The organism is Pseudomonas sp. BP01, from assembly GCF_022760795.1.
Taxonomy (GTDB): domain Bacteria; phylum Pseudomonadota; class Gammaproteobacteria; order Pseudomonadales; family Pseudomonadaceae; genus Aquipseudomonas; species Aquipseudomonas putida_Q.
The window spans coordinates 1-57268 of sequence record NZ_JAFBKA010000031.1 but is presented as its reverse complement, the minus strand read 5'-3'; the positions used below and the strand labels follow the sequence as shown (position 1 = coordinate 57268).

The 57268-nt window shown below is 62.8% G+C and carries 54 protein-coding genes and 1 tRNA gene (1 of these 55 cut by a window edge); 41 read left to right on the top strand and 14 right to left on the bottom strand.

All coding sequences use genetic code 11. The features are described from left to right. From JOY50_RS22940 to JOY50_RS22925, 4 genes are all read left to right on the top strand, one after another. A protein-coding gene (locus tag JOY50_RS22940; protein ID WP_243055897.1) for a FecR domain-containing protein crosses the window boundary here: on the top strand, positions 1–850 show its 3' portion. 122 nt of this gene lie to the left of the window's left edge; the window shows 850 of its 972 coding nt (coding positions 123–972); its start codon lies beyond the left edge, outside the window; it ends in the stop codon at positions 848–850. Positions 851–926: 76 nt separating this feature from the next. Further along, entirely contained in the window at positions 927–3452 is a 2526-nt protein-coding gene (locus tag JOY50_RS22935; RefSeq protein WP_243055895.1) for a TonB-dependent receptor, read from the top strand. 67 nt (positions 3453–3519) lie between these two features. Beyond that, positions 3520–4059 carry a hypothetical protein gene (locus tag JOY50_RS22930; RefSeq protein WP_132846399.1) on the top strand — a complete coding sequence of 180 codons (540 nt, stop codon included), beginning with the start codon at positions 3520–3522 and terminating at the stop codon, positions 4057–4059. Between the two features lie 20 nt (positions 4060–4079). Then, a complete protein-coding gene (locus tag JOY50_RS22925; protein WP_049274139.1) occupies positions 4080–4466 on the top strand; it encodes a lysozyme inhibitor LprI family protein in 387 nt (128 codons plus the stop codon). Positions 4467–4589: 123 nt separating this feature from the next. On the opposite strand, the gene mnmH is transcribed toward JOY50_RS22925, so the two are convergent. Together mnmH and selD are read right to left on the bottom strand one after the other, a co-directional pair. Further along, positions 4590–5702 carry a tRNA 2-selenouridine(34) synthase MnmH gene (gene mnmH, locus JOY50_RS22920; RefSeq protein ID WP_243055893.1) on the bottom strand — a complete coding sequence of 371 codons (1113 nt, stop codon included), beginning with the start codon at positions 5700–5702 and terminating at the stop codon, positions 4590–4592. Then, positions 5702–6736 (bottom strand): selenide, water dikinase SelD, encoded by a 1035-nt coding sequence (selD, locus tag JOY50_RS22915; RefSeq protein ID WP_243055891.1) that lies wholly within the window; start codon positions 6734–6736, stop codon positions 5702–5704. Before selD ends, mnmH begins: the two co-directional genes overlap by 1 nt. A gap of 126 nt (positions 6737–6862) precedes the next feature. Between selD and JOY50_RS22910 the strand changes: the two genes are divergently transcribed. From JOY50_RS22910 to phnE, 4 genes are read left to right on the top strand one after another with little or no spacing between them, the layout of a single operon-like run. Then, complete coding sequence (locus JOY50_RS22910; protein ID WP_132846401.1) at positions 6863–7717, top strand: putative selenate ABC transporter substrate-binding protein; 855 nt, start codon at positions 6863–6865, stop codon at positions 7715–7717. Then, a complete protein-coding gene (locus JOY50_RS22905) occupies positions 7714–8523 on the top strand; it encodes a phosphonate ABC transporter ATP-binding protein (RefSeq protein ID WP_243055889.1) in 810 nt (269 codons plus the stop codon). The genes JOY50_RS22910 and JOY50_RS22905 overlap by 4 nt, the downstream gene beginning before the upstream one ends. After that, positions 8517–9344 carry an ABC transporter permease gene (locus tag JOY50_RS22900; protein WP_019472634.1) on the top strand — a complete coding sequence of 276 codons (828 nt, stop codon included), beginning with the start codon at positions 8517–8519 and terminating at the stop codon, positions 9342–9344. Before JOY50_RS22905 ends, JOY50_RS22900 begins: the two co-directional genes overlap by 7 nt. Continuing rightward, entirely contained in the window at positions 9341–10108 is a 768-nt protein-coding gene (gene phnE, locus JOY50_RS22895; protein ID WP_132846404.1) for a phosphonate ABC transporter, permease protein PhnE, read from the top strand. Before JOY50_RS22900 ends, phnE begins: the two co-directional genes overlap by 4 nt. Before the next feature lie 36 nt (positions 10109–10144). Here phnE and JOY50_RS22890 read toward each other — a convergent pair whose 3' ends face one another. The 4 genes from JOY50_RS22890 to JOY50_RS22875 all read right to left on the bottom strand — a co-directional run bounded on the left by JOY50_RS22890 (position 10145) and on the right by JOY50_RS22875 (position 12825). Further along, the gene (locus tag JOY50_RS22890) at positions 10145–11038 is read right to left on the bottom strand and encodes a bestrophin family protein (protein ID WP_132846405.1); all 894 of its coding nucleotides are present in this window, start codon (positions 11036–11038) and stop codon (positions 10145–10147) included. Positions 11039–11135: 97 nt separating this feature from the next. Further along, positions 11136–11615 (bottom strand): GNAT family N-acetyltransferase, encoded by a 480-nt coding sequence (locus JOY50_RS22885; protein WP_132846406.1) that lies wholly within the window; start codon positions 11613–11615, stop codon positions 11136–11138. A 170-nt stretch (positions 11616–11785) separates the two neighbouring features. Next, entirely contained in the window at positions 11786–12433 is a 648-nt protein-coding gene (locus JOY50_RS22880; protein ID WP_243055902.1) for a serine protease, read from the bottom strand. A gap of 307 nt (positions 12434–12740) precedes the next feature. Further along, positions 12741–12825, bottom strand: a tRNA-Leu gene (locus JOY50_RS22875). Positions 12826–12932: 107 nt separating this feature from the next. Between JOY50_RS22875 and queA the strand changes: the two genes are divergently transcribed. From queA to JOY50_RS22845, 6 genes are all read left to right on the top strand, one after another. Continuing rightward, a complete protein-coding gene (gene queA, locus JOY50_RS22870; protein WP_132846451.1) occupies positions 12933–13982 on the top strand; it encodes a tRNA preQ1(34) S-adenosylmethionine ribosyltransferase-isomerase QueA in 1050 nt (349 codons plus the stop codon). A 14-nt stretch (positions 13983–13996) separates the two neighbouring features. Then, positions 13997–15112 carry a tRNA guanosine(34) transglycosylase Tgt gene (tgt, locus tag JOY50_RS22865; RefSeq protein WP_016501406.1) on the top strand — a complete coding sequence of 372 codons (1116 nt, stop codon included), beginning with the start codon at positions 13997–13999 and terminating at the stop codon, positions 15110–15112. A gap of 42 nt (positions 15113–15154) precedes the next feature. Continuing rightward, on the top strand, positions 15155–15490 hold the full coding sequence (yajC, locus tag JOY50_RS22860) for a preprotein translocase subunit YajC (RefSeq protein WP_016484964.1): 336 nt from the start codon (positions 15155–15157) through the stop codon (positions 15488–15490). A 63-nt stretch (positions 15491–15553) separates the two neighbouring features. Further along, positions 15554–17416 carry a protein translocase subunit SecD gene (secD, locus tag JOY50_RS22855; protein ID WP_019472643.1) on the top strand — a complete coding sequence of 621 codons (1863 nt, stop codon included), beginning with the start codon at positions 15554–15556 and terminating at the stop codon, positions 17414–17416. Between the two features lie 10 nt (positions 17417–17426). Beyond that, a complete protein-coding gene (gene secF, locus JOY50_RS22850; RefSeq protein ID WP_019472644.1) occupies positions 17427–18335 on the top strand; it encodes a protein translocase subunit SecF in 909 nt (302 codons plus the stop codon). Positions 18336–18456: 121 nt separating this feature from the next. Then, the gene (locus JOY50_RS22845) at positions 18457–18999 is read left to right on the top strand and encodes a glycine zipper 2TM domain-containing protein (RefSeq protein ID WP_026034597.1); all 543 of its coding nucleotides are present in this window, start codon (positions 18457–18459) and stop codon (positions 18997–18999) included. A gap of 204 nt (positions 19000–19203) precedes the next feature. Here the strand turns inward: JOY50_RS22845 and suhB are convergent, their stop codons facing one another. After that, complete coding sequence (suhB, locus tag JOY50_RS22840; RefSeq protein ID WP_012270588.1) at positions 19204–20022, bottom strand: inositol-phosphate phosphatase; 819 nt, start codon at positions 20020–20022, stop codon at positions 19204–19206. 151 nt (positions 20023–20173) lie between these two features. Between suhB and trmJ the strand changes: the two genes are divergently transcribed. The 21 genes from trmJ (at position 20174) to JOY50_RS22735 (ending at position 38879) form a co-directional block, all read left to right on the top strand. Beyond that, the gene (gene trmJ / locus JOY50_RS22835; RefSeq protein ID WP_026034598.1) at positions 20174–20929 is read left to right on the top strand and encodes a tRNA (cytosine(32)/uridine(32)-2'-O)-methyltransferase TrmJ; all 756 of its coding nucleotides are present in this window, start codon (positions 20174–20176) and stop codon (positions 20927–20929) included. Positions 20930–20932: 3 nt separating this feature from the next. Next, entirely contained in the window at positions 20933–21718 is a 786-nt protein-coding gene (cysE, locus tag JOY50_RS22830) for a serine O-acetyltransferase (RefSeq protein ID WP_016501401.1), read from the top strand. Positions 21719–21897: 179 nt separating this feature from the next. Then, complete coding sequence (gene iscR, locus JOY50_RS22825; protein WP_008092572.1) at positions 21898–22389, top strand: Fe-S cluster assembly transcriptional regulator IscR; 492 nt, start codon at positions 21898–21900, stop codon at positions 22387–22389. Between the two features lie 46 nt (positions 22390–22435). Beyond that, positions 22436–23650 carry an IscS subfamily cysteine desulfurase gene (locus tag JOY50_RS22820; protein ID WP_132844072.1) on the top strand — a complete coding sequence of 405 codons (1215 nt, stop codon included), beginning with the start codon at positions 22436–22438 and terminating at the stop codon, positions 23648–23650. A 46-nt stretch (positions 23651–23696) separates the two neighbouring features. Then, positions 23697–24083: a Fe-S cluster assembly scaffold IscU gene (gene iscU / locus JOY50_RS22815; protein ID WP_003248539.1), complete on the top strand. Its 387-nt coding sequence runs from the start codon at positions 23697–23699 to the stop codon at positions 24081–24083. Between the two features lie 28 nt (positions 24084–24111). Beyond that, on the top strand, positions 24112–24435 hold the full coding sequence (iscA, locus tag JOY50_RS22810; RefSeq protein ID WP_019472650.1) for an iron-sulfur cluster assembly protein IscA: 324 nt from the start codon (positions 24112–24114) through the stop codon (positions 24433–24435). Positions 24436–24443: 8 nt separating this feature from the next. Beyond that, a complete protein-coding gene (gene hscB, locus JOY50_RS22805) occupies positions 24444–24965 on the top strand; it encodes a co-chaperone HscB (RefSeq protein WP_019472651.1) in 522 nt (173 codons plus the stop codon). Positions 24966–25007: 42 nt separating this feature from the next. Further along, on the top strand, positions 25008–26870 hold the full coding sequence (hscA, locus tag JOY50_RS22800; RefSeq protein WP_132844070.1) for a Fe-S protein assembly chaperone HscA: 1863 nt from the start codon (positions 25008–25010) through the stop codon (positions 26868–26870). Positions 26871–26873: 3 nt separating this feature from the next. Continuing rightward, complete coding sequence (gene fdx / locus JOY50_RS22795; protein ID WP_019472653.1) at positions 26874–27215, top strand: ISC system 2Fe-2S type ferredoxin; 342 nt, start codon at positions 26874–26876, stop codon at positions 27213–27215. Between the two features lie 10 nt (positions 27216–27225). Continuing rightward, positions 27226–27426: a Fe-S cluster assembly protein IscX gene (gene iscX, locus JOY50_RS22790; protein ID WP_003248529.1), complete on the top strand. Its 201-nt coding sequence runs from the start codon at positions 27226–27228 to the stop codon at positions 27424–27426. Between the two features lie 88 nt (positions 27427–27514). Beyond that, on the top strand, positions 27515–27940 hold the full coding sequence (gene ndk / locus JOY50_RS22785) for a nucleoside-diphosphate kinase (RefSeq protein ID WP_012316140.1): 426 nt from the start codon (positions 27515–27517) through the stop codon (positions 27938–27940). 28 nt (positions 27941–27968) lie between these two features. Beyond that, on the top strand, positions 27969–29114 hold the full coding sequence (gene rlmN / locus JOY50_RS22780; RefSeq protein ID WP_016484976.1) for a 23S rRNA (adenine(2503)-C(2))-methyltransferase RlmN: 1146 nt from the start codon (positions 27969–27971) through the stop codon (positions 29112–29114). Between the two features lie 14 nt (positions 29115–29128). Beyond that, on the top strand, positions 29129–29890 hold the full coding sequence (pilW, locus tag JOY50_RS22775) for a type IV pilus biogenesis/stability protein PilW (protein WP_138737810.1): 762 nt from the start codon (positions 29129–29131) through the stop codon (positions 29888–29890). Further along, positions 29887–30909, top strand: coding sequence for a RodZ domain-containing protein (locus tag JOY50_RS22770; protein ID WP_243055887.1), 1023 nt, complete (start codon positions 29887–29889; stop codon positions 30907–30909). Before pilW ends, JOY50_RS22770 begins: the two co-directional genes overlap by 4 nt. 3 nt (positions 30910–30912) lie before the next feature. Then, positions 30913–32022 (top strand): flavodoxin-dependent (E)-4-hydroxy-3-methylbut-2-enyl-diphosphate synthase, encoded by a 1110-nt coding sequence (gene ispG, locus JOY50_RS22765; RefSeq protein ID WP_016501393.1) that lies wholly within the window; start codon positions 30913–30915, stop codon positions 32020–32022. A 25-nt stretch (positions 32023–32047) separates the two neighbouring features. Then, positions 32048–33337, top strand: coding sequence for a histidine--tRNA ligase (hisS, locus tag JOY50_RS22760; RefSeq protein ID WP_132844065.1), 1290 nt, complete (start codon positions 32048–32050; stop codon positions 33335–33337). Between the two features lie 39 nt (positions 33338–33376). Further along, positions 33377–34018, top strand: coding sequence for a tetratricopeptide repeat protein (locus tag JOY50_RS22755; RefSeq protein WP_016501391.1), 642 nt, complete (start codon positions 33377–33379; stop codon positions 34016–34018). Next, the gene (gene bamB / locus JOY50_RS22750) at positions 34019–35161 is read left to right on the top strand and encodes an outer membrane protein assembly factor BamB (RefSeq protein ID WP_019472657.1); all 1143 of its coding nucleotides are present in this window, start codon (positions 34019–34021) and stop codon (positions 35159–35161) included. 116 nt (positions 35162–35277) lie between these two features. Beyond that, positions 35278–36741 (top strand): ribosome biogenesis GTPase Der, encoded by a 1464-nt coding sequence (gene der, locus JOY50_RS22745; RefSeq protein WP_019472658.1) that lies wholly within the window; start codon positions 35278–35280, stop codon positions 36739–36741. A gap of 210 nt (positions 36742–36951) precedes the next feature. Continuing rightward, a complete protein-coding gene (locus JOY50_RS22740; RefSeq protein ID WP_132844062.1) occupies positions 36952–38100 on the top strand; it encodes a pyridoxal phosphate-dependent aminotransferase in 1149 nt (382 codons plus the stop codon). After that, a complete protein-coding gene (locus JOY50_RS22735; RefSeq protein ID WP_132844059.1) occupies positions 38088–38879 on the top strand; it encodes an amidohydrolase in 792 nt (263 codons plus the stop codon). Before JOY50_RS22740 ends, JOY50_RS22735 begins: the two co-directional genes overlap by 13 nt. A 128-nt stretch (positions 38880–39007) precedes the next feature. Here the strand turns inward: JOY50_RS22735 and JOY50_RS22730 are convergent, their stop codons facing one another. Beyond that, positions 39008–41563, bottom strand: a complete 2556-nt coding sequence (locus JOY50_RS22730) for a sulfite reductase flavoprotein subunit alpha (RefSeq protein ID WP_243055885.1) — start codon at positions 41561–41563, stop codon at positions 39008–39010. A gap of 258 nt (positions 41564–41821) precedes the next feature. Next, complete coding sequence (locus tag JOY50_RS22725) at positions 41822–44113, bottom strand: TonB-dependent siderophore receptor (RefSeq protein ID WP_243055884.1); 2292 nt, start codon at positions 44111–44113, stop codon at positions 41822–41824. Positions 44114–44334: 221 nt separating this feature from the next. On the opposite strand from JOY50_RS22725, the gene JOY50_RS22720 reads away from it, so the two are divergent. Both JOY50_RS22720 and JOY50_RS22715 read left to right on the top strand, forming a co-directional pair. Then, positions 44335–45015 (top strand): Fe2+-dependent dioxygenase, encoded by a 681-nt coding sequence (locus JOY50_RS22720; protein WP_243055882.1) that lies wholly within the window; start codon positions 44335–44337, stop codon positions 45013–45015. A 2-nt stretch (positions 45016–45017) separates the two neighbouring features. After that, entirely contained in the window at positions 45018–45767 is a 750-nt protein-coding gene (locus JOY50_RS22715; protein ID WP_138737807.1) for a tetratricopeptide repeat protein, read from the top strand. A gap of 94 nt (positions 45768–45861) precedes the next feature. Here JOY50_RS22715 and JOY50_RS22710 read toward each other — a convergent pair whose 3' ends face one another. Beyond that, positions 45862–47025 carry a type III PLP-dependent enzyme gene (locus JOY50_RS22710; RefSeq protein WP_012270610.1) on the bottom strand — a complete coding sequence of 388 codons (1164 nt, stop codon included), beginning with the start codon at positions 47023–47025 and terminating at the stop codon, positions 45862–45864. A gap of 494 nt (positions 47026–47519) precedes the next feature. On the opposite strand from JOY50_RS22710, the gene JOY50_RS22705 reads away from it, so the two are divergent. The 3 genes from JOY50_RS22705 to JOY50_RS22695 all read left to right on the top strand — a co-directional run bounded on the left by JOY50_RS22705 (position 47520) and on the right by JOY50_RS22695 (position 51538). Beyond that, entirely contained in the window at positions 47520–48017 is a 498-nt protein-coding gene (locus JOY50_RS22705) for an RNA polymerase sigma factor (protein ID WP_019472708.1), read from the top strand. Positions 48018–48037: 20 nt separating this feature from the next. Beyond that, complete coding sequence (locus tag JOY50_RS22700) at positions 48038–49000, top strand: FecR family protein (RefSeq protein ID WP_138737805.1); 963 nt, start codon at positions 48038–48040, stop codon at positions 48998–49000. Between the two features lie 108 nt (positions 49001–49108). Then, positions 49109–51538: a TonB-dependent receptor gene (locus JOY50_RS22695; protein WP_243055881.1), complete on the top strand. Its 2430-nt coding sequence runs from the start codon at positions 49109–49111 to the stop codon at positions 51536–51538. Positions 51539–51675: 137 nt separating this feature from the next. Here the strand turns inward: JOY50_RS22695 and JOY50_RS22690 are convergent, their stop codons facing one another. From JOY50_RS22690 to JOY50_RS22675, 4 genes are read right to left on the bottom strand one after another with little or no spacing between them, the layout of a single operon-like run. Continuing rightward, positions 51676–52833 (bottom strand): betaine/proline/choline family ABC transporter ATP-binding protein, encoded by a 1158-nt coding sequence (locus tag JOY50_RS22690; RefSeq protein WP_132844042.1) that lies wholly within the window; start codon positions 52831–52833, stop codon positions 51676–51678. Further along, the gene (locus JOY50_RS22685) at positions 52830–53483 is read right to left on the bottom strand and encodes an ABC transporter permease (protein ID WP_063426357.1); all 654 of its coding nucleotides are present in this window, start codon (positions 53481–53483) and stop codon (positions 52830–52832) included. Before JOY50_RS22685 ends, JOY50_RS22690 begins: the two co-directional genes overlap by 4 nt. Continuing rightward, the gene (locus JOY50_RS22680; RefSeq protein ID WP_138737846.1) at positions 53480–54394 is read right to left on the bottom strand and encodes a glycine betaine ABC transporter substrate-binding protein; all 915 of its coding nucleotides are present in this window, start codon (positions 54392–54394) and stop codon (positions 53480–53482) included. The genes JOY50_RS22685 and JOY50_RS22680 overlap by 4 nt, the downstream gene beginning before the upstream one ends. Positions 54395–54407: 13 nt before the next feature. Beyond that, positions 54408–55121 (bottom strand): ABC transporter permease, encoded by a 714-nt coding sequence (locus JOY50_RS22675; RefSeq protein ID WP_132844037.1) that lies wholly within the window; start codon positions 55119–55121, stop codon positions 54408–54410. Between the two features lie 477 nt (positions 55122–55598). Between JOY50_RS22675 and JOY50_RS22670 the strand changes: the two genes are divergently transcribed. Continuing rightward, on the top strand, positions 55599–57182 hold the full coding sequence (locus JOY50_RS22670) for a peptide chain release factor 3 (RefSeq protein ID WP_016484997.1): 1584 nt from the start codon (positions 55599–55601) through the stop codon (positions 57180–57182). The last annotated feature ends 86 nt before the right edge of the window (positions 57183–57268 follow it).

Sequence of the window (57268 nt, the reverse complement as noted above, 5' to 3'; positions counted from 1 at the left end):
CGCCACCTTGCGCCGCATGCAGGGGGTGATCAGCCAAGTCCAGGCGCTGCGTCAGCAACGCGGGCCGGTAGGCGCCGGGTTACGCGCCGGGTTACAGCCTTCGACGCCACGCTCGGGGGCGCGGCGGACCTTGCTCGGCCTAGTGTTGGCGGCCTCGTTGCTGGGCGCCTTGCCGTTTGCCGGGGTATCGCCAACGGACTGGCTGGCCGATCTGCACACCGCGCCGGCCGAGTGGCACAGCGAAACCCTGGCAGATGGCTCGCAGCTGACGTTGGCGGGCAATTCTGCCGTGGATGTGCAATTCAGCGCTTGCGAGCGGCGCATCCGCCTGCTGCATGGCCAGGTGCTGGTGGATGTCAGCCATGACCCGACGCGGCCGTTCGTGGTGCTAACCGATGAGGCCAGCTTCAAGGCGCTGGGGACGCGCTTCGTGGTCAGCCAAGGTAACGCACGCAGCGAGTTGACCATGCTCGAATCCAGGGTCGAGGCGCGCAGTGCGGTGTCCGGTGATCAGCTGGTCGCCGGGCGGGGTGAACGCGCCTGGGTGGCACGCGACGGGCTTGGACCGCTACCGGCCATCGACCCGGCGCGGGTAGACCGGGCCTGGCAGCACCACCAACTGGTGGCCGAAGGCGTGCCGCTCGATCAGGTGCTGGACGCGTTGTCGCAACAGCGGCGCGGCGTGCTGCGCTTCGACCGCCAGGCCATGCAGGCCATCAAGGTTTCGGCGGTGCTGCCGCTGGATGATAGCGAGCGCGCCCTGCGCTTGCTGGCCGAGGCGCTGCCGATTCGTATCGGCGGTTTTGGCCGCTGGTGGACCACGGTCGAGCCAGCCCCGCGAGAAAATTGATAAAGGTGGTTCCGCTTCTGCGCAGTGGCCCGTCAAACAAGAGGCCAACCGATCAAGAACAAGGAGCCGATCCACCATGCGCCGATTCCCTGGCCACCCTGTCCTCAGCCCGCTAGCCCTGGCCTTGCGCCTTTCCTGCGCTGGGCTGGCCCTATCCGTTGCAGCCCTGCCGGCTGTGGCCGAGGAGGCCGCCCGCCGTAGCTTCGACGTGCCCGCCGGCAACCTGGCCGAGGCCCTTGGCAGGTATGCCCAGCAAGCCGCCGTGCCGCTGGCCTTCACCCCCGAAGCGCTGACCGGGCTGCAAAGTAGTGGCCTGCACGGCCTGTATTCGGTGGACAGCGGTTTTGCCGTGTTGCTGGCTGGCAGTGGTTACCGGGTGGAGCGCAGCGACAACGGCTACCGGCTGGTGGCCGAGCCGCAGGCGGCCGTGAGCGGTGACGCGATGGAACTGGGCGTTACCACCGTGGCCGGGCAAGGCATGGGTGAGAGCACCGAGAACACCGGCTCGTATGCCCCGGGCCTGATCAGCGTCGGCTCCAAAACCCCGACCAGCCTGCGCCAGACCCCGCAATCGGTGTCGACGGTGACCCGACAGCTGATCGAAGACCAGCAACTGACCGACATCAATCAGGCGATGAAAGTGACGCCGGGCATCGTCACCCAGAGCACCACCTTCCGCACTCAGGACTTCCTTTCGCGCGGTTTCAGCATCCAGAACCTGCAGATCGACGGCGCTGCGCCACAGGCGTTGGGTACCGCGATGGGCTCGTTCTATTCGTCGAACATCTTCGAGCTGGCCGAGTTCGACCACATCGAGGTGCTGCGCGGTACCGCGGCGCTGTATGGCGGCTCGGGCGACCCGGGCGGCATCATCAACATGGTGCGCAAGCGGCCGACTGCCTACAACCAGCTCAAGCTGACCCTGTCGGCCGGCAGCTGGGACAACTACCGCCAGGAGTTCGACCTCTCCGGCCCGCTAGGCTGGGATGGCCGCCTGCGCGGACGTCTGGTGATGTCCAACACCGATCGCCAGTATTTCACGGACAACCGCTCCACCGGGCGCCCGCTGGTGTACGGTGTGCTTGAAGCGGACGTCACCGACGACACCATGCTCACCTTCGGTGCCCGCTACAACAAGTCCCACGAAAATGGCACCAACAGCGCGGTGCCCCGCTACAGCAATGGTGCCGACCTGAACTTGCCACGGCATACCGGCCTGACCCGGAACTGGGCTTACCTCGATGCCACCGCACGCGAGTACTTCGCCAAGGTCGACCACCGCTTCAACGACGACTGGAAGCTCAACCTCAGCTACACCAACACCTGGGACCTCGGGCTGTTCAAGAGCGCCACCACCCTCAATGCGGTGGACCCGGTGACCAATACCGGGGCGACCTGGTACGGCACCTCGTCCCGTCAGGAGAACGAGCAGCACCTTTACGACGGTAATGTCTCAGGCCACTTCCAGGCCTTTGGCCTGAACCATGAAGTGGTGTTCGGCGCCGACTACCAGAAGATTGACAGCCGCTGGCTGGGCACCGCGCCATTTGCTGCATCGGGCTCGCCGGCCAACGTGTTTGACCCCGACAGTTCGGCCTTTGACGACCCTGGCAATGGGCGTGACTACAAGCGCGACTACAGCCCCAACTCGCAGCGCCAGTATGGTTTGTATGGCAGCCTGCGCCTGCAGCTTGCCGAGCCGCTGCACCTGATAGTCGGTGCACGTGCCCAGCGCTTCCACTTCTGGCAGACCTACACCAACAACCTTGTGACGCCGGCCAGCATTTCCAGCCCCGAGCAGCGCATCGGCACCAAGGTCACGCCGTTTGGTGGCTTGGTCTACGACCTGGACGATCAGTGGTCGGCCTATGCCAGCTACTCGGAAATCTACAAACCCCAGTCCAGCAGGATCAGCGGCCCGGCAGGAACAGGCTCGCCGCTTGAACCCATGACCGGCAAAACCTACGAAACCGGCCTCAAGGGCGAACTGTTCAACGGCGCGCTCAACGCCAGCCTGGCGCTGTACTACACCACCCGCGAAAACGAGGCGGTGCAGGACCCGAACTTCGCGGCGACCAATGCCGGCTTCTCTGGCAGTTGCTGCTACGTGTCCAATGGCAAGGTAGTGAGCAAGGGCATCGACATGGGGCTGTCCGGCGAGCTGTTGCCAGACTGGATGCTGGTGGGTGGCTACACCTTCAACCTCAATCGCAACCGCAGCGCCGACGCCCCGCTGAGCACGGTTATGCCCAAGCACCTGTTCAAGCTTTACTCCACCTACCGCCTGCCGGGCATCTTCAGTGACTTCAAGGTGGGCGGCGGCGTGCAGGTGCAAAGTGCCACCTACACCTCTGGGACGGTGAACCGCTATGACAGCAATGGCGCAGTGGCGGAGCGCAATGTGCCCTTCGACTTCGATCAGAGCGGCTATGCCATCTGGAACGCCTTGGTCGAGTACCGCGTTGATGATCACTGGAACGTCACGCTCAACGGCAACAACCTGTTCGACAAGAAGTACTACGAAACTGTGGGTACTTCGACCTATGGCAACTTCTACGGTGAACCACGTAACTTCATGGTAACCCTGCGCGGCACCTATTGAGGGTCTGGAAGCGGGGCAGGGCCTGGGTTATGGTCGTAGGCTGTCCCGTTTCCTCCAGGTGTGCCCCTTGCCCGTTTTCTACTTGAGCATCAGCCTGCTGCTGTATCTGCTCGCCCTGTTTTTCGATGGCGCGCTGATGAGCGGCGCACGCCACATGCCGGCCCTGCAGATGTTGCTGTACGGGCCATGGGGCATGCCGTTCGGTTTGTACCAATGGTTTGCCAACCCGCTGCTGGCCCTGGCCATTCTTGCCCATCGGCGGTTCCGCCGCCTGGCATTGCTGGCCGGGTTGGCGGCGGCGTACCTGGCGGCCAGCAGTTTCGGCATCACCCGCTTGCCGGACAACCAGAGCTATGAGTTTCACGACCTGACCGGTTTCGGTGCTGGTTTCTATCTGTGGCTGGCGGCCATCGGGGTGTTCTGCCTGGGGCAGGCCTGGCATTGCTGGAAAGCACGTAGCGCCGACGACATGCCGGGCTGGAACTGGCTGGATGTGGCGGTGATTGCGGCGCTGGGCGTGGCGCTTTATTCGGCAACGCAGATGCCATCGTTGCGCTTCCAGCCAGGCAAGGTACTGATGCCGCCGGAACAGCCGCAGTCGTTTTGATACCCGCAAGGAGGGTTTGCATGATCAAGCATTGCCTGACAGGCCTGGCACTGGCCTGCGTTTTGCCGCTGGCCGTGGCGGACGATTACACGCCGGCCTACGGAAAGTGCATGGACAAGGCCTCCAGCACCGTGGCTATGAGCGAGTGCATCCAGGCCGAGACGCACGTGCAGGACCAGCGTCTGAACCGGGTATACAAGCAATTGATGGGCAAGCTGGATGCCGGGCAGCAGAAAAGCTTGCGGGATGTGCAGCGTAAATGGCTTGCCTACCGCGATGGCAATTGCCAGTTTCATGTGCAGGCCAGTGGCGGGACCATGGCGCAGCTGGAGGGCGGGTCATGCATGATGGACATGACCCGCGACCGGGCGGCGGAGCTGGAACGGGTGCTCAGCCCCGGGCAGTGAGGTTGCCTGAACCGGCCCCATCGCCGGCAAGCCAGCTCCCACAGGTACAGCTCACTGGTAGAAAATGGCACCCAACCTGTGGGAGCTGGCTTGCCGGCGATGGGGCGCGAAGCGGCCCCGCTTTTACTGGCGAGGCTCGCGCAGCGCCCGGGCCTTGAGGTATTCGCGCACTTCCACGGCATCCCCGGCAAACTCGATACGCTCGGCTTTGGCCGCACGCTGGTAGGCATACATCGGGTCGTAATACTCGTTCAGCAAGCCTTCGATCCAGCCCCGGTGCAGGTCCACCGCGCCGCTGCGCTGTTGCGCTTCAAGGGCGAGGCGCAGGATCTCAGAAAGCCGCTGATAGCGCTCCCCACCCAAGCGCTTGTTGATGTTGGCCATGCTTTGCAGCATGCGCTCGGCAAACAACCGGCGGCCATCCTCTTCGCCATGTACGGCGATAAACTCGGCACTCAGGTTGACCACGTAGTCGCGCAAGATGCGCTCCACGCGGTTGGCGAAGCGGTCTTCCAGCCACACCAGCGGGTACTGCTGCATACCCTGGTACAACTCCAGTGGCACCGTGCAGCTGCCGACAATGCGGCCTTCATCTTCCAGCACGAACTGCTCGCAGCCGCGGGCGCGCTTTTTCAGCACATCGATGGCCAGCTGGTTTTCGAAATCGATCTGCGCCGGTTGAGCAGTGGCACGTTTGCCGAAGCTGGAACCGCGATGGTTGGCGTGGCCTTCCAGGTCGAGCACGTTGTCCAGCTGGTGCAGCACATCGGTCTTGCCGGTACCGGTCAAACCGCCCACCAGCACAAAATCGCATTGCGCCACCGCCTGCTGGGTAGTCTCCAGCAGGAAGGTGCGCATGGCCTTGTAGCCACCTTTGACACGCGGGTACTGGATGCCTGCCTCATCGCGCAGCCAACCCTGCACGATCTGCGAACGCAGGCCGCCCCGGAAGCAGTACAGGTAACCTTGCGGGTGGGCCTGGGCGAACGCCACCCAAGCGTCCATCCGCGCCTGCTTGGTGGCGCCGCTGACCAGTTGGTGACCCAGGGCGATGGCGGCCGCCTGGCCCTGCTGTTTGAAGCAGGTGCCGACCTTCTGCCGCTCCTGGTCGTTCATCAGCGGCAGGTTGACCACGCCAGGGAAGGCGCCTTTGGCGAATTCAACAGGCGCGCGCATGTCCATCATCGGCACGTCGTCGAGGAACAGCTGACGGAAGTCGGTGCAGTCGGGGCGCATCAGATCACCTCGACCGCGTGGCTCTGTCGCTCGACCAGGTTGCCGATAGGCGACAGTTGCAGGCCCAGTTCGGCAGCTACGGCGAGGAACTCGGTTTCACCTTCCGGCGCAACCGCCACCAGCAGGCCGCCGCTGGTCTGCGGGTCGCACAGCAGGTGTTTCTGGTCGTCGTTGAGGGCGCCGATCTTGTGCCCGTAGCTTTCGTAGTTGCGCAGGGTCCCACCGGGGATGCAGCCCTCGGCCAGGTAGTGGTCGACACTGGGCAGACGCGGTACCACGGCGTAGTCCAGGTGCGCGGTGAGGCCGCTGCCTTCGGCCAGCTCGACCAGGTGGCCGAGCAGGCCGAAGCCGGTGACATCGGTCATGGCTTTGACCCCGTCGAGCTTGCCGAAGCGGCTGCCGGGGGTGTTGAGGGTGCACATCCAGTCGCGCGCCAGGCCCTGATCCTGCTCGCGCAGCTTGGCCTTTTTCTCGGCGGTGGTGAGGATGCCGATGCCCAGTGGCTTGGTCAGGTACAGCTGGCACCCAGCCGTGGCGGTGTCGTTGCGCTTGAGGTGGCGCTTGCTGACCACACCGGTGACGGCCAGGCCGAAGATTGGCTCGGGGGCGTCGATGGAGTGGCCACCCGCCAGCGGGATGCCGGCTTCGGCGCACACGGCGCGGCCGCCGCGGATCACTTCACGGGCCACTTCTGGTGGCAGCACGTTGACTGGCCAGCCAAGGATGGCGATGGCCATCAGCGGGTCGCCGCCCATGGCATAGATGTCGCTGATGGCGTTGGTGGCGGCGATGCGGCCGAAGTCGTACGGATCATCGACGATCGGCATGAAAAAATCGGTGGTCGAGACCACGCCGCGCTCATCGTCCAGTGCGTACACTGCTGCATCGTCGCGGGAGGCGTTGCCGACCCACAGTTTAGGGTCCAGGGCCTGGGTGCCGCTTTCGGCGAGGATCACGTCCAGCACCTTGGGGGAAATCTTGCAGCCACAGCCGGCACCATGGCTGTACTGGGTCAGGCGAATCGGCTCGCTCATGTGTACCTCAGCAGGTCAAATTGTTGCGCGATTGTAGCAAAGCTGGCCTTTGTGCCCCTGCCTCTTATAATTCACACCGTCGGCGGATTTGTCGGCATTTCCCCGCTATTGAACCGGAGAATACACATGCTCAACCGCCCCTTGGCGCTCGCCGCAGGTCTCGTGCTGTCTTGCTGTGCCGTTGCCGTTCAGGCTGCTGAAACCCTGCGGGTCAGCGCCATCCCCGACGAGGCGCCTACCGAACTGCAGCGCAAGTTCAAGCCACTGGGTGAATACCTGGCCAAGCAGCTGGGCATGGAAGTGAAGTTCGTACCGGTGGCCGATTACCCGGCGGTGGTCGAGTCGCTGGCCGCCGACCGCCTGGACCTGGCCTGGCTGGGCGGGTTCACGTTTGTCCAGGTACACCTGAAGGACCCGACTGCCACGCCGCTGGTGCAGCGTGAGCAGGACGCGCAGTTCACCTCCAAGTTCATCACTGCCAACCCCGACGTGAAGAGCCTGGCCGACCTCAAGGGCAAGTCGTTTGCCTTCGGTTCCATTTCGTCCACGTCGGGCAGCTTGATGCCGCGTTACTTCATGCTCAAGCAGGACAACATCAAGCCTGAAGCGTACTTCAGCCGTGTGGCCTACTCTGGCGCCCATGACGCCACCGTGGCCTGGGTGCAGGCTGGCAAGGTCGATGGTGGCGTGCTCAACGCCAGTGTGTGGCAAAAGCTGGTGGACGCCGGCAAGGTGGATACCAACAAGGTGAAGGTGTTTGCCACCACGCCTACCTACTTCGACTACAACTGGACCGTGCGCGGCAACATGGACCCGGCGTTGAAGGAGAAGATCAAGCAAGCCTTCCTTGGCCTCGACCCGGCCAACCCGGAGCACAAGGCGATCCTGGACCTGCAGGCTGCCAGCCGCTTCATCGAAACCAAACCTGAGAACTACGTGGGCACCGAGCAAGCCGCACGCGAGGCCGGCCTGCTCAAGTGACCGCTTCGAATGTAGCCATCCATCTGCACGGTGCCAGCCTGCGCCATGGCCAGGTCCGCGCGCTTGACGCGGTCAGCCTGTGCATCGGGCAGGGCGAGCGAGTCGCCATCATCGGGCCGTCGGGGGCGGGCAAGTCGAGCTTACTGCACCTGATGGCCACGGCCATCCAGCCCAGCGGCGGGCGCCTGGAGCTGCTCGGCGAGCAGCCTTGGGCGTTGTTGGCCCGGGCACGCCAGCGCCTGCGGGCGCGGGTTGGCCTGGTGCATCAGGCGCCGCCCTTGCCGCCACGCCAGCGGGTGGTGACGGCAGTACTGGCCGGCCGCCTGGGGCAGTGGGGGGTAATGCGCGGCTTGCTCAACCTGCTGTACCCCGGCGATGTACCCGGGGCACGGCAGGTTTTGGCGGAGCTGGGGCTGGCCGACAAACTGTTCGTGCAGTGTGGGCAATTGTCCGGTGGCCAGTTGCAGCGCGTGGGCATTGCCCGGGCGCTGTACCAGCGGCCGCAGGTGCTGCTGACCGATGAGCCGGTGTCGGCCATGGACCCGGTGCTGGCCGACCACAGCCTGGCCTTGCTCAACCGCCATGCCCAGGCCAACGGTGTGACGCTGGTGGCGAGCCTGCATGCCGTGGAGCTGGCGCTGGCGCATTTCCCTAGGGTGATCGGTATCCGCGAGGGGCGGGTGGTGTTTGACTGCCCGGCCGATGCGGTCACCCAACCCATGCTGGATGCGCTGTACGCCAACGAACAACTGGCTTCGCCGCCAACCCAAGGGCCGAGCCTGACCGTGCAGATTCCGCGATGCTGAAGGCCCACACCCGCGACCCGGCCCTGCTGCCGCGGTTGCTGCTGGCCTTGCTGGCCGTGGTCGTGCTGTGGCCTGGCATTCAGTTGAGCGAGTTGAACCCATGGGTACTGCTGCAAGCTGAGAACCGACAGCAGATTGCCAGTTTTACCAGCGCCTTCTGGCCACCGGCACACGATGCCGAGTTTCTTGCGTTGCTGTACGAAGCCACGCTGCAGACCCTGGCCGTGGCCACCGCCGGCATGGCGTTGGCATTGCTGCTGGCCGTTCCGGCCGGCCTTATGGCTAGCCGCGCCTTGTCGTTGCGTGCAGCCTCCCGTGGCGGGCGTGCCGGGCTATGGTCGCGGCTGCTGCGCCTGCCGGTGCGCGGGTTGCTCATTTTTCTGCGCAGCGTGCCGGAAATTGTCTGGGCGCTGCTGTTCGTTCGCGCCGTTGGGCTGGGGCCGACGGCGGGTGTACTGGCTATCGCCATCACCTACAGCGGCATGCTCGGCAAGGTCTACGCCGAAATCTTCGAGTCGGTCGATCAGCGCCCGGCCCATGCCTTGCTGCAGGCGGGCAGTGGCCGGCTGGCGGCGTTTCTCTACGGCATCCTGCCCAATGCTGCATCAGAAGTGGTGTCGTACACCGTGTACCGCTGGGAGTGCGCGGTCCGGGCTTCTGTGGTGATGGGCTTTGTCGGTGCTGGCGGGCTGGGCCAGCAGATCGACCTGTCGATGCGCATGTTCGCCGGTGCGCAAGTGGCGAGCATGCTGCTGACGTTCCTGCTGCTGGTGATGCTGGCCGACCTGCTCAGCCGCCTGCTGCGCTGGAGGCTGGCATGAACCGCGCAATCAACCTGTTGCTGCTTGGCGCCATCGCGGTGGCGGTGGTGGCCTCGTTTGCTTACCTTGAGCTGGACCTGCGCGCACTGGTAGGCAACGGCGGGTTAGGGCAAATGGGCCAGTATGCCGGGCGTTTCCTGCACCCGGACCTGTCTGCCGATCACCTGAAGGCAGTGTGGCATGGGGCGCTGGAGACCCTGGCCATGTCTGGCCTGGGCACCTTGTTGGCCATGGTGCTGGGGATGTTGCTGGCGCTGCCGGCGGCGGGGCGTTTCGGCTGGCCGCTGCAGGGCGCGGCGCGGTTGTTGCTGAATGCCCTGCGGGCCATCCCTGAACTGGTATGGGCGGCGCTGACGGTGCTGGCGGCAGGCCTTGGCCCCAATGCGGGTACCTTGGCCCTGGCGCTGCACACCGCTGGCGTGCTGGGGCGGTTGTTTGCCGAGGCGCTGGAGAACGCACCGCCAGAGCCGGCAGCGGCTATCCGCCTGCAGGGCGGCAGCCAGGTGGCGGCTTTCTGCTTTGGCACCTTGCCTAATCTGTGGCCGCAATTGCTGGCCTACAGCTTGTACCGCTGGGAGAACAACATCCGCATGGCCAGCGTGCTGGGGTTTGTCGGCGCGGGTGGCTTGGGGCAGATGCTGTACACCACCTTGAGCCTGTTCCAGGAGGCCCAGGCCAGCACGGTGATCATCGGGATGCTGGTGCTGGTGTTGCTGGTGGATGTGTTGAGCGATGCGTTGCGTCAGCGCTATGTGCGGGCCTGACACATAGCCGGGGCTGTAAGGCAGCCGCAAAATTCCTCAGGCATCCACCGCCTCGGCACACTGCGCCTCCCGCTGCATCGACTCCAGGTTCCGCTCGATCGTCTCGCAAATGGTATCCATCTGGATCTGGTGCTCACTGAACCTGAACGGGCTCTGTAAATCAGTCCCGATCCGCTCGATGGCCAGCAGCATGAACCCCACCACCGTCGATGCCAGCGGTGTGAACCAGCCCAGGGACTCCACCAGCCCCACCGGCACGATCAAACAGAACAGGGTAATGAACAGCCGCGGAAAATACACATAAGGGTAGGGCAGCGGCGTGTTGGCAATCCGCTCCATGCCACCCTGGGCGTTGGACAGGTCCACCAGCGTCGACTCCAGCCGGGCCAGGCGAATGCTGTCCAGCCGCCCGGCCTTGTATTCCCGCGCCAGCAAGGCCGCCGAACCGCCGAGAATGTCATTGGCGAAGTTGTTCGAACGGTTGCGGCGTTCGAACTCCGCGGGTGGGATGAAGGCCATCAGCTCGTCCGGGCAGCGTTCCCCCTTCAAGTGCGCCGCCAGGCAGTTCACATAGGCGATATGCCTGCGCAGCAGTGTGGCCTTGACCGGGTTCAGGCCATCATCCGGGTCATCGATCAGGGTCAGCGTCTGCCGGGCGAAGCTGCGCGACCCGTTCACCAGCGCCCCCCACAACGTGCGCGCCTCCCACCAGCGGTTGTAGGCACTGCTGTTGCGAAAACTCACTAGCACCACCAGCGCCGAGCCCAGCAAGGTCAGCGGGATCAGCGGCAGGGTGAACTTGCTGTTGAAGAACAGCATGAAATCGATGGTGACCAGCACATCCCAGATCAGCAGCCAGAACAGCGACCAGCCGATGTAGCCGATGGTCTTCACGACCAGGCGGTACTTGCGGGTGATGATGTCTTTCACGCGGGGTACCTCGAAACGCGGGGGATGCAGGATCGGACGTCGAGGGAAGGGCATGGTTCGGTGCGGTTCGTCGAGGTGTGTGAGCAAACGTATCTTGCTAGCTGAACACCTGCTTCATCTGCACCAACGCTACCCGCGTGCCGTCCCACGCTTGCCGCTCCTCGATGCCGAACGGTGTGAAGCCCAGCTGTGGATAAAGCAGCAGGCCGGCGGTGTTGTGATTGAAGCATGACACCCAGACCTCCCGGGCGCTGTACTGCAGGCGGGCGAGGTCGATCATTGCCGTTACCAGATAACGCGCTACACCAAAGCCGCGGGCGCTGGGGGCCACCACTACGTTGCCCAAGGCACATACGCCGCCATGTTCGGCTTTGTAGAAATTGGCGAAGGCCAGGACAGCGCCATTACCTTCCACTACCGTGGAGCCGCTGCGTTGGGCTATGGCGTCGCTCAGCTGGTTGGGGGTGAGGGGGTAGGTGGCTTTGGGGAACATGTAGAACAGTTCGTCCGGGCCCTGCGGGAAATTGCAGATGACCGGGATGTCGTCAGGGTGGATGGGGCGGTGGGTCAGGTGCATGGCAGGTCCCTCTTGCGCTAGCGGATCGGGCCTCTTCGCGGGTGAACCCGCTCCCACAGGTACTGCACAAGACTCAAATCGTGTGCAGGCCCTGTGGGAGCGGGTTTACCCGCGAAGAGGCCATCAGCCTCACATCATAGGCCGCTTTCCATCCAACATCGCGCCCCGATTCAAGGCTTGGCGGCCACCGCCACGTAGCCTTTGACCGAAGCCGGTGCCTGGGGCTTGGCCTTGTGCGCCAGCAGGTACTGATAGCGCCGCCATTCCTTGTCGATTTCGCTGAACGACATGAACACGCTGATCCGGTCCTTGCCGGCCAGGTCGGGACGCTTGCCGGCGTCAATCTCGCTGGTGGGAATGATGGCGACGTTGATGCCCACCACCGTGCCGTCATCGGCAAACACGGGTCCGCCCGACATGCCCTTGGTGATCGGGCCGTCATGCACCGAGTAGAAGACACTGCCAGGGGTGCCTTCCAGGCGTACCAATGACGGCAGGGCATGGCCCTTGCCCTGCATCGGCATCATGAAACTGTTGAAACCTACCGCCGTCACCGCTTCCCCAGCCACGTACTGGCGCCAGCGCGGCACGCTGCTGGCCTTGTGCTTGAAGAACACCACATCGCCGAGGCCCTCGTGGACCACGTTGCGCAGGAAGGGGGTGTGTTTGGCGGTTACTGCGTAATCCTCGTTCCACTGGATGGCACTGGCCATCAGCAACATCGGCAGCGGCGCACCCGAGGTGACCACGAAAGCCTGGCTGTAAACGGGATCTGAAACGTACGACGTTGGCACTCCATTGCACCCACTGAGCAGCATCATTGCCGCCATACAGGGCGCGATTGTTTTCATGGGTCACACAGGGCGTGGAGAAATGGGAGCGCAACTATGGCCAAGTGCTATTACGCTAACAATACTTTCGGCTTATATCCGACGAATGACAGCTTAAGTGTTAATCCTGACTGCGGCCAATAGAATGCAGATATGGCTGCAGGACGCGAAGTCATTGGGGTGCCGTCAACTATTCCGTGCTGCTCCTGCCGTGACTTTCCACGCTGCAATCTCTACGTGAGACCAAAATTCAGGCATAAAAAAACCGACCATAAGGTCGGTTTTTTCCGGATCTTGGTGCCCCGAGGGAGACTCGAACTCCCACTCCTTTCGAAAACGGATTTTGAATCCGCCGCGTCTACCAATTCCGCCATCAGGGCGTGTGGCGCGCAGTATAGAGAGGTGCCGCTAGTCGGTCAATCGGCTTTCATGGTCAATTTTCACACATTGGGCTAAACTTCCCGGCCCTGCCGAACCGAACATCATCATGCGCGTCGCCGATTTTTCCTTCGAACTCCCTGATTCCCTGATCGCCCGCCACCCGTTGGCCGAGCGCCATGGCAGCCGTCTGCTGGTGCTCGATGGGCCGACCGGCGCGCTGGCGCACCGGCAATTCCCCGACCTGCTCGAGTATCTGCGCCCCGGCGACCTGATGGTGTTCAACAACACCCGGGTCATCCCGGCGCGGTTGTTTGGCCAGAAAGCCTCCGGCGGCAAGCTGGAAGTGCTGGTCGAGCGCGTGCTCGACAGCCATCGGGTGCTGGCCCATGTGCGTGCCAGCAAAGCGCCGAAAGAAGGCGCGGTCATCCTCATCGATGGCGGTGGCGAGGCCGAAATGGTCGCACGCCATGACACGCTGTTCGAGCTGCGCTTCACCGAAGAGGTGCTGCCATTGCTCGACCGTGTCGGCCACATGCCGCTGCCGCCCTACATCGACCGCCCCGACGAGGGCGCCGACCGTGAGCGCTACCAGACCGTGTACGCCCAGCGCGCCGGTGCGGTTGCCGCGCCCACTGCGGGCCTGCACTTTGACGAAGCGCTGCTGGAAAAGATTGCTGCCAAAGGTGTGGAGCGGGCTTTCGTTACCCTGCACGTGGGTGCGGGCACGTTCCAGCCGGTGCGGGTCGACAAGATCGAAGACCACCACATGCACAAGGAATGGCTCGAAGTGGGCCAGGATGTGGTCGATGCCATCGAGGCCTGCCGTGCACGTGGCGGCCGGGTGATCGCGGTCGGTACCACCAGCGTGCGTTCGCTGGAAAGCGCGGCGCGCGATGGCGTACTCAAGGCCTTCAGCGGCGACACCGACATCTTCATCTACCCGGGCCGGCCGTTCCATGTGGTCGATGCCCTGGTCACCAACTTCCACCTGCCGGAGTCCACGCTGCTGATGCTGGTCTCGGCGTTCGCCGGTTACCCCGAGACCATGGCTGCCTACGCGGCGGCGGTCGAGAACGGGTACCGCTTCTTCAGTTACGGTGATGCCATGTTCATCACCCGCAATCCGGCGCCACGCGGCCCCGAGGATCAAGCATGAGTCGCACCTGTCGAATGTCCTTCGAACTGCTGGCTACCGACGGCAAGGCCCGTCGTGGTCGCATCACCTTCCCACGTGGCACGGTGGAAACCCCGGCGTTCATGCCGGTGGGCACCTATGGCACGGTCAAGGGCATGCTGCCACGCGATATCGAGGCCATCGGCGCCGAGATGATCCTGGGCAACACCTTCCACCTGTGGCTGCGCCCGGGCACCGAGGTGATCAAGAAGCACAACGGCCTGCACGACTTCATGCAGTGGAAAGGCCCGATCCTCACCGACTCCGGTGGCTTCCAGGTGTTCAGCCTGGGCGCCATGCGCAAGATCAAGGAAGAGGGCGTGACCTTTGCCTCGCCAGTCGATGGCTCGAAGGTGTTCATGGGCCCGGAAGAGTCGATGCAGGTGCAGCGTGACCTGGGCTCGGACGTGGTGATGATCTTCGACGAGTGCACCCCGTACCCGGCCGAGCACGACGTGGCACGTACTTCCATGGAACTGTCGCTGCGCTGGGCCCAGCGCTCGAAGAACGCCCACGCCGACAACACCGCGGCGCTGTTTGGCATCGTCCAGGGCGGCATGTACCAGGACCTGCGCATGCGCTCGCTGGAAGGCCTGGAAAACATCGGCTTCGATGGCCTGGCCATTGGCGGCCTGTCGGTCGGCGAACCCAAGCACGAAATGATCAAGGTGCTGGATTACCTGCCGGGCATGATGCCTGCTGACAAACCTCGTTACCTTATGGGGGTAGGCAAACCGGAAGATCTGGTTGAGGGTGTGCGCCGCGGCGTCGACATGTTCGACTGCGTGATGCCTACGCGTAACGCACGTAACGGCCATCTGTTTGTCGATACAGGGGTGATCAAGATCCGCAATGCGTTCCATCGCCACGATGAATCGCCGCTGGACCCGACCTGTGACTGCTATACCTGCACCAACTTCTCCCGCGCCTATCTCCATCACCTGGACAAGTGCGGCGAAATGCTGAGCAGCATGCTAAATACCATCCACAACTTGCGCCATTACCAGCGCTTGATGGCCGGTTTACGCGAGGCTATTCAACAGGGTAAATTGGCCGCCTTCGTCGACGCCTTCTACGCCAAGCGCGGGCTTCCTGTACCGCCTTTGGACTGACTGTCTGCATCCATTATTAGAAAATTACATTAGGAGTGCCCAATGAGCTTCTTCATCCCCGCCGCATACGCGGACGCTGCAGCACCTGCCGCTGGCCCAGCCGGTACCGGTTTCGAGTGGATTTTCCTGGTCGGTTTCCTGGTCATCTTCTACCTGATGATCTGGCGCCCTCAGGCCAAGCGCGCCAAAGAGCAGAAGAACCTGCTCGGCAACTTGCAGAAAGGTGACGAAGTTGTCACCAACGGCGGTATCGCCGGCAAGATCGTCAAGGTTTCCGATGATTTCGTGGTGCTGGAAGTTTCCGACACTGTCGAGCTGAAGTTCCAGAAGGGCGCCATCGCGGCAACCCTGCCAAAAGGTACGCTCAAGGCTATCTGAGTTACCGGTTTTATTTTCCAGTCGGGGCGCGCAAAGCGCCCCGCGTCTTGAACGGGCGGCGTGATGCTGAACAAATACCCTCTGTGGAAATATGCACTGATCGTGCTGGTACTGGTGGTCGGTTTCATTTATTCCGCTCCTAACCTCTACCCGGATGACCCGGCGGTACAGATCAGCGGTGCCAGCTCGGCGCTGCAGGTGAGCCAGGCCGACCTCGATCGCGTCAGCAAGGCGCTGGTCGATGCCAAGATCACCGTCAAGGGCGCGAGCCTGGGTGAGAAGGGCAGCGGGCTGATCCGCCTGACCAACCAGGAAGACCAGCTGCCAGCCAAGGATGTCGTGCGCAAGGCCCTGGGCGATGATTACGTCGTGGCCCTGAACCTGGCACAAACTACCCCGCAATGGCTGCGCAACCTGGGTGCAAGCCCGATGAAACTGGGCCTGGACCTGTCTGGTGGTGTGCACTTCCTGCTGGAAGTGGACATGGACAAGGCCATGACGGCCCGCATGAAAGTCTACGAAGGCGAGGTCAAGACCTTGCTGCGCAAAGAGCGCGTCCGCTACCGCAGCCTGCCTCAGCAGGATGGCGGCATCATGCTGGGCTTCGCTGACGATGCAACCCGCGAACAGGCACGTGCCCTGATCCGCAAGAATTTCAATGATTTCGACCTGACCACCACCGAGCGCAACGACCTCGCCGTGCTGCGTCTGGCGCTGACTCAGGCCAAAGTTGCCGAGATCCGCGAATACTCGATCAAGCAGAACCTCACCACCGTCCGCAACCGTGTCAACGAGCTGGGCGTGGCTGAGCCGCTGGTACAGCGCCAGGGCGCCAACCGTATCGTGGTCGAGCTGCCTGGTGTGCAGGACACTGCCGAAGCCAAGCGTATTCTCGGTAAAACCGCCAACCTGGAGTTCCGCTTTGGTGCCGAACCAGGTGCGTCCAAGGCCACTACCGAAGTATTCGAGTTCCGTGAAGGCGGCCGTTCTGCTCCGGTCGAGCGCGGGCTGATCATCACCGGTGACCAGGTGACCGATGCCCAGGCCAGCTTTGACGAGCACGGCCGTCCACAAGTGAACATCCGCCTGGATGGCCACGGTGGCGAGCTGATGAGCCGTGCTACGCGCAGCAACGTCGGCCGCAGCATGGCGGTGATCTTCATCGAGCAGAAGCCGGTGACCCGCTACGTGAAGCAGACCGTCGACGGCGTCGAGAAAGACGTTGCCGTACAAAGCTTCGTGGAAGAGAAAAAGATCATCAGCCTGGCGACCATCCAGTCGCCGCTGGGCAGCCAGTTCCGCATCACCGGCCTGAACGGCCAGGGCGAATCGTCCGAGCTGGCCCTGCTGTTGCGTGCCGGTGGTCTGGCCGCGCCGATGTACTTCGCCGAAGAACGTACCATTGGCCCAAGCCTGGGTGCCGACAACATCACCAAGGGTATCGATGCGTCGCTGTGGGGCATGCTGTTCGTCTCGCTGTTCATCATCGCCATCTACCGCGGCTTTGGCGTGATCGCCACCATCGCCCTGGCGGGCAACATGGTCTTGCTGCTGGCGCTGATGTCGCTGCTGGGCGCCACCCTGACGCTGCCGGGTATTGCCGGTATCGTGCTGACCATGGGTATGGCGGTAGACGCCAACGTGCTGATCTTCTCGCGTATCCGCGAAGAGCTGAAAGCCGGCATGTCGGTACAGCGCGCCATCCACGAAGGCTTCAACCGCGCCTACACCGCGATCATCGACGCCAACCTGACCAGCCTGCTGGTCGGCGGTATCCTGTTCGCCATGGGTACCGGCCCGGTCAAAGGCTTTGCGGTAACCATGTCCCTCGGGATTTTCACCTCGATGTTCACCGCCGTCATGGTGACCCGCGCAATGGTCAACCTGACCTGCGGCGGGCGTGACATCAAGAAGCTGTGGGTTTGAGGGAGCTGCGATGAAAACCATCAACTTCATGGGCGTGCGCAATGTCGCGTTCGCCATTACCGTGCTCCTCACCGTGCTGGCGCTGTTCAGCTGGTGGCAGAAGGGCCTCAACTTTGGCCTGGACTTCACCGGCGGTACGCTGATCGAGCTGACTTACGAGCGCCCGGCCGACCTCAAGGCGGTGCGTGCCGAGCTGGTCGATTCCGGCTTCCACGAGGCCGTGGTGCAGAGCTTCGGCGCTACCACCGACCTGCTGGTGCGTATGCCGGGCGATGACCCGCAGCTGGGTAACAAGGTGGCCGCTGCTCTGCAGAAGGCCGGCGGCGACAACCCGGCCACGCTCAAGCGTGTCGAGTTTGTTGGCCCGCAGGTGGGTGAAGAGCTGCGTGACCAGGGCGGCATGGGCATGCTCATGGCCTTGGGCGGCATCCTTATCTACCTGGCCTTCCGTTTTCAGTGGAAGTTCGCCGTGGGTGCGATCATCTCGCTGATCCACGACGTGGTGGTCACCCTGGGTATCCTGTCGTTTTTCCAGATCACCTTCGACTTGACGGTACTGGCGGCGGTGCTGGCCATCATCGGCTACTCGCTGAACGACACCATCGTCGTGTTCGACCGGGTACGTGAGAACTTCCGCGTCATGCGCAAGGCCTCGCTGATCGAGAACATCAACGTTTCGACCACCCAGACCCTGCTGCGCACCATCGCCACGTCGGTTTCGACCTTGCTGGCCATTGCCGCGCTGCTGTTCTTCGGTGGCGACAACCTGTTCGGCTTCTCGCTGGCCCTGTTCATCGGTGTAATGGCTGGTACCTACTCGTCGATCTACATCGCCAACGTGGTCCTGATCTGGCTGAACCTTAACAGCGAAGACCTGATCCCTCCAGTCAAGGCTGAAGGTGTGGACGAGCGCCCGTAAGGCCCCGTCCCTACGCCGTACGGCGACCAAAAGGCGCGAGTGTTGAACTCGCGCCTTTTTTTTTGCTCCAAGGCTGGGAGAAGCGCGGGTTGATACCCGCTGGTACGATCAGGAGGTTCACGTGAACAAATCAATGCTGGTGGGTGCGGTGCTGGGTGCTGTCGGTGTAACAGCCGGAGGTGCTGTGGCGACCTACAGCTTGGTGAACAAAGGCCCCGAAGTCGCTCAGGTGACTGACGTGCAGCCGATCAAGCAGCAGGTGAAGACCCCGCGTGAAGTATGCAAGGACGTGGCCGTGACGCGTCAGGCGCCGGTCAAGGACCAGCACCAGATTGCCGGTACCGTGGTCGGTGCGCTGGCAGGTGGCTTGCTGGGTAACCAGATTGGCGGTGGTACCGGCAAGAAGATCGCTACCGTGGCCGGTGCGGTCGGTGGTGGTTATGCCGGTAACAAGGTGCAGGAAGGCATGCAGCAGCGTGACACCTACACCACCACGCAAACCCGCTGCAATACGGTCAATGACATCAGCGAGAAGGTGGTGGGTTACAACGTGACCTATTCCATCGGTGATCAGGTAGGCAAGGTGAAGATGGATCGCGAGCCAGGGTCGACCATTCCGCTGGACAAGAATGGCAAGTTGATCCTGAGCGAAGCTGCCCAGTAATTTCGTACGCGGTCTGCTTTGTGTAGGAGCGGCCTTGTGTCGCGATGGGGCGCGCAGCGGCCCCAGGTTCTATGATCCATCAGAGATCCCCGGGGCTGCTTTGCAGCCCATCGCGACACAAGGCCGCTCCTACAAGGACCGCGTAAGCTCTGGGCACAAAAAAAGCACCCCGAGGGGTGCTTTTTGCTTTCTGGCAATTGGCGCTTAGCGCTTCATGCTCTCTGGCAGGTGCGGCTGGATAGCGGTCAGCACGGCCTTGAAGCACTTGATGTTGCCTGCAACGATGTGGCCTTTGTCGAGGAAGTCGTGGCCACCGTTGAAGTCGCTCACCAGGCCACCGGCTTCCTGGATCAGCAGCACGCCAGCTGCCATGTCCCATTCGGACAGGCCCGACTCCCAGAAGGCGTCGAAGCGGCCAGCGGCCACGTAGGCGAGGTCCAGGCTGGCCGAGCCGGCGCGGCGGATGCCGGCGGTCTGGCCAGTCAGGGCGCGGAACATGCCCAGGTAGTTGTCCATGTCGGCCATCTGGCCATCACGGAACGGGAAGCCGGTACCCAGCAGGGCGCCTTCCAGGCTGGTGCGCGAGCTGACGCGCAGGCGACGGCCATTGAGCTGGGCGCCACGGCCACGGCTGGCGGTGAATTCTTCCTGGCGTACCGGGTCGAGCACCACGGCGTGCTCAAGGCGGCCACGGTATTTGCAGGCGATGCTGACGGCGAAGTGGGGGATGCCGCGCAGGAAGTTGGTGGTACCGTCCAGTGGATCGATGATCCACAGGTAGTCTTTACCTTCTTCGCCGGTGCCCGCGTGCATGCCCGTCTCTTCACCCTGGATGGAGTGGTTCGGGTAGGCCTTGCGCAGCGCGTCGACGATCTTCTGCTCGGCGGCACGATCAACCTCGGAAACGTAGTCCTTAGCCTCTTTCTCGTCCACCTTGATGCTATCCAGGCGTTCGATGGAGCGGAAAATCAGTTCACTGGCGCTGCGAGCGGCGCGCAGGGCGATATTCAGCATAGGCTGCATGGGCGGGTCACCTGGAGATGTTAAAGAAGAAAGCCGATCATTCTAGCAGAAAACTTTGTCGGCAGAAGTGTCACATTTGCTTTCATGGCGTTACGTCTGTCGGTTCTGTAAGATCGAAGGCCCTGATTCCTGCATCTGTGAGCACAACACCTTGCTGCAAAATATTCGTGTTGTTCTGGTCAATACCAGCCACCCCGGCAACATCGGCGGCGCTGCGCGTGCCATGAAAAACATGGGCTTGTCGCGCCTGGTGCTGGTGCAGCCGAAAGAATTCCCCGCCCTGGAAGCCAGTGCCCGCGCCTCGGGCGCCGACGATGTGCTGGCTAACGCCCAGGTGGTCGACAGCCTTGAACAGGCGCTGGTCGGCTGCAACCTGGTGATGGGTACCAGCGCCCGTGAGCGCAGCATCCCCTGGCCGTTGATTGGCCCGCGCGAGTGCGGCGCCAAGGCGGTGGAGCATGCCAAGGGTGGTGAAGAGATCGCCCTGGTGTTCGGGCGCGAACATGCCGGCCTGACCAACGAAGAACTGCAGCGATGTCACTTCCACGTGCACATTCCCTCCAACCCCGACTTCAGCTCGCTGAACCTCGCGGCCGCTGTGCAGGTGCTCTCCTACGAGGTGCGCATGGCATCGCTGGCTGCCGGTGAGGCGCCGGGCAAAGTCGAGAAGGTTGACGCCAGCGAGCTGGCGACAATGGACGAAATGGAGCTGTTCTACGACCACCTGGAGAAAACCCTGGTGGGCATCGGCTTCCTCGACCCCGAAAAACCCAAGCACCTGATGCCGCGCCTGCGCCGGCTGTATGGGCGGGTGGCGGTCGAGCGTACGGAAATGAGCATTTTGCGCGGCATCCTCACCGAGACCCAGAAAGTGGTCCGGGGCGAGCCGCATAAACGGAAGGACTGACAGATGTTCGAACGCCTGCGTGAAGATATTCAAAGCGTATTCCACCGTGACCCGGCTGCGCGCAATGCCTTCGAGGTGCTCACCTGCTACCCGGGCATGCATGCCATTTGGCTGCACCGCCTGGGCAATGCCCTGTGGAAGCGTGATTTCAAGTGGCTGGCCCGGCTGGTGTCCAACTTCGGCCGCTGGCTGACCGGTATCGAGATCCATCCCGGTGCCACCATCGGCCGGCGCTTCTTCATTGACCACGGCATGGGCATCGTCATCGGCGAAACCGCCGAGATCGGCGATGACGTCACCCTTTATCAGGGCGTGACCCTGGGGGGCACCAGCTGGAACAAAGGCAAGCGCCACCCCACCCTGGAAAACGGCGTGGTGGTGGGGGCGGGGGCCAAGGTGCTGGGACCGTTCACCGTCGGCGCCGGGGCCAAGATCGGCTCCAATGCGGTGGTGACCAAGGCCGTGCCGGCCGGCGCCACGGCGGTGGGTATCCCGGGGCGCATCATCGTCAAGAGCGAGGACACCGAAGTCGAGGCCAAGCGCAAGGCCATGGCCGAGAAGATCGGCTTCGATGCCTACGGTGTCAGCGGCGACATGCCCGACCCGGTTGCGCGTGCCATCGGGCAGATGCTCGACCATTTGCAGGCGGTCGACGAGCGGTTGGAGGGCATGTGTGGCGCCCTGACCAAGATGGGCAGCGACTACTGCGCCAAGGAGCTGCCGGCCCTGCCGGAAGATGATTTTACCGAGGTTGCCCAGGTGGCCCAGCGCGACACTCAGTCGCATTGATTGCGCCGCACTGAAGTCATGGTGACATACGGGGCGTGTGCTCACGCCCCTCGTCTGCTACAATCGCGCCCGCCTCCCCGATGCAAACCCGACTAAAGCAGTAGGTCTAATAGTTGACTTAAATGCTCGGGAATCGCATACTCGTACACATCCCGAAACTCCCGTGGTACCCAATAGCCATGCGACTGACTACCAAAGGCCGATACGCCGTGACTGCCATGCTTGACCTGGCGTTGCACGCGCAGCATGGGCCGGTGTCTTTGGCCGACATTTCCGAGCGCCAGGGCATATCCCTCTCTTATCTGGAACAGTTGTTTGCCAAGCTGCGCCGTAGCAGCCTGGTCTCCAGCGTGCGCGGTCCAGGCGGTGGCTACCAGCTGTCGCGGGGCATGGAAACCATCCAGGTGGCCCAGGTCATCGATGCGGTCAACGAATCGGTCGATGCTACCCGTTGCCAAGGGCTTGGGGACTGCCATGCCGGTGATACCTGCCTGACCCACCACCTGTGGTGCGACCTCAGCCAGCAGATCCATGAATTCCTCAGCGGCATCAGCCTGGCCGACCTCGTCATGCGCCGTGAGGTGCAGGAAGTTGCCCAGCGCCAGGACCTGCGTCGTGTCGCAGGCCGAACCGCCCAGCTGGACAAGATTGAGACGTCCGCCGTCGATTGATCCCCCAGGGACGACGAGCGACGCCACCGCCTGATAGGAGAGACAAATGAAGTTGCCGATCTACCTCGATTACTCCGCGACCACCCCGGTCGACCCACGTGTGGCCCAGAAAATGGCCGACTGCCTGCTGGTCGACGGGAACTTCGGTAACCCGGCCTCGCGCTCCCACGTCTTCGGCTGGAAAGCCGAGGAAGCGGTCGAGAACGGTCGCCGTCAGGTTGCCGAACTGATCAATGCCGATCCGCGCGAAATCGTCTGGACCAGCGGTGCCACCGAGTCCGACAACCTCGCACTCAAGGGCGTTGCGCACTTCTATCAGACCAAGGGCAAGCACATCATCACCTCCAAGATCGAGCACAAGGCGGTCCTGGATACCGCTCGCCAGCTGGAGCGTGAAGGTTTCGAAGTCACCTACCTGGAACCGGGCGAAGACGGCATCGTCACCCCGGCCATGGTAGAAGCGGTGCTGCGCGACGACACCATCCTGGTCTCGCTGATGCACGTTAACAACGAAGTCGGCTCGATCAACGACATCGCTGCCATCGGTGAACTGACCCGTGCGCGTGGTGTGCTGTTCCACGTCGACGCCGCGCAGTCGGCCGGCAAGGTGGAAATCGACCTGCAAAAGCTGAAAGTCGACCTGATGTCGTTCTCGGCGCACAAGGTCTACGGCCCGAAAGGCATCGGCGCGCTGTACGTCAGCCGCAAGCCGCGTGTACGTCTTGAAGCCATCATTCACGGTGGTGGCCATGAGCGCGGCATGCGTTCGGGCACTCTGCCGACCCACCAGATTGTCGGCATGGGCGAAGCGTTCGCCATTGCCAAGCAGGAAATGGCCGCCGAAAACGTGCGTATCAAGGCTCTGAGCGACCGCTTCTTCAAGCAGGTCTCGGACCTTGAAGAGCTGTACGTCAACGGTAGCCAGACCGCCCGCGTGCCGCACAACCTTAACCTGAGCTTCAACTACGTCGAAGGCGAATCGCTGCTGATGTCGCTGAAGGACATCGCCGTATCGTCCGGTTCGGCCTGCACCTCCGCATCGCTCGAACCGTCGTACGTACTGCGCGCTCTGGGCCGCAACGACGAGCTGGCGCACAGCTCGATCCGCTTCTCCTTCGGCCGCTTCACCACCGAAGAAGAAGTCGACTACGCCGCGCAGAAAGTCTGCGAGGCCGTCAACAAACTGCGTGAGCTGTCGCCGCTGTGGGACATGTACAAAGACGGCGTTGACATCTCCAAGATCGAGTGGGCCGCCCACTAAGCAGTCGCCGGCAAGAGCGGCTCCCTGATGAGGAAGGAATTGCACCATGGCATACAGTGAAAAGGTCATCGACCACTACGAAAACCCGCGCAACGTCGGCAAGATGAATGCCGAAGACCCGGACGTTGGCACCGGCATGGTCGGCGCCCCGGCTTGCGGCGACGTGATGCGCCTGCAGATCAAGGTCAACGAGCAGGGCGTCATTGAAGACGCCAAGTTCAAGACCTACGGCTGCGGTTCGGCCATCGCTTCCAGCTCCCTCGCCACCGAGTGGATGAAGGGCAAGACCCTGGACGAAGCCGAAACCATCAAGAACACCCAGCTGGCCGAAGAACTGGCGTTGCCGCCGGTCAAGATCCACTGCTCGGTACTCGCTGAAGATGCCATCAAGGCAGCTGTACGCGATTACAAGCAGAAGAAAGGCTTGATCTAAGTCGCCTGTTGCAAGGTAAGGAGTCCTGATGGCTATCAGCATGACAGAAGCCGCCGCCAACCACATTCGCCGCTCCCTTGAAGGGCGCGGCAAAGGTGAAGGCATTCGCCTGGGCGTGCGCACCACCGGTTGCTCGGGCCTGGCCTACGTGCTGGAGTTCGTCGACGAACTGGCGGGCGAAGACCAGGTGTTCGAGAACCACGGCGTGAAGGTGATCATCGATCCCAAGAGCCTGGTCTACCTCGACGGCACCGAGCTGGATTTCGTCAAGGAAGGGTTGAACGAAGGCTTCAAGTTCAACAACCCCAACGTGCGCGGTGAGTGTGGCTGCGGCGAAAGCTTCAACGTTTGAGGCTGGCTGTGGGTACTCCTTGTCATTACGCATTGTTTGACCTCCAGCCAAGCTTCCGCCTGGATCTGGACAAGCTGGCCACTCGCTATCGCGAGCTGGCCCGCGAAGTCCATCCCGATCGCTTTGCCGACGCCTCCGAGCGTGAGCAGCGCGTAGCGCTGGAAAAGTCCGCCGCCCTCAACGACGCCTACCAGACGCTGCGCAGTGCGCCGCGTCGCGCCCGCTATTTGCTGGCCATCAGCGGCCACGAAGTGCCCCAGGAAGTCACGGTCCACGATCCGCAGTTCCTGTTGCAGCAGATGCAGTGGCGTGAAGAGCTCGAAGAGCTGCAGGACGAAGCCGACCTTGACGGTGTCGCTGTGTTCAAGAAGCGCCTGAAGGCCGCGCAGGACACACTGAACGAGGACTTTGCCGCCTGCTGGGACGCCCCAGGCGAGCGCGACCAGGCCGAGCGCCTGATGCGCCGCATGCAGTTCCTCGACAAGCTCGCCCAAGAAGTGCGCCAGCTGGAAGAGCGCCTCGACGATTAACCCGGTGCTGCCCGTGATGGCACCTAAGGTATTCAGATAAGCATGGCCCTACTGCAGATTGCCGAACCCGGTCAAAGCCCTCAGCCGCACCAGCGCCGCCTGGCGGTGGGGATCGACCTGGGTACCACCAACTCACTGGTTGCTGCACTGCGCAGCGGCCGTAGCGAGCCCCTGCCTGACGCGCAGGGTAACGTCATTCTGCCGTCCGCGGTGCGCTACCTCGAAGGGCGCAACGAAGTGGGGCAGGCTGCGCGTGATGCCGCCTCCAGCGACCCGCTGAACACCGTGCTGTCGGTCAAGCGCCTGATGGGGCGCGGCCTGGCCGACGTCAAGCAACTGGGTGAGCAGCTGCCATACCGCTTTGTCGGCGGTGAGTCGCACATGCCGTTCATCGACACCGTGCAGGGGCCGAAAAGCCCTGTGGAAGTGTCCGCCGATATCCTCAAGGTCCTGCGCGAACGCGCCGAAGCGACCCTGGGTGGCGAGCTGGTAGGTGCGGTGATTACCGTACCGGCCTATTTCGATGACGCCCAGCGCCAGGCCACGAAGGACGCTGCGCGCCTGGCTGGCCTGAACGTGCTGCGCCTGCTCAACGAGCCGACCGCAGCAGCTGTGGCCTATGGCCTGGACCAGAACGCCGAAGGCGTGGTGGCCATTTATGACCTGGGCGGCGGTACCTTCGATATTTCCATCCTGCGCCTGACTGCGGGTGTATTCGAAGTGCTGGCTACCGGTGGGGACACTGCCCTGGGCGGTGACGATTTCGACCACGCCATTGCCGGCTGGATCATCGAGCAGGCTGGCCTGTCGTCCGACCTGGACCCGGCCACCCAACGTGCGTTGCTGCAAACCGCCTGCGCCGCCAAGGAAGCTCTGACCGACACCGACGTGGTCAGCGTCAGCCATGGCAGCTGGCAGGGCGACCTGAGCCGCACTGCCTTCGAAGCCATGATCGAGCCATTGGTTGCCCGCAGCCTCAAGGCCTGCCGTCGCGCCGTGCGCGACAGTGGTGTGGAGCTTGAAGAAGTCAGTGCCGTGGTCATGGTGGGTGGTTCTACCCGTGTCCCGCGTGTGCGTGAAGCCGTGGGCGCGCTGTTTGGCCGCGCCCCGATGACCTCGATCGACCCTGACCAGGTGGTGGCCATTGGCGCCGCCATCCAGGCCGACACCCTGGCCGGCAACCGCCGCGAAGGTGGCGAGCTGTTGCTGCTTGACGTCATCCCGCTGTCCCTGGGTCTTGAGACCATGGGTGGGCTGATGGAGAAAGTGATCCCGCGCAATACCACCATTCCGGTGGCGCGTGCCCAGGAGTTCACCACGTATAAAGATGGCCAGTCGGCCATGATGATCCACGTCCTGCAAGGCGAGCGTGAGCTGATCAGCGACTGCCGCTCGCTGGCTCGTTTCGAGCTGCGCGGTATCCCGGCGATGGTTGCCGGCGCTGCAAAAATTCGCGTCACCTTCCAGGTGGATGCCGACGGCTTGCTCAGCGTTGCGGCTCGCGAACTGGGTTCGGGCGTGGAAGCCAGCATTCAGGTCAAGCCGTCCTACGGCCTGACCGACGGCGAAATCGCCCGCATGCTCAAGGATTCCTTCGAACACGCAGGTTCCGACAAGCAGGCCCGCCAGTTGCGTGAGCACCAGGTGGACGGCGAGCGCCTGCTCGAAGCGGTACAGGGCGCCCTGGACGCCGACGGTGAACGCCTGCTCAGCAGTGACGAGCGCGACGCCATTGCATTCCAGATGCAAGAACTACGTGATTTGCTGGCCGGCACCGATGGCGCAGCCATCGAGCAACAGACCAAGCGTCTGTCGCAGGTGACCGACGCATTTGCCGCCCGTCGCCTTGATTCGACGGTCAAAGCCGCACTGGCCGGGCGCAACCTGAATGAGATCGAGGAGTAACCGATGCCGCTGGTGACATTCCTGCCGCATGAGAAGTTCTGCCCAGAAGGGCTGACCGTGGAGGTCGAGCCCGGGACCAACATCCTTGAACTGGCCCACGACCATCACATCGAGATGGAAAGCGCCTGCGGCGGCGTCAAGGCCTGCACCACTTGCCACTGCATCGTGCGCAAGGGCTTCGATTCGCTCGAAGAAGCCGACGAGCTGGAAGAGGACATGCTGGACAAGGCATGGGGCCTGGAACCGCAGTCGCGCCTTGGCTGCCAGGTGGTCGTGGGTGACACCGACCTGACCATCGAGATCCCCAAGTATTCGCTCAACCACGCTGCCGAAGCACCGCACTGAGGTCCTGTACATGAGCTTGAAATGGGTTGATGTACTTGAGATCGCCATCCAGCTTGCAGAAAGCAAGCCTGAGGTCGATCCTCGTTATGTGAATTTCGTGGACCTGCACCGCTGGGTGCTGGCATTGCCAGAATTCAGCGACGATCCGTCACGCGGCGGTGAGAAAGTGCTCGAGGCAATCCAGGCTGCCTGGATCGACGAAGCCGACTAAGCGTCACTTGCAGGTTAGGCAATCCCCTGAAACCCGCGTATAATTCGCGGGTTTAATTTTTCGTAACACTCATATTCTGGAGTTTTCCATGGCTGTTCAACGTACTTTCTCGATCATCAAGCCTGACGCAGTTGCCAAAAACGTCATCGGCAAGATCACTACCCGCTTCGAAGAAGCCGGCCTGAAAATCGTTGCCTCGAAAATCAAGCAACTGTCCAAAGCCGAAGCCGAAGGCTTCTACGCTGAGCACAGCGAGCGCGGCTTCTTCGGTGACCTGGTTGCCTTCATGACTTCCGGCCCGGTTGTTGTTCAGGTTCTGGAAGGCGAAAACGCCATCGCTCTGAACCGTGAGCTGATGGGCGCTACCAACCCTAAAGAAGCTGCTGCCGGCACCATCCGTGCTGACTTCGCCGAGTCGATCGACGCCAACGCCGTTCACGGTTCCGACTCCGAAGCTGCTGCTGCTCGCGAAATCGCTTACTTCTTCGCTGCTACCGAGGTAACCACTCGCTAAGCGAAAGCTTACGGGTGAGGGTGAATCCATGACGACATCTACTGGCAAAATCAACCTGTTGGGTCTGACCCAGCCGGAAATGGAACAATTCTTCGACTCAATCGGGGAGAAGCGCTTCCGTGCCGGCCAGGTGATGAAATGGATTCACCATTTTGGCGTGTCCGACTTTGCGGCCATGACCAACGTAGGCAAGGCCTTGCGCGAAAAGCTTGAGGCCGTTGCCGAGATTCGCCCACCGGAAGTGGTCAGTGAGGACATTTCCGCCGACGGCACCCGTAAGTGGGTGATCCGCGTTGCCTCCGGCAGCTGCGTCGAGACCGTCTACATCCCTACCGACGACCGCGGCACCCTGTGCGTATCGTCGCAAGCCGGCTGTGCCCTGGATTGCAGCTTCTGCTCCACTGGCAAGCAAGGCTTCAACAGCAACCTCACTGCCGCTGAAGTCATCGGCCAGGTGTGGCTTGCCAACAAATCCTTCGGGACCGTTCCTGCCAAAGTCGACCGCGCGATTACCAACGTGGTCATGATGGGCATGGGCGAGCCCTTGCTGAACTTCGACAACGTCATCGCCGCCATGAAAATCATGATGGATGACCTGGGCTATGGCATTTCCAAGCGTCGCGTCACCTTGTCCACCTCGGGCGTGGTGCCGATGATCGACGAACTGGCCAAGCACATCGACGTGTCGCTGGCCCTGTCGCTGCACGCACCGAACGACGAACTGCGCAACAAGCTGGTACCGATCAACAAGAAGTACCCGCTGAAAGTGCTGCTGGAGTCGTGCATGGGCTACATGTCCACCTTGGGTGGCAAGCGTGTGCTCACCGTCGAGTACACCCTGCTCAAGGACGTCAACGACCAGCCTGAGCATGCCGCGCAAATGATCGAGTTGCTGCGCGATGTGCCGTGCAAGATCAACCTGATCCCGTTCAACCCATTCCCGCATTCGGGCTACGAGCGGCCGAGCAACAACGCCATTCGTCGCTTCCAGGACCTGTTGCACCACGGTGGTTTCAACGTCACCACCCGTACCACCCGTGGTGAGGACATCGATGCCGCTTGTGGCCAGCTGGTCGGCCAGGTCAACGACCGTACCCGTCGCAGTGAGCGCTACATCGCCGTACGCCAGCTTTCCGCGGACGTCGAGCTGCAAGACAGCGCCGCCAGCCACTGACCGGGACTTAGCCCATGAGCCTGCGCGCTGCGCTGTCGATCCTTGCGCTTTTGCTGCTGGCCGGCTGCGTGTCGGGCGGCGCGGGCGACCCCCTGGCCAGCCGCCAGGGCAGGGCGGAGGCGGGGCGGGCTTATGTGCAGCTTGGCCTGGGTTATTTGCAACAGGGTTTGACCGGGCAGGCCAAGGCGCCGCTGGGCAAGGCCCTGGCCCTGGACAGCCGTGATGCCGACGCGCACGCCGCCCTGGCGCTGGTGTTCCAGGCCGAAGGTGAGCCGTTGCTGGCCGAAGCACACTTTCGCAAGGCCCTGCAGGCCCGCACTGGCGATACGCGAATCCGCAACAACTATGGCAGTTTCCTTTATGCTCAGGGGCGATTTGCCGAGGCCAAGCAGATGTTTCGCCTGGCCAGTAGCGATACCCTGTATCCTGAGCGCTCGCGCGTTTACGAGAACCTGGGCCTGACTGCCCTGAAGCTCGAACGCCGCGACCAGGCTCACGTGTATCTGCTCAAAGCGTTGCAACTCAACCAGCGGCAACCGAAAGCGTTGCTGGAAATGGCTGAGTTGTCCTACGAAAACAGGCATTATGTGCCGGCCCGGGACTACTACGATCGTTTCAGCCAGTTGAGCGACCACGATGCCCGTAGCCTGCTGCTGGGTAGCCGCCTTGCCAGGGTGTTCGACGAGCAGGGCACACTGGCCGAGCTGGGCCAGCAATTACAACGACTTTATCCCGGTACGCCGGAATATCAGCAATACCTGTCGGAGCAACGATGAACGCCGCGCATCCCGAAGTAGCAGTAGCGCCTGGCCAGAACCCCGGTGAGCTTTTGCGCCTGGCCCGTGAGAAACGGGACTGGTCTCAAGCCGAGGTGGCCCGCAAGCTCAACCTCACTGTCAGTTCGTTGAACCATGTGGAAACCGGCGCCTTCGACAAGCTGCCCGGTCATACCTTCGCCCGTGGCTATATCCGCGCCTATGCCAAATTGATGGACCTTGACCAGGCCACCCTGGTAGATGCCTTCGACCGCTACACCGGTACCCACGCCAAAGGCAGCGATGTGCACTCGCTGGGGCGTATCGAAGAGCCAGTACGCCTGTCGCACAATATTCTGCGCGGCGTCAGCCTGCTGTTGCTGGTGGCCGTGGTCGGCGGTGGCTTCGTCTGGTGGCAGGACCAGGGCAGCCTGCGTGGCAAGGACCTGGCCAAGATGGCCCTGGAGCACGTCGAAGTCGAAAGCGCCGACGGCACCACCCAGATTCACCCGCTCGACGAGCCTGAAGATCAGGCTGTTACCGCAGGCCAGCAGCCCGAAAGCGCGCCGCTGGCACTGGAGCATGGCACTGCCGAGCAGCCTGCCGCGGCCGCAGAACAGGCTCCGGCAAACCCGGCGCCAACGGCTGCCGCAGCACCCGCCCAGCAGGTGCCTGTGCAACCTGCAGCCAGCGTAGCGCCTGCTCCGGCAGCACCGGCTACCCCTGCACCGGCCGCCGTCGCGCCTGTAGCACCTGCAGCCGCCGTGGCCGCTGCGGAGCCAGCCGCAGTACCGGCAGGCAGCGCCAAGGTCGCCATCCAGTTCACCGCCGATTGCTGGACCCAGGTCTCCGATGGCAACGGCAAGGTGCTGTTCAGCGCCGTCAAGCGCAAGGGGGACAACCTCGAGCTGACCGGCAAGCCGCCGTTCGCGGTGCGTCTGGGCTTTGCCCGTGGCGCCCAGGTCAGCTACAACGGCCAGGCCGTCGATGTTGCCCCGTTCACCAGTGGCGAGACTGCTCGCCTGAAGTTGGGACAGTAAGTCATGCACGGCGAATCTCCGATCAAACGTCGCGAATCCCGCAAAATCTGGGTCGGCAATGTGCCGGTGGGTGGTGATGCACCTATCGCGGTGCAGAGCATGACCAACACCGACACCAACGATGTCGCCGCCACCGTGGCGCAAATCCAGCGCCTGGTCGATGCCGGCGTGGATATCGTGCGGGTTTCGGTACCGGACATGGACGCGGCCGAGGCGTTTGGCAAGATCAAGCAACTGGTCAGCGTGCCGCTGGTCGCCGACATTCACTTCGACTACAAGATCGCCCTGCGCGTGGCCGAACTGGGCGTCGATTGCCTGCGTATCAACCCGGGCAACATCGGCCGCGAAGACCGTGTACGCGCCGTGGTCGACGCTGCCCGCGACCGTGGTATCCCGATCCGTATCGGCGTTAACGCCGGTTCCCTGGAAAAGGACCTGCAGAAGAAGTACGGCGAACCGACCCCGGCGGCGCTGGTCGAGTCGGCCCTGCGCCACGTCGAGCATCTGGACCGCCTGGACTTCCAGGACTTCAAGGTCAGCGTCAAGGCCTCCGACGTGTTCATGGCCGTCGAAGCCTACCGTCTGCTGGCCAAGCAGATCGTGCAGCCGCTGCACCTGGGTATCACCGAAGCCGGTGGCCTGCGTTCGGGGACGGTGAAATCCGCCGTCGGCCTCGGTATGCTGCTGGCCGAGGGCATCGGCGATACCATCCGGATCTCGCTGGCGGCCGACCCGGTCGAAGAAGTGAAGGTGGGCTACGACATCCTCAAGTCGCTGCACCTGCGTTCGCGTGGCATCAATTTCATCGCCTGCCCGAGCTGCTCGCGGCAGAACTTCGATGTGGTCAAGACCATGAACGAGCTGGAAGGGCGCCTGGAAGACCTGCTGGTGCCGCTGGACGTGGCGGTGATCGGTTGTGTGGTCAACGGCCCCGGTGAAGCCAAGGAAGCCCATGTGGGGTTGACCGGCGGCACGCCGAACCTGATCTACATCGACGGCAAGCCGGCGCAGAAACTGACCAATGACAACCTGGTCGATGAGCTGGAAAGGCTCATCCGTCAGAAAGCGGCCGAAAAGGTCGAAGCCGACGCGGCGCTGATCGCCCGTGGCTGACACACAGAATTCGTAAGGACTTTTCGTGAGCAAATCGCTGCAAGCCATCCGTGGCATGAACGACATCCTGCCAGAACAGTCGCCACTGTGGCGCTACTTCGAAGGCACCGTGGCCGGTCTGCTGGACACCTACGGGTACAGCCAGATCCGCACGCCGATCGTCGAGTTCACCGAGCTGTTCAAGCGCTCGATCGGTGAAGTGACCGACATCGTCGAAAAAGAGATGTACACCTTCGAGGACCGTAACGGCGATTCGCTGACCCTGCGTCCCGAAGGCACCGCCGCTTGCGTCCGTGCCGTGCTGGAGCATGGCATCACCGGCAACGGCCAGGTGCAAAAACTGTGGTACATCGGCCAGATGTTCCGCCACGAGCGCCCACAAAAGGGCCGCTACCGCCAGTTCCACCAGATTGGCGTGGAAGTGTTCAACCTGGACGGCCCGGACATCGATGCCGAGCTGATCATGCTGACCTGGCGCCTTTGGGGCCTGCTGGGCATCCAGGACGCGGTCAAGCTGGAGCTAAACAGCCTGGGTACCAGCGAAGCCCGCGCGCGCTACCGTGACGCGCTGGTCGAGTTCCTCTCGGCGCGCCTGGAGCAACTGGACGAAGATAGCCAGCGCCGCCTGAAGAGCAACCCGCTGCGCATCCTCGACAGCAAGGACCAGAACACCCAGGCGGTGCTGGTGGGTGCGCCGAAGCTGGAAGATTACCTGGACGAAGCCTCGCGCGTGCACTTCGAGGGCCTCAAGGCCCGCCTGGACGCCGCCGGCATTCCGTTCGTGATTAATACCAAGCTGGTGCGTGGCCTGGACTACTACAGCAAGACCGTATTCGAGTGGGTCACCGACAAGCTCGGTTCCCAGGGCACCGTGTGCGCCGGTGGCCGCTACGACGGCCTGGTCGAGCAAATGGGCGGCAAGCCGACCACTGGCGTCGGTTTCGCCATGGGTATCGAGCGCCTGATCCTGCTGCTGGAAACCCTGGGCAAGGTGCCGGCGTCCATCAGCCGCCAGATCGACGTTTACCTGTGCGCCTTCGGTGAGCAGGCCGAGCTGGCTGGCCTGCGCCTGTCCGAAACCCTGCGCGACCGCTTGCCGGGCCTGCGCCTGGCGGTGAACGCCGGCGGTGGCAGCTTCAAGAGCCAGTTCAAGAAAGCCGACAAGAGCGGGGCGCTGTTCGCCCTGATCCTCGGTGACGAGGAACTGGCCAGGCAAGAAATCGGCTTCAAGCCGCTGCGTGGCCAGGGCGAACAACAGAACATTGCCTGGGATGCTCTTGCAGAGCACCTGGAAACCGCGATCGCGCAAGCGTAACGCGGTTCAACAAGCGAATAGGCGAAAAGGAGTATTGGGGTGTCGAGTACCGATGATGATGACCTGGCAGGGGTCAAGGACTGGTGGAACCGCAACGGCAAGCCGCTGCTGACTGGCGCATTGCTGGCGGGCGTTGTGGTGTTGGGCTGGAATACCTGGCACAAATACCAGAACAACCAGTCGCAAGGTGCCTCGCAGCTGTATCAGGCGTTGCTTGAAACCAGCCTGACGCCGACTGGCCAGCCAGACGCCACCAAGGTTGCGGAACTGGCCGGCAAGCTCAAGAGCGAGTTTGGCGGTACCGCCTATGCCCAGTACGGCAGCCTGTTCGTGGCCAAGGTCGCGGTCGAGAGCGGCAAGCTCGACGACGCCGCTGCCGAGCTCAAAGGCGTGCTGGACAAGCCGGCCGACGTGACCCTGGGCGAGATTTCGCGCCAGCGTCTGGCACGCGTGCTGGCAGCCCAGAACAAGGCCGAGGATGCCCTCAAGCTGCTCGACGGCGACGCCGACAAAGCCTTCCTGGCCAGCCGTGAAGAGTTGAAGGGTGACCTGCTGGTACAGCTGGGTCGCGCCGACGACGCGCACAGCGCTTACGAAAAAGCCAAGGCTGCGCTGTCCGATGAGGCGGCGGTCGGTGGCCTGCAATTGAAGCTGGATGACCTGGCTAAAGGGGACGCGTAAGTGATCGGTTGGAAACATGCAGCAGTGCTGACCCTGGCCGTACTGGCCGCCGGTTGCAGCAGCAACAGCAAGAAGGAACTGCCCCCGGCCGAGCTGACCAAGTTCACCGAGGAAGTGGTGCTGAAGAAGCAGTGGAGCCGTTCGATCGGTGACGGCCAGGGTGAGACCTACAACACCCTGGTACCGGCTATCGAGAACGACCGCATCTACGCCTCCGACGTCAATGGCGAAGTCTTCGCCCTCGACCGCATCACCGGTGACGTGGTGTGGAAGAAGGACCTGGAGCTGCAGGTTTCCGGCGCGGTTGGCGTGGGCTACGGCCTGGTCATGCTCGGCACCCTCAAGGGTGAAGTCATCGCCCTGGACTCCAGCACCGGTGAAGAGCGTTGGCGCTCGCGCGTGACCAGCGAAGTCCTGGCCCCGCCTGCCAACAACGGTGACGTGGTCGTGGTGCAGACCCAGGACGACCGCCTGATCGGCCTGGACGCCACCACTGGCGACCGCCGCTGGATCTACGAGAACTCCCCGGCCGTGCTGACCCTGCGTGGCACCGGTGCACCGATCGCCACCAACCGCCTGGCCGTCGCCGGCCTGTCCACCGGCAAGGTGGTTGCGGTAGACATCAACAACGGTGTGCCGGTGTGGGAAAGCCGCGTGGCCATCCCTAAGGGCCGTTCCGAGCTGGACCGTGTGGTTGATATCGACGGCGGCTTGCTGCTGTCTGGTGGTACCCTGTATGTCAGCACCTACCAGGGCCGTGTAGCGGGCCTGGACCTGGAAAGCGGCCGCGAGCTGTGGCAGCGCGATGCTTCCAGCTATGTGGGTGTCGCCCAGGGCTTCGGTAACGTCTACGTCAGTGAAGCCTCAGGTACCGTGGAAGGCGTGGATGAGCGCTCTTCCAGTGCGCTGTGGAGCAACGACAGCATGGCTCGCCGCCAGTTGACCGCCCCTGAAGTGTTCAGCAGCTACGTGGCTGTGGGTGACTTTGAAGGTTACCTGCACCTGCTGAGCCAGGTGGATGGCCGCTTCGTCGGCCGTGAGCGTATCGACAGCGATGGCCTGCGCGCCCGCCCACTTGTGGTCGGCGACACCATCTATGTCTTCGGCAACAGCGGCAAGCTCGAGGCACTGACCATCCGCTGAAGCTATGCTTGAAGCCTTGGCGGGCTTCAAGCCGCGGCGTAGGACACGCCGCCCAAACTCCGGCCGCTGCCTTGCAGCGGCCTTTGCATTTTCAAGAATTCGAGAGTGGAGAGCCGATGGTTCCCGTAATTGCCCTGGTGGGCCGCCCGAACGTCGGCAAATCCACCATGTTCAACCGCCTGACCAAAACCCGCGATGCAATCGTGGGTGACCTGTCGGGCCTGACCCGTGACCGCCAGTATGGTGATGCCAGCTGGCAGGGTCGTTCGTTCATCCTGATCGACACCGGCGGTATTACCGGTGACGAAGTGGGCATGGACGAAAAAATGGCCGAGCAGTCGCTCATGGCCATCGAAGAAGCCGACTACGTGCTCTTCCTGGTCGATGCCCGCGCCGGTATGACCGCCGCCGACCAGATGATTGCCGAGCACCTGCGCAAGCGTAACAAGTCGGCGATTCTGGTCGCCAACAAGATCGACAACATCGATCCTGATGTTGCGCGCGCCGAGTTCTCGCCGATGGGCATGGGCAACGCCATTCCGGTGGCAGGCTCCCAGGGCCGTGGTATCAGCGCCCTGATGGAAGCCGTGCTTGGCCACCTGCCGCGTGATGCCGAGGAAGAAGCCCTCGACCAGGACGTCGCCGAAGGCGAGGAGGCCGTGCGCATTCCTGGCCCGAGCGAGAAGGATGGCATCAAGATCGCCATCATCGGCCGCCCGAACGTCGGCAAGTCGACCCTGGTCAACCGCATGCTCGGCGAAGAGCGTGTGGTGGTCTACGACGAGCCGGGTACTACCCGTGACAGTATCTACATCCCGTTCGAGCGTGATGGTGACAAGTACACCTTCATCGACACCGCCGGGGTGCGCAAGCGCGGCAAGATCCACGAGGAAGTCGAGAAGTTCTCGGTGGTCAAGACGCTGCAGGCGATCAAAGACGCCAACGTCGTCATCTTCGTCATGGACGCCCGTGAAGGGGTGGTCGACCACGACCTGAACCTGCTGGGCTTCGCCCTCGAAGCCGGCCGCGCCATCGTCATCGCGCTGAACAAGTGGGATGGCATGGAGCCGGGTGAGCGCGCCTACGTGAAGACCGAGCTGGAGCGCCGGTTGTTCTTCGTCGACTTCGCCGATATCCACTTCATCTCCGCCTTGCACGGCACCGGTGTGGGCAACCTGTACAAGTCGGTGCAGGCCGCGTTCACCTCGGCTGTGACCCGCTGGCCAACCAGCCGCCTGACGCAGATCCTCGAAGATGCTGTCAGCGAGCACCAGCCACCGCTGGTCAACGGCCGCCGAATCAAGCTGCGCTATGCCCACCTCGGTGGTGCCAACCCGCCGCTGATCGTGATCCACGGCAACCAGACCGAGAGCATTCCCAAGTCGTACTCGCGTTACCTGGAAAACACCTACCGCCGTGTGCTGAAGCTGGTCGGTACGCCGATCCGCATCGAGTACAAGGGTGGTGAGAACCCGTACGAGGGCAAGAAGAACACCCTCACCGACCGCCAGGTCAACAAGAAGCGCCGCTTGATGTCGCACCACAAGAAGGCCGAGAAGAAGCGCCGCGACAAGCGCTGATTCCGCGTCAGCTTCTTCGCGGACTTGCCCGCTCCCACAGGTCCTCCACAGATTTTGAATATTGTGCAGCACCTGTGGGAGCGGGTTCACCCCGAAGAGGCCCTTTGATCCAAAGCAATCCCCCTATTGTTTCAACCTTTTTCCTGACTGCTTGATCCGCTATGCTCGGACTCCACCCCGTGCCGGATACACCCCAGGAAAGAGGGCTCCATGATCCGCAGTAAACTGCCGAATGTCGGCACGACCATCTTCACCACCATGTCCCAGCTCGCCGTGCAGACTGGCGCGCTCAACCTGTCCCAGGGTTTCCCTGATTTCAACGGCCCGCAGGCCCTGCTCGATGCAGTGGGTCGGCATGTGGCTGCCGGGCACAACCAGTATTCGCCAATGACCGGTCTGCCGGCTTTGCGCCAGCAGGTGGCGGCCAAGGTGGCGCGGCTGTATGGCGCACAGGTGGATGCCGACCAGGAGGTGACCATCACCCCCGGTGCCACCGAGGCGATCTTCTGTGCCATCCAGGCAGTGGTCCACGCCGGTGACGAGGTCATTGTCTTCGACCCGTGCTACGACAGCTACGAGCCGTCGGTGGAACTGGCCGGTGGCCGCTGCGTGCATGTGCAGCTGAGCGACGGCGACTTCCGTATCGACTGGCAGAAGTTCAGCGATGCCCTGAGCCCGCGCACCCGCATGGTCATCCTCAATTCGCCGCACAACCCCAGTGGCGCGCTGATCACCCGCGAAGATCTTGAGCAGTTGGCAATGCTTGTTGCCGACCGCGATATCTACCTGGTCAGCGATGAGGTCTACGAGCACCTGGTGTACGACGGCGTCCGCCACGCCAGCGTGCTGGCCCACGCGCAGCTGTATCAACGTGCCTTTGTGGTCAGCTCGTTCGGCAAGACCTACCACGTGACTGGCTGGAAGACCGGCTATGTGATCGCGCCGCCGGCGTTGAGTGCAGAGCTGCGCAAGGTGCATCAGTACGTCAACTTCTGTGGCGTGACGCCGCTGCAGTGCGCCCTGGCCGACTTCATGGCCGAGCACCCTGAGCATATCGATGAACTGCCGGCTTTCTACCAGGCCAAGCGCGACCTGTTCTGCGGCTTGCTGGAAGGCTCACGCTTCGACTTTACCCGCACGGCGGGCACTTATTTCCAGCTGGTGGACTACTCGCAGATCCGCCCGGACCTGAACGATGTCGACATGTCGCTATGGCTCACCCGCGAGCACGGCGTGGCGAGCATCCCGGTATCGGTGTTCTACCAGCAACCCATCCCCGAGCAACGCCTGGTACGCCTGTGCTTTGCCAAACGTGAGGAGACGCTGCGTCAGGCAGCGGAACGACTATGCGCGATCTGAGCACACTGCCCAACCTGAAAGTCGCCCTGGTGCAAACGACCCTGGCCTGGCACGACCGCGAGGCCAACTATGCACACTTCGAGGTGCTGCTGGAGCAGGTGGGGGAGGTGGACCTGGTGATCCTGCCAGAAATGTTCACCACCGGCTTCTCGATGCAGTCCGAAAGCCTGGCCGAGCCGGAAAACGGCCCGACCTACAAATGGCTCAAGGCCCAGGCGAAGAAGTGCAACGCGGTGATTACCGGCAGCGTGATCATCCAGGCCGCCGATGGCAGCCACCGCAACCGCCTGTTGTGGGCCCGGCCGGACGGCGAGATATTGCACTACGACAAGCGCCACTTGTTCCGCATGGCCGGTGAGCACAAGCACTACACCCCAGGTGAACGCCAGGTGCAGTTCGAGCTCAAGGGCTGGCGGATTCGCCCGTTGATCTGCTACGACCTGCGCTTCCCGGTGTGGAGCCGTGACGCCCAGGACACCGACCTGCTGTTGTATACCGCCAACTGGCCGGCTGCGCGCCGCCAACACTGGAACCGCCTGTTGCCGGCGCGGGGCATCGAGAACCTGTGCTATGTGGCGGCAGTGAACCGGGTGGGCACGGACGGCAAGGGCTTCGCTTACTCGGGCGACAGCCAGGTGCTGGACTTCCAGGGCGAGAGCCTGCTTAGTGCTGGCGAGGCAGACGGGGTGTTTACAGCCGTGTTGAGTGCGGCGGAACTGGCGGCGTACCGGTCCAAGTTCCCGGCCAACCTGGATGCCGATACCTTCGAACTCCACTGACAGCCTGTACCGGCCCTATCGCCGGCAAGCCAGCTCCCACAGGTAGCCACTGCCCTCGGGCCCGGTGCTGTACCTGTGGGAGCTGGCTTGCCGGCGATAGGGCCAGCACCGGCTACATCAATGAATGATCAATACACATCCCGCCGATACCGCCCATCCTCGATCAACTGCTGCACAGCGGCCTCCCCAAGCATGCCGTTGAGCGCCGCATCCACCCCCGCAGCCATCCCTTGCAGGCTGCCGCAGACATACACGCAGGCGCCATCCGCCACCCAGCGCTTGAATTCCTCGGCTTGCTGCAGCAACACATCCTGCACATACACTTTCTCGGCCTGATCCCGCGAAAACGCCAGGTCCAGGCGTGCCAGGTCGCCACGCTCGAGCCAGCCTTGCAGCTCGTCACCACACAGCAGGTCATGCGCCCGATTACGCTCGCCAAACAGCAGCCAGTTGCGCTGCTCGCCAGCGTTTACCCGGGCCCGGATCAGGCTGCGCAGGCCGGCCAGGCCGGTGCCGTTACCGATCAGGATCATCGGTGCTGCCGTCTCCGGCAGGTGGAAGCCGCTGTTGCGCCGCAGGCGCAGGCTCAGCGTGCCGTTCAATGGCAGGTATTCGGTGAGCCAGCCGGAGCCCAGGCCCAGGTTGCCATCGCTATGGCGCTCCTGGCGCACGATCAGCTCCAGCGCGCCATCACTGGCGATGGAGGCGATGGAGTATTCGCGGCTGCCGATCGGCACCAGCGCGTCGACCAGCGCTTGCGGGTGCAAGCCGATCAGGTGATCACGGCGCGCCGGCAACTGGCGCCCAGCGAGGGCTTGGGCAAGTGTTTCGCCCAGGCCATTCACGTGCACCCGGGCGCTGGCGTCCAGCGCCATGCCCTTGAGGAACGCGTCGATCCGTGGCTGCCCATTGAGCGGCAGTATTTCAACCAGGTCGCCGGCTTCCCAACTGGCAGGCTCTTCAGCCAGCAGGCCAAGCAAGTACACCGGCTGGCCCTGGCTGCCCGGGTTGAGCAGTTCGCGACGCACCAGTGACCAGTTGCCAAAGCTTGGCGGCTGCCAGGCGGCCACTGGCTGGGCGCCGGTCAGTTGCGCCAGCTCCTGTTGCCACTGCTGCAGGGCGGCCTGGTCGGCGTTGTCCACCTCCACCGGGCTGAATGCACTACTGGCACCGCGTTCCCCCAGCCACGCCTGCAGGCGGCGGGCGAAGCCGCAGAAGTGCGGGTACTGGCGGTCGCCGAGCGCGAGCAGGGCATAGTTGAGGTTGTTCAGCGGCCAGGGCTGGCCGAGCACCTTGCGCTCGAAGGCGCGGGCGCTGTCGGGTGCTTCGCCATCGCCGAAGGTACTGACCACGAACAATGCGCGGCGAGCCTGGCGCAGATCGTCTTCACGCAGTTCGGCCAGCGCGCGTACCTGCACCGGCAAGCCGGCTGCCTGCAACTGGCCAGCACTTTGCCAGGCCAGTTGTTCGGCAAAGCCGCTCTGGCTGGCAAAGCCGATCAGCCAGCTGTCGTCGCTGGCGTTGCTGCTGGCAACGTTGCCACGGGCTGCGCGGACCTGGCGCTTCTTGCGGCGGCGGTCGAGGTACAGCAGCCAGCCCGTGACGAAGAACAGCGGCATGGTCAAGCTGGCGATGGTGACGATGATGCGCCCCGGCAGGCCGAAGTATTCGCCCACGTGCAGGGCGTAGACGCTCTGCAGCAGCTGGGTCTTGAAGGATTTGTCGGAGTAGCGGTCGTGTCTTTTCACCTGGCCGGTGGCCGGGTCCAGTTCCAGGGTGTTGAAGGCGCGCGGGTGATCGGCGTTGTCCAGCAGGTAGAACAGGTTGGCCGGCTGGCCGCCAACCGGTGGCAGGCGCAGGTTGTAGGCGGCAAGGCCTGGCCCTGCGGCGTTTTTGAGGTTGGCCCAGATGGCGTCATAGTCGACCACCAGCGGCGGGGCGTTCTTGTCGACCTTCTGCGGCCCGTGGCGGCCACGGCCTTCGCCGCGTTTTTGTTGCTGGCCGGCGGCTGGCGCGTCGGCCAGCAGCTTGTTCAGGCCTTCGCGGTACCACTCATAGGACCAGAACAGGCCGGTGAGGGCGAACAGAAGATAGAACAGCAGGCACCAGGTACCAGCCACGGCGTGCAGGTCCCAGTTGAAGGCACGGCCTTTCTTGGCCCAGTCGAAAGTAAGCCAGGTGCGCCAGTCCAGCGCCTTGCGCGGCCAGCGCAGGTACAGGCCGGACAGGCAGAAGAACACCAGCATCAGGGTGCAGGCGCCGGTGATCTGCCGGCCGGTGTCGCCCATGGCCAGGAAGCGGTGCAGGGTGAGCATGAGGTTGAAGAAGCCTTGCCCGGCCACTTCGCCTTTGAGTTCGCCCGTATAGGGGTCGGCATAGCGCAGCTCGCCACGGCGCTCGCCCGGAGCTGGCGTAAAGAAGATGCGTGCGGCATTGCCTTCACGCACGTCCACCCACAGCATCGACACCTTGTCGTGTTGCTGGGCCTCGACCCGTTGCACAAGCTCGGCCGGCGGCAGTACGCCCTCGGCGCGCACTTCGACCTTGAGCACATCGGCATTGAACGCGCGCAGCAGTTCTTCCTGGAACGAGTACAGGGCCCCGGTGATGCCCATCAAGGCCAGCACCAGGCCAGCGGTGATGCCAAAGAACCAGTGCAATTGGAACAGCGTCTTCTTCACCACATCGATCACCTTGTGTTGCTGCCGCAGACTGCGCGGCGTGCATTATGCCTTGATACGCAAAAGCCCCGCTCACGGGAATGAACGGGGCAGGGGTGGGCTTCTTTTAGTGGAAGCTTGTGCTGGCCTCTTCGCGGGCTTGCCCGCTCCCACAGGTACACCACAGGATGTGAAGGTGGTGGTGGCCCTGTGGGAGCGGGCGAGCCCGCGAAGAGGCCGCTACAGGAGCAGCCTTTCTAGCGGATCAGCCCAATCCCGACATCAGAAGTGCACGCTGGTGGTCAACAGTGCAGTCCGCCCGGCCGCCTGGTTGGCGAAGTGGGTGGAGAAGGCCTTGTCGTAGTACACCTCGTTGGTCAGGTTCTGCACGTTCAGTTGCAGGTCGACGTTCTTGGTCAGCTTGTAGGCGGCCATGGCGTCGTAGCGTACGTAGCTGTCGACCATTGTGGTGTTGGCCACGCTGCCATACACGTCATCCACGTAGAACGCACCGCCACCCACGGTCAGCTTTGGCGTGATCGAGTAGGTCGTCCACAGGCTGGCGCTGTTGTTCGGGGTGTTCGGCAACTGGTTGCCATCGTTGGCCTTGCCCAGCGGGCCGCCGTCGATCTGGCGTGCCTGCATGTAGGTGTAGCCGGCAAACACCTGCCACTTGTCGGTGATCTTGCCGCTGGCCGACAGTTCGATGCCTTGTACGCGGGTTTCGCCGACGTTTTCGTAGGTGGTGGTGTCCACCTGGACCCGGGCGTTTTCCTTCTCGGTGCGGAACAGCGCCGCGGTCAGCGACAGGCGCTGGTCGAGCAGGTCCCACTTGGTGCCGATTTCGTAGTTGGTGGTTTCCTCTGGCTCCATGTCGCTGGTCAGCAGGTTGCCGTTACGGTCCGGGGTGCCACCCAGCGGGTTGCCTTCTGTACCTTCGCCGAGCATCGAGCCTGGTGGTGTTGCAGACGTGGCGTAAGACACGTAGATGCTGCCGTTTTCGGCCGGTTTCCATACCAGGCCCAGCTGGCCGGTCACGAACTCGCTGACATCCTTGCCTTTGGCGGTGGTGGTGCCAGCGGCGTTGTAGGTCTTGTAGTCGGTGTCGAAGTGGTCGTAGCGCAGGCCCATGTTGACCAGCCACTCGGGGGTAAGCTCCAGCGTGTCGAACACGTACAGCGCACGGGTCTTGCTGTTGGTGGTGGTGCCGGCGTAATTGCGCGAGATGGCACCGTTCCACGGGTCATCCGGGTTCGGGTTGCTCAGTGAGGTGCAATTGTAGCCACTGGTGGCGCCGATCATGCCGGGGGTGCAGTTGGTGTTGGCGGCGCCGCCAGGCACGGTGTCTGTGTCGACGGTGTAGGACGAACGGTCGCTCTCTTCACGGCTCAGCTCGATACCGGTCGAGAAGCTGTTTTTCATGCCACCGACGTAGAACTCGCCGAACAGGTCGGTCTGGTTGGTGGTGGTGGCGGTGTTGCCGACACGGCTGTTGGCACGGCGCCAGACGCTTCCGTTGTTGACGTTGCCCTTGCTGTCGTCAGGCTGGGTCAGGATGTAGTCCTGCATGCTGTTGCCGTGACGCAGGGTGTTCTTGATGGTCAGCGCGTCGGTCAGGTCGTGCTCGATCGCGAAGGTGGCGATGTCAACACGGCTCTTGCGGAAGTCACGGCCGGTCAGGCCATAGAAGTTGTCGCTGTCGCCGCCGTCATTCGGCTTGCTCGGGTGTGCCGAGGTGCGCCCGCCGCTGCCGTTGGTCGGGATGGTGTACGGGATGCCCGAATCCGGCAGGTCGTCGCTTTCCAGGTGGTAGTAGTCGAGGTTGACGCGGGTCGGTGTGCCCAGGCCGAAGGCCAGCGACGGGGCGATACCCCAACGGTCGTAGTTGACCTTGTCGCGGCCGGCAACGTTGCTTTCGTGGGTCATCAGGTTGAGGCGGCCGGCAACGGTGTCGCTGAACTGGTAGTTGCCATCGAAGGTGTAGCGCTGGGTCTGGTCACTGCCCCAGGTCCAGGCGCCGTCCAGCGAGTTGCCCAGGTGCGCACGCTTGCTCACCAGGTTGATGGTACCGCCCGCAGCACCACGGCCACCGATGGCGGAGTTCGGGCCCTTGGCCACTTCTACCGACTCGATGGCGAAGATTTCGCGGGTTTGCGCGCCAGTGTCACGCACGCCGTCCAGGTAAGTATCGCCTTGGGCGTCGAAGCCGCGGATGAACGGGCGGTCGCCTTGCGGGTTGCCGCCTTCGCCGGCGCCGAAGGTGATGCCTGGGACCGTGCGCAGGGCGTCCTGCAGGGTCAGCGCGTTGGTGTCCTTGATCACTTGCTGCGGGATCACCGTAACTGAGCGCGGGGTGTCTACCAGCGGCGCGGTGTACTTCTGCGAGGCGGCCTTCTCGACTTTGTAATCGGTGCTGGCTTGTTCAGCCTTGCCGTTGACGCTGGTGGCGTCGAGGGTGATCGCGCTGTTGGCGGCCGGGTCGGCGGCATACACCGATGTGGCGCTAAGCGCGACGCCGATGGCGGATACGATCAGGCGTGGCGAACTCACTGCAGATGGTACGTACTGGCGCATTGCTAAGGACCTTCCCCAAGGTGTTGAGGCGGCGGATCTTAATGTAAGCAATTGTGACTAACAATTGAGAGTCGTTACCATTCGTGAAGAATTTACAATCTTTACATTTGGCCTTTACGGTTTCATCACGCTGAAACGTCTTAAGCGGCGAAAAGGCTTGTGCAGCGCAAAAGTGAATCAATATCATTGGCGCCTTTACATTTCCTAACGGTGCTGCCGCTATGCTGCTTCACATCCCAGGCCTGTTTGACGCTGACGAGCTGGCCCGTATCCGCGATGCGCTGGAGCAGGCCGACTGGGCCGATGGAAAGGTGACTGCCGGCTACCAGTCGGCCAAGGCCAAACACAACCTGCAGTTGCCCGAAGGGCACCCGTTGGCCAAGGAAATCGGCACTGCGCTGATCGACCGCCTGTGGAAAACCCCGCGTTTCATGTCTGCGGCCCTGCCGCACAAGGTGTTCCCGCCGTTGATCAACTGCTACCGCGAGGGTGGCAATTTCGGCTTTCACATCGATAACGCCCTGCGTCAGCCCAAGGGCAGCCCGGAGCGGGTGCGTACCGACCTGTCTTCGACACTGTTCCTCAGCGACCCGGACAGCTACGACGGCGGTGAGCTGGTGATTCAGGACACCTATGGTGAGCGGCAGGTGAAGCTGGCTGCCGGTGACCTGGTGCTGTACCCCGGAACCAGCCTGCACAAGGTCAACCCGGTGACCCGAGGCCAGCGTTATGCCGCGTTCTTCTGGACCCAGAGCCTGGTGCGCGAGGACAGCCAGCGGGCGCTGCTGTTCGAGATGGACAACGCCATCCAGCAACTGACCGCCGATGTACCGGAGCACCCGTCGTTGCTGCAACTGACCGGCACCTACCACAACCTGCTGCGCCGCTGGGCCGAGGTCTGACCGTGTCCTATCAGTTGCGACGTGAGGAAGTGCTGGATGTAGCCGGCTTGCAGGCCATGCTCGAGGAAAGCCCTGGCAAGGCCGCCCAGGCGATTCTGGCGGCTGCGGGCCAGGGCGCGGTCGAGGCGCAGTTGCTGCTGGGGCAGATCCTGCTGGATGGGCGTGGCATTCAGGAGGATGCCACCGTTGCCCGGCGCTGGTTCGGCATTGCTGCACAGGGCGGTAGTGCCATGGCGCACAACATGCTCGGTCGTTGCCTGGAGCATGGTTGGGGTGGTGAGCCGAGCCTGGAGCAGGCGGCCATTCATTATGCGCGTGCGGCCGACGCCGGGCTGGACTGGGGCCTGTACAACCTGGGCAACCTGCTGGCCACCGGGCGCGGGGTGCCGGCCAACCAGGCACAGGCACTGATGTGTTACGAGAAGGCTGCGCAGCTGGGGCATGCCAAGTCGATGAACCTGTATGGGCGTTACCTGGAGCAGGGTATTGCCACGGCGCCCAGCCCGGCGCGGGCGGTGCGCTGGTATCGGCGCTCGGCCGAGGCGGGGGATTTCCGTGGGATGTTCAGCCTGGGGCTGGTGCTGGTCGAGCGCGGGCAGCTGGCCGAAGCAGGGCAATGGCTGGAGCAGGCGCGGGTTGAGGGGAACATGAATTTCCTGCGCGCTGCGTTGGTAACCTTGCAGGGTGCAGGGCCGGTGTTGATGGCCTTTGCGGCGCGGTATGCCGAAGAGATCGAACGGCGCGGGGATTGAATTTGCCTGTGCTGGCCTCTTCGCGGACAAGCCCGCGAATGGGCCGGTACAGCGGAGCACACATGAAAACGGGGCCTTGCGGCCCCGTTATGCATTACAGGTAGTAAGCCTTCAGCGGCGGGAAGCCGTTGAATTCGACTGCGCTGTAGCTGGTGGTGTAGGCACCGGTCGACAGCCAGTACAGGCGGTCACCGATGGCCAGGTTCAGCGGCAGGCCGTACTTGTAGTTTTCGTACATGATGTCGGCGCTGTCGCAGGTCGGGCCGGCGATGACGACTTCTTCGGCTTCGCCTTTCTTTTCGGTCCAGATCGGGAACTTGATCGCTTCGTCCATGGTTTCGATCAGGCCGGAGAACTTGCCCACGTCGGTGTAGATCCAGCGCTCGACGGCAGTACGCGACTTGCGCGCCACCAGCACCACTTCGCTGACCAGGATACCGGCGTTGGCAATCAGCGAACGGCCTGGCTCCAGGATGATTTCCGGTAGCTCGTCACCGAAGTCTTCCTTGAGGAAGCGGATGATTTCTTCGGCGTAGGTTTCCAGGCTGTTGGTACGGGTGATGTAATTGGCCGGGAAGCCGCCACCCATGTTGATCAGCTTCAGCTCGATGCCGTCTTCTTCCTTGAGGCGCTCGAAGATCACTTTGACCTTGGCGATGGCGGCGTCCCACACGCTGATGTCGCGCTGCTGCGAGCCCACGTGGAAGGAGATGCCGTAAGGCACCAGGCCCAGGTCACGGGCGAGGATCAGCAGGTCCATGGCCATGTCGGTCTGGCAGCCAAATTTACGGGACAGCGGCCAGTCGGCAGTGGTGGAGCCTTCAGTCAGGATACGCACGTACACTTTCGAACCCGGTGCGGCCTTGGCAATGTTGCGCAGGTCGGCTTCCGAGTCGGTGGCATACAGGCGCACGCCCTTCTCGTAGAAGTAGCGGATGTCCTTGGACTTCTTGATGGTGTTGCCGTAGCTGATGCGGTCGGCGCTCACACCGCGGTCCATCACCTTGTCCAGTTCGTAGATCGAGGCGATGTCGAAGCTCGAACCTTTCTCTTTGAGCAGGTCGATGATTTCGACGGCCGGGTTGGCCTTGACCGCGTAGTAGACCTTGGCGAATTCGAAACCGGCGCGCAGGTCGTCATAGGCCTGGCTGATCATCTGGGTATCGATGAGTACGAACGGGGTTTCCTGCTTGTCGGCGAACGCCTTCATTTTCTGGAAGGTGTCACGCGCGAAATAGTCTTCGACCTGGATCGACATGCTCAGGGACTCCATGGGCAAACTGAAAATTTAAGTGGCTGCAAACTGAACGTCCTCCGTATCCCCACTTTGGTTCGCCTACTCAGTACTTGAGCCGGATGGATCGTTTCCAGCATGGACGTTCGGCGCGCACTTTAGGGCGTGAAGAATGCAGAATCAACAGGCAATCCGGGCGTGATCGACGTGGATCGACGACCAGCCATTTGAATAACCGACTCGTGTGACCGGCTGATGTTCCCCGCGATGTTTCAAGCGTTAAATATTGTGGAATGGACCGTGTTGGCCCTTTCGCGGGTGAACCCGCTCCTACAGGGATTGCGCTACTTCTTCAGGCGCGGGCTTACCCGCGAAAGCGCCCTGGGTGTTCATATTTATGGCCACATTTTCCTGGTACCCCCGTACAGGAAATCCCCTGTAAATTTTTTGTTACCGACTGGCGGATTTGCTGGTTTTGATGAGAAACATTACTATTCGCACCCTTATCCGCCTCCCTGATGACCCAGACCGTGTCCGGACACAAAGGCTTCCTCGACCATTACCACGAGCTGATCGGCACCTGGACGCGCAAACTGCGCAGTCGTCAGCAGGCCGAGGACCTCACCCACGATGCCTTTGTCCGGGTACTGGAAAACCCGCGCGAGCAGGTTGAGCAGCCGCGCGCCTACCTGCACCAGACCGCCCGCAACCTTGCCGTGGATGGCTTGCGCCGCGAAGACCGCCGCCAGGCCCTGGCGCTGGAAGCCTTCGACGAGGGCACTACCAGCGGCAATGACCCGGAGGCCTATGTGCATGCGCTGGAGTTGGCCGACAGCGTCGAGCGGGCGCTGGCCGAGCTGCCGCTCAACTGCCGGCAGGTGTTCATCTGGCAGAAGCTCGAAGGCCTGACCCAAGCCGAGATCGCCGAGCGCATGGGGTTGAGCAAGAACATGGTCGAAAAGTATATGATCCGCACGCTCCGGCATTTGCGTGAGCACCTGGATGTGTCGGCATGAAGAGTCAGGAGACCTTTTCGATGAAACAGCACGGTACCGATACCGTCCGCGAGCAGGCGGCCGCATGGTTTGCCCGTGTGCAGGATGCGCCTCGGGATACCGGGCTGCAGAAACAGCTACGCGCCTGGTTGGCCAGCGACGAGCGCCACCGGGAGGAGTACCAGCACCTGTGCCGCGTGTGGCAGGCCGCCGACTTCATTCCACGCCAGCGCCTTGAAGCGTTGCGCCAACCGGACCCGGTGCAACAGTTGCCACGTCGGCGTTTCGTGCGTCAGGCACTGGCGGCCAGTGTGGCGGTGGTGGCATTGGGCCTGGGCTGGGGCGGCTGGCACTATCAGCAACTGAATCACCAAGCCAGCTTGCAGACCGCCTTCAACGAACGCCGCCAGGTCGAACTGCCGGATGGCTCCTTGCTCGATCTCAATGGCAGCACACAGCTGCAGGTCGACTTCAGCGCCGGCCAGCGGCATATCCGCCTGAGTGCCGGCGAGGTGATGTTCAGTGTTGCCCACGACAGTGCCCGGCCGTTTGTGGTGGACACCGCCCAGGGCAGCGTGACGGTAACGGGTACCCGCTTTGACGTGCGTCAGGACCCTGCCAGCACCCGGGTGGCGGTGGAGCAGGGTTCGGTGCGTGTGCAGGGCAAGGGCGACGCGCTGGCGCAGCTTACGGCCGGCCAGGGTTCGCATATAGATGCACAGGGCGGGGTGACCGCCCCCTATGCCGTCAACACCGCTGCAGTTACCGCCTGGCGCCAGGGCAAGCTGGTGTTCGACAACGCCACCCTCGCCGAGGTGGTGGCCGAAGCCTCGCGCTATCGTAGCCAACCGCTGCGGGTCGCCCCCGGTAAAGTCGCCCAGATGCGCCTTTCGAGCACCTTCAGCACCGACGACACCGACGCACTGTTGCGGGCCTTGCCGAGCATCCTGCCGGTGGCCATCAAGGCCCATGATGACGGCTCTCGCGAAATAATTGCGAAATAGATTCAGGTTTTTTCTCGCTCGTTCGTCTTCCTCGCCAGCTGCAACTGCCAAGCATTCCCATTTGCACGCGGTTGGCGTTTATTCCGCATTCCAGGATGTTTCGACGACGTGAACAACAACAAACCCTTCCCACGCTTCCGCGCCCTGGCGCTGGCCCTGGCGGTCAGCGCCGTGACCGTCAACAGCCAGGCTGCTGAGGCGGGCAACACCATCCAGATCCAGGCCCAACCGCTGGCTTCGGCGCTGAATCAGCTGGGTCAGCAAACCAACCTGCAGCTGTTCTTCAGCCCCGAACTGGTGGCTGGCAAACAGGCCCCGGCGGTGTCCGGCAACCTGGCGCCGGTGCAGGCCTTGCAACAGTTGCTGCAAGGCAGCGGGCTGACCTTCGAGATGTCCCAGGACACCGTGGTGGTAAAGCCACTGCCGACTACCCTCGACCTGGGCAGCGGCAGCCTGGAGCTGGCGCCCACCGACATCAAGGTGGTCGGTGACTGGTTGGGCGATGCCCAGCAGAGCGTGGTGCAGAACCACCCCGGCGCGCGCACCGTGGTGCGCCGCGAGGCGATGGTGGAGAAGGGCGCGATGAACGTGCGCGACGTCCTGCGCGGCATCCCGGGTGTGCAGGTGCAGGACTCCAACGGCACCGGCGGCAGCGACCTGTCGCTGAACGTGGGCGTGCGCGGCCTCACCTCGCGCCTGTCGCCGCGCTCCACCGTACTGATCGACGGCATACCGGCGGCCTTCGCCCCATATGGCCAGCCACAGCTGTCGATGGCGCCGATTTCCTCGGGCAACCTCGACAGCATCGACGTGGTGCGTGGGGCCGGCTCGGTGCGCTATGGCCCGCAGAACGTCGGTGGGGTGATCAACTTCGTCACCCGGGCGATTCCGGAAAAGGCTTCGGCGGAACTGTCCACCACCCTGGAAACCTCCCAGCACGGCGGCTGGAAGCACACCGAGTCGGCCTTTGTCGGTGGCACGGCGGACAACGGCATGGGTGTGGCGCTGCTGTACACCGGGGTGAACGGCAACGGTTACCGTGAAAGCAACAATGGCAACGACATCTACGACGTTATCCTCAAGACCCACTGGGCGCCCACCGACGTCGATGAGTTCTGGCTCAACTTCCATTATTACGATGGCCGTGCCGACATGCCCGGTGGCCTGACCCAGGCCCAGTACGACAGCAACCCCTACCAGTCGCTGCGCGACTACGACTACTTCGCCGGTCGGCGCAAGGATGTGTCGTTCAAGTGGCAACGCCAGCTCGACGATGCCACCCAGTTCGAAGTGCTGACCTACTACACCGACAGCTTTCGCGGCAGCGCCATCGCCTCGCGTGACATGAAGACCCTGTCCTCGTACCCGCGCAACTACCACACTTTCGCCATCGAGCCACGGGTGTCGCGCATCTTCTTTGCCGGCCCTACTACCCAGGAAGTCAGCGTGGGCTATCGCTACCTGAAGGAAGCGATGCGCGAACAGTCGACCCGCCTGGCGCTGATCGACAACGTGCCGACCGTGACCCCGACCTCTGACGGCCACGTGTTCCAGGACCGTAGCGGCGGTACCGAGGCCAGCGCCTACTACATCGACGACAAGATCGATGTGGGCCACTGGACCATCACGCCCGGCATCCGCTTCGAGCACATCAATACCGACTGGCGCGACCGGCCGGTGCTGGATGCCAACAACCGCCCGGTGGCGGAGAAGAAGCGCAGCATCACCAGTAACGAGCCGCTGCCGGCGCTGAGCGTGATGTACCACATCTCCGACGCGTGGAAAGTATTCGCCAACTACGAAACCTCGTTCGGCAGCCTGCAGTACTTCCAGCTGGGCCAAGGCGGTACCGGCAACAGCACGGCCAATGGCCTGGAGCCGGAAAAGGCCAAGACCTACGAAATCGGCACGCGTTATGACGATGGCGGCTTTGCTGGTGAGCTGACCGCGTTCTACATCGACTTTGATGACGAACTGCAATACATCAGCAACGACGTAGGCTGGACCAACCTTGGCGCGACCAAACACCAGGGTATCGAGGCTTCGGTGCGCTATGACCTGGCCGGGCTGGACCCGCGCCTGGAAGGGCTTACGTTGAATGGTGGTTACACCTTTACCCGCGCCACCTATGAAGGTGAAATCCCGGGCTTCAAGGGCCGTGACCTGCCGTTCTATTCACGTCAGGTGGCCACCGCCGGCGTGCGTTACGCGGTCAACCGCTGGACCTGGAACCTGGACGCCTACGCCCAATCCAAGCAGCGCGCGCCGGGGACCGGGATCAATGCTGATGGCAGCTTCAACGGCGACTACATCACCGAGCCGAGTGCGGATGGGCAGTATGGTGATATTCCGGGTTATGTGACCTGGCATGCCCGAGGCGGGTATGAGTTCGGGCCCGGGATGTCCAACCTGAAGCTGGCGGCGGGGGTGAAGAACCTGTTCGACAAGCAGTACTTCAACCGCTCCAGCGACAACAACGCCGGCATTTATGTGGGTGAGCCGCGGACCTTTTATGTGCAGGCCAGCGTAGGGTTCTGACTGGAGATTGCCGGGGCCGCTTTGCGGCCCTTTCGCCGGCAAGCCAGCTCCCACAGGTACAGCGCATGTCTTGAGGTTCTCGCTATACCTGTGGGAGCTGGCTTGCCGGCGATGGGGCGCGAAGCGCCCCCGGCTTTCTAGGACACCACCGCTTCGGCTGGCGAGACGATGCTGGTCTTGGCCCCGCGCGATCTGCCCGAACTCAGGTACGCCGCAATCGACTCCTGCGTCACCTCGCCCAGGAATACCTGCTCGGCATCCAGCACCGGCAGCCACGCCCGGTTGAACTCGTACATGCGCGACAGCAGGATGCGCAAATGCTCATCGTGCGACGCCGTGGCATTGAACGGCCGCAGGAAGTCGCCACAGGTACCTTGCTGGCGGTGCATGTCGCGCCGGCGCACATAACCCAGTGCCTTGTTCTGTGCATCGGTCACCACCACGTAGCGGCGGTCGTGCTCATCCAGCAGCTCCAGTGCATCGCTCACGGGCGTTTCCGGGCTCACCGACGGCGCGTTGTCCGCCGCGTCCTCGGCACGCACCAGCAGCAGGCGCTTGAGAGTGCTGTCCTGGCCAACGAAGTTGCTGACAAAGTCATCCGCCGGGTGCGCCAGCAGCGTGTCCGGGTGGTCCAGCTGCAACAGTTTGCCGGCGCGGAAGATGGCAATCTTGTCGCCCAGCTTGATGGCTTCGTCGATGTCGTGGCTGACCATGATCACGGTCTTGTTCAGCGCCCGCTGCATCTCGAAGAACTCGTTCTGGATCATCTCGCGGTTGATCGGGTCGACTGCGCCGAATGGCTCGTCCATCAGCAATACCGGTGCTTCGGCGGCAAGCGCGCGGATCACGCCGATTCGCTGCTGCTGGCCACCGGACAGCTCGCGCGGGTAGCGCTGCAGGTATTGCTTGGGTTCGAGCTTGATCATGTGCATCAGCTCGCGAGCACGCTCGTGGCACTTTTGCTTGTCCCAGCCGAGCAGGCGCGGGACCACGGTGATGTTCTCCTCGATGGTCATGTTGGGGAACAGACCGATCTGCTGGATCACGTAGCCGATGCGGCGGCGCAGGGTGACTTCGTCCAGCCCCGTGGTGTCCTCGCCATTGATGAACACCTGGCCCGAGGTAGGCGTGATCAGGCGGTTGATCATTTTCAGCGTGGTGCTCTTGCCGCAGCCCGAGGGGCCGAGGAACACGCAGATTTCCCCTTCGTTGACAGTAAGGTTTACCGCGTCGACGGCTTTGACGTCCTTGCCGTTGACGTTGAAGGTTTTGCTGAGGTTCTTCAGTTCGATCATGAGCGCAGTCCTTCTGGAGTCAGGGCACGTTGCAGGGTTTGCAGCAGCAGGTCGGCGATGATCGCCAGCAGGCTGACCAGTACGGCGCCGACCAGCAGCATCGACATGTCGCTGCGGCTGATGGATGTAAGAATGAGCACGCCCAGGCCGCCGGCGCCGATGGTGGCGGCAATGGTCATGACGCCGATGTTCATCACCACTGCAGTGCGCACACCGGCGAGGATCACCGGTACTGCGATGGGCAGCTCGACCATGCGCAGGCGCTGGCCGAAGGTCATGCCGATGCCGCGCGCAGCTTCACGGATGCCGGGCTCTACGTTGGTCAGGGCGAGGTAGGTGTTGCGCAGGATCGGCAGCAGCGAATAGAGGAACACCGCAGTGATCGCTGGCAATGGCCCCAGCCCCTGGCCGAACTTGGAATAGAACGGCAGCAGCAGGCCGAACAGGGCAATCGACGGAATGGTCAGCAGCACCGTGGCGCTGGCTTGCAGCGGCCCGGCAACGGCCGGGAAGCGGGTCATGAGGATGCCCAGCGGCACGCCGACGAGAATGGCCAGGCTCACCGCAACGCCCACCAGCATGATGTGCTGCCAGGTCAGTTGCAGCACCTGGGCCCAGTCCAGGTGGCTGAAGGTATCGATCAGGTTCATGGCTGGCCCTCGCTGTTCAGTGGGTGCTCGCGCAGGAAGGTGGCGGCCACGGCGGTCGGGTTCTGGTGCTCGACGTCGACCTTGGCGTTGAGCTGGCGCATGGTTTCGTCATCCAGCTGCTCGGCCAGTGGCTTGAGCAGTGCGGCCAGTTGCGGGTTGGCGTCGAGCACGGCTTTGCGCACCACGGGCGCTGCGGTGTAGTCGGGGAAGTAGTGCTTGTCGTCTTCCAGCAGCTTGAGGTTGAACGCACTCAGGCGGCCGTCGGTGGTGTACACCAAACCGGCGAATACCTGGTTGTTGCGCATGGCGGTGTACACCAGGCCACCGTCCATCTGGCGGATGTTGCGCCGGTCCAGCGGCAGGCCGTACATCTCGCGCAGACCAACGAGGCCGTCGGGGCGGTTGGCGAACTCGGTGTCCAGCGCCACCAGGTGGTTGTGCTGGCTTTCGTCACGCAGTACCTGGTTGAGGTCGCTGATGGTGTTGACCTGCGGGTAGGCCTCGGCCACTTGCTTGGGCAGCCCCAGCGCGTAGGTGTTGCTGAACTTCGACGGGGTCAGCCAGATCAGGCCCTTCTTTGCATCCAGCTCTTTGACCCGGGCGAAGGTGGCTTGGGCACTGGGCAAGCGCTCGTCGATGTGGTTGTACGACACCAGCGAAACCCCGGTGTATTCCCACATCAGGTCAAGCTGGCCGGTCTCCTGGGCCTGGCGCGCGATGTTGCTGCCAAGGCCGGTGGTGACGCGCACGTCAAAGCCGTTGGCACGCAGGTATTGCGCAGTGATTTCGGCGAGCACGGTCTGCTCGGTGAACACCCGCGCGCCAATGCGCACCAGTGGTTTTTCCACAGCCTGGGCAAATCCTGCGAACAGCAGGGCCGCGCCCAGCAGCAAGGCGAATCTCTTGTTCATACGTTCCCTATCCTTATTGGGCCAGGCCACGTTCCAGCCAGCGCTTGCTGGAGAAACTCACCGCCGCGTCCAGCACCAGTGCCAGCAGTGCGGTGCAGGCGGCACCCAGCAGCAGCTGTGGCTGGTTGTTCAGGGCGATGCCGGGGAAGATCAGGCTGCCCAAGCTGTTGGCGCCGATCAGGAATGCCAGTGGCGCGGTGCCGACGTTCAACGCCAGGGCCACGCGTACACCACCGACGATGATCGGCACGGCATTTGGTAGCTCCACCTGCCAGAGTTGCTGGCGCGGGGTCATGCCGATGCCGCTGGCGGCTTCCTTGAGCGAGGCGGGGACGTTTTTCAGGCCCTCGTAGGTGTTGCGCACGATGGGCAGGAGGGAGGCGAGGAACAGCGCGAAGATCGCAGGCCCGGCGCCGATGCCCAGGATACTGAGCGCGATGGCCAGAACGGCCAGGGGAGGGATGGTGTTGCCAACGTTGAAAAACTGCATGAAGCGCTCGGCTTTGTCGACCCGGTGCGGTCGACTGAGGGCAATGCCAGCCGGGATGCCCACGGCCAACGCCGCCGCCATCGAAGCCAGCACCAGAACCAGGTGCGCTTGCAGGTAGAACCCAAGATCGTCGCGGTAACGCGCGATCGTGTCGATGCCGATCCAGTGGACCAGCAGGGCCAGGATGACGAGCACGGTGGCGCATCCCAACAGCCCTTTTCCGTAGCGTTTAGCCACAGGCGGACTCCTTGTGTTGTCGGCGAGCACACTTCTTTTTTGCCGGCCAGTCCTGGCGGCGGTTGGTGTGTTCGCGAGTAGCAGCGTGACGCACGCCGTAGGCTGCGATCAGGCCATGAGCCGAACCCCGTCGGGCCCGAAAATGCTGATGAAACCAGTCCCCAACCGAAGCGGGTTGCAGGGGAATGGACGTCTCCGAGGGCGTAAAGGTTCCCATCTGGGGCGGCATTTGGCCAGTGTTAATCACTGGTTGGGTAGAAATTTGGCGAGAGAAAACAGCGACTTAATGGGCTGAAGGCGTTGAAATAACTGGCCTGTGGCCATTTTTCCTGAAATAACGAGTTATTGAGGATTAATGGAGTCAATCCGGGGCTCTGCGCGGACCCGTGAGGTTGCCGATGACTTGGGCTTTGGTCGAGTGCCTCACTTCAGGTATGATATCGCCCCTTTTTGAATCCCCCAGTCAGGCGATTTCCCATGACCAACCAGGCCGCCGAAGTCGCGAAGCGCCGCACTTTCGCAATCATTTCCCACCCCGACGCCGGTAAGACCACCATCACCGAGAAGCTGCTGCTGATGGGCAAGGCCATTGCCGTCGCCGGTACCGTGAAGTCGCGCAAGTCCGACCGCCACGCCACCTCCGACTGGATGGAAATGGAGAAGCAGCGCGGCATCTCCATCACCACCTCGGTGATGCAGTTCCCGTACCGCGAGCACATGATCAACCTGCTCGACACCCCAGGCCACGAAGACTTCTCGGAAGACACCTACCGCACCCTGACCGCGGTGGACTCGGCGCTGATGGTGCTCGATGGCGGTAAAGGTGTAGAGCCGCGTACCATCGCCCTGATGGACGTGTGCCGCCTGCGTGATACGCCGATTGTCAGCTTCATCAACAAACTCGACCGTGACATCCGCGACCCGATCGAACTGCTCGACGAGATCGAAGCCGTTCTGAAGATCAAGGCTGCGCCGATCACCTGGCCGATTGGTTGCTACCGCGACTTCAAGGGCGTGTACCACCTGCGCGGTGACTACATCATTGTCTATACCCCGGGCCACGGCCATGAGCGTACCGAGGTGAAGATCATCGAGAAGCTGGACTCCGATGAAGCCCGTGCGCACCTGGGTGACGAATATGATCGCTTCCTCGAACAGCTTGAGCTGGTACAGGGTGCATGCCACGAGTTCGATCAGGACGAGTTCATCAATGGCCAACTGACGCCGGTGTTCTTCGGTACCGCACTGGGCAACTTCGGTGTCGACCATGTGCTCGATGCCGTTGTCGACTGGGCGCCGCGTCCGCTGGCCCGTGTCGCCCACGAGCGTACCGTGGAGCCGGTGGAGGAAAAGTTCACAGGCTTCGTGTTCAAGATCCAGGCGAACATGGACCCGAAACACCGCGACCGTATCGCCTTCATGCGTATCTGCTCGGGCAAGTACGAGAAGGGCATGAAGATGCGCCACGTGCGTACCGGCAAGGACCTGCGCATCGGTGACGCGCTGACCTTCTTCTCGTCCGAGCGCGAACAGCTGGACGAGGCCTTTGCCGGCGACATCATCGGCCTGCACAACCACGGCACCATCCAGATTGGCGACACCTTCACCGAAGGCGAGGCGCTGGGCTTCACGGGTATTCCGCACTTCGCCCCTGAGCTGTTCCGCCGCGTGCGCCTGAAGGACCCGCTCAAGTCCAAGCAACTGCGCCAGGGCCTGCAGCAGCTGGCCGAAGAGGGCGCGACCCAGGTGTTCTTCCCCGAGCGCAGCAACGACATCATCCTCGGGGCGGTCGGTGTGCTGCAGTTCGATGTGGTCGCCAGCCGCCTGAAGGAAGAGTACAAGGTCGAATGCGCCTACGAGCCGATCACCGTGTGGTCGGCGCGCTGGATCAGCTGCGATGACAAGAAGAAGCTCGAGGAATTCCAGACCAAGGCCATGGAGAACCTGGCCATCGACGGTGGCGGGCACCTGACCTACCTGGCGCCGACCCGGGTCAACCTGGCGCTGATGGAAGAGCGCTGGCCGGACGTCAAGTTCCGCGCGACCCGCGAACACCACTGATTTCAAGAGCTGGCTGCTGACCCTGTGGGAGCGGGTTCACCCGCGAATGCGATGTTGAATTTACCGACGCATTCGCGGGTGAACCC

Coding starts and splice junctions, on each gene's coding strand:
- JOY50_RS22820 (WP_132844072.1), top strand. CDS start 22,436: ATGAAGTTGCCGATCTACCTCGATTACTCCGCGACCACCCCGGTCGAC.
- JOY50_RS22670 (WP_016484997.1), top strand. CDS start 55,599: ATGACCAACCAGGCCGCCGAAGTCGCGAAGCGCCGCACTTTCGCAATC.
- rlmN (WP_016484976.1), top strand. CDS start 27,969: ATGACGACATCTACTGGCAAAATCAACCTGTTGGGTCTGACCCAGCCG.
- queA (WP_132846451.1), top strand. CDS start 12,933: ATGCGCGTCGCCGATTTTTCCTTCGAACTCCCTGATTCCCTGATCGCC.
- JOY50_RS22700 (WP_138737805.1), top strand. CDS start 48,038: ATGAAACAGCACGGTACCGATACCGTCCGCGAGCAGGCGGCCGCATGG.
- ispG (WP_016501393.1), top strand. CDS start 30,913: ATGCACGGCGAATCTCCGATCAAACGTCGCGAATCCCGCAAAATCTGG.
- selD (WP_243055891.1), bottom strand. CDS start 6,736: ATGAGCGAGCCGATTCGCCTGACCCAGTACAGCCATGGTGCCGGCTGT.
- JOY50_RS22685 (WP_063426357.1), bottom strand. CDS start 53,483: ATGAACCTGATCGATACCTTCAGCCACCTGGACTGGGCCCAGGTGCTG.
- ndk (WP_012316140.1), top strand. CDS start 27,515: ATGGCTGTTCAACGTACTTTCTCGATCATCAAGCCTGACGCAGTTGCC.
- mnmH (WP_243055893.1), bottom strand. CDS start 5,702: ATGCGCCCCGACTGCACCGACTTCCGTCAGCTGTTCCTCGACGACGTG.
- JOY50_RS22770 (WP_243055887.1), top strand. CDS start 29,887: ATGAACGCCGCGCATCCCGAAGTAGCAGTAGCGCCTGGCCAGAACCCC.
- iscX (WP_003248529.1), top strand. CDS start 27,226: ATGAGCTTGAAATGGGTTGATGTACTTGAGATCGCCATCCAGCTTGCA.
- JOY50_RS22720 (WP_243055882.1), top strand. CDS start 44,335: ATGCTGCTTCACATCCCAGGCCTGTTTGACGCTGACGAGCTGGCCCGT.
- JOY50_RS22900 (WP_019472634.1), top strand. CDS start 8,517: ATGCTGAAGGCCCACACCCGCGACCCGGCCCTGCTGCCGCGGTTGCTG.
- suhB (WP_012270588.1), bottom strand. CDS start 20,022: ATGCAGCCTATGCTGAATATCGCCCTGCGCGCCGCTCGCAGCGCCAGT.
- JOY50_RS22710 (WP_012270610.1), bottom strand. CDS start 47,025: ATGTCGATCCAGGTCGAAGACTATTTCGCGCGTGACACCTTCCAGAAA.
- secF (WP_019472644.1), top strand. CDS start 17,427: ATGAAAACCATCAACTTCATGGGCGTGCGCAATGTCGCGTTCGCCATT.
- phnE (WP_132846404.1), top strand. CDS start 9,341: ATGAACCGCGCAATCAACCTGTTGCTGCTTGGCGCCATCGCGGTGGCG.
- iscU (WP_003248539.1), top strand. CDS start 23,697: ATGGCATACAGTGAAAAGGTCATCGACCACTACGAAAACCCGCGCAAC.
- JOY50_RS22735 (WP_132844059.1), top strand. CDS start 38,088: ATGCGCGATCTGAGCACACTGCCCAACCTGAAAGTCGCCCTGGTGCAA.
- JOY50_RS22740 (WP_132844062.1), top strand. CDS start 36,952: ATGATCCGCAGTAAACTGCCGAATGTCGGCACGACCATCTTCACCACC.
- JOY50_RS22880 (WP_243055902.1), bottom strand. CDS start 12,433: ATGCTGCTCAGTGGGTGCAATGGAGTGCCAACGTCGTACGTTTCAGAT.
- secD (WP_019472643.1), top strand. CDS start 15,554: ATGCTGAACAAATACCCTCTGTGGAAATATGCACTGATCGTGCTGGTA.
- pilW (WP_138737810.1), top strand. CDS start 29,129: ATGAGCCTGCGCGCTGCGCTGTCGATCCTTGCGCTTTTGCTGCTGGCC.
- hscA (WP_132844070.1), top strand. CDS start 25,008: ATGGCCCTACTGCAGATTGCCGAACCCGGTCAAAGCCCTCAGCCGCAC.
- JOY50_RS22935 (WP_243055895.1), top strand. CDS start 927: ATGCGCCGATTCCCTGGCCACCCTGTCCTCAGCCCGCTAGCCCTGGCC.
- cysE (WP_016501401.1), top strand. CDS start 20,933: ATGTTCGAACGCCTGCGTGAAGATATTCAAAGCGTATTCCACCGTGAC.
- JOY50_RS22680 (WP_138737846.1), bottom strand. CDS start 54,394: ATGAACAAGAGATTCGCCTTGCTGCTGGGCGCGGCCCTGCTGTTCGCA.
- der (WP_019472658.1), top strand. CDS start 35,278: ATGGTTCCCGTAATTGCCCTGGTGGGCCGCCCGAACGTCGGCAAATCC.
- JOY50_RS22910 (WP_132846401.1), top strand. CDS start 6,863: ATGCTCAACCGCCCCTTGGCGCTCGCCGCAGGTCTCGTGCTGTCTTGC.
- iscA (WP_019472650.1), top strand. CDS start 24,112: ATGGCTATCAGCATGACAGAAGCCGCCGCCAACCACATTCGCCGCTCC.
- tgt (WP_016501406.1), top strand. CDS start 13,997: ATGTCCTTCGAACTGCTGGCTACCGACGGCAAGGCCCGTCGTGGTCGC.
- JOY50_RS22885 (WP_132846406.1), bottom strand. CDS start 11,615: ATGCACCTGACCCACCGCCCCATCCACCCTGACGACATCCCGGTCATC.
- yajC (WP_016484964.1), top strand. CDS start 15,155: ATGAGCTTCTTCATCCCCGCCGCATACGCGGACGCTGCAGCACCTGCC.
- JOY50_RS22690 (WP_132844042.1), bottom strand. CDS start 52,833: ATGATCGAACTGAAGAACCTCAGCAAAACCTTCAACGTCAACGGCAAG.
- JOY50_RS22705 (WP_019472708.1), top strand. CDS start 47,520: ATGACCCAGACCGTGTCCGGACACAAAGGCTTCCTCGACCATTACCAC.
- JOY50_RS22725 (WP_243055884.1), bottom strand. CDS start 44,113: ATGCGCCAGTACGTACCATCTGCAGTGAGTTCGCCACGCCTGATCGTA.
- JOY50_RS22925 (WP_049274139.1), top strand. CDS start 4,080: ATGATCAAGCATTGCCTGACAGGCCTGGCACTGGCCTGCGTTTTGCCG.
- iscR (WP_008092572.1), top strand. CDS start 21,898: ATGCGACTGACTACCAAAGGCCGATACGCCGTGACTGCCATGCTTGAC.
- fdx (WP_019472653.1), top strand. CDS start 26,874: ATGCCGCTGGTGACATTCCTGCCGCATGAGAAGTTCTGCCCAGAAGGG.